We start from the raw sequence: 40806 nt of genomic DNA on the forward strand, positions 1-40806 counted from the left end.
AGTGCGCTGAGTGCCTCCTTGGTGGCCCTCACGCCCTTCTTCTCGTGGATCGCCTCGTGCAGTGCCGCTGTGGCGGCCTTGACACGGGCGTACATCCGGTCGGTGACCTCGCGGACCTCCCGCAGGCTCTCGGCGGTGCGGGGCTGATGTGGGATCTCGGGCACGACGGGATCGTGCTCGGTACGCCGGATGGTCACCGGCACGCCGCTGCCGAGCCCCATGGAGGACACGAGCGAGCCCCACTGGGCGAGGCTCATCTCGATCTCCACGAGCTCTCGGCCCGGGTGTACCCAGTCGTGGCTGAGGTCGCGCTCGCGCGTGGCCTCGTGGACTGAGAGCGAGACGGTCTCGTTGTGGAGCAGGTCGGACTGGAACAGCGAACGGCCTCCGCCGCTCCTCCGCGTCACGACCGCGACGCCGAAGGCGGGGTGGATCTCGCTGTCACCTTCTGCGTCGATCACTGGGTCCTGGATCGGACGGCGGCTCATGGTTGCACCGCCTCGGCCGCTGGGTGATTGGCCCGCCGTCGTGGTCGGCCGAGCGCGCGGAAGCTGCGCACCAGGAAGCGGAGGAAGCGGTTGCTGAGGAGTGTGGCCTTAGGGGTCTCAGCCTGCTGGGACCGGTGCTCACGGTAGAGCCGCACGGCAAGGTCGATGCCGTAGCAGGTGAACAGGAAGTGGATGTCGTAGTTGCGCAGGTCCCACTCCCAGGTGTCCTCGCCGAAGGTCTCGGAGTTCTCGTGCAGCCACTGGCGCGCCTCGTGTTCGGAGCCGACGTACGTCCCGGCCTCGTCGAGGATCTCAGCGGCGCGTTCGGCCGGGGACTCCCGCTCGATGGCAATACCGGCAAGTCCGTTCCAATCGTGCTCCTTGGCGAGCCGATCGAACTGCTCGTCCGAAAGGTCGTCGGCGCTCCAGAGTCGGTCCACAGCAGCCGCGGCGGCGTCGCGGCGCTGACGCGCGAGCGTCGTGTGGGAACTCGAGTCGAAGTGCGTCACTCTGGCCTCGGCCACCCAGTGTGTCTTCAGGAGCTCCATCTGTGCTGCCTCGTCGAGCCCGCGCAGCTCATGGAGCTGCTTCAGCAGCGTGAGCTGCCGCTCGTGGAATGCCTGTGCCTCGTCGCCGATCTCCTCGTGCTCCGCCAGGTGCTCACGCACCAGCTGCAGGAATACGTCAGCGTCGTACTTCTTCACCTCGTGCGAACGGCCGCCGCAGAGCTTCTCGGCCCAGTAGCGCACGTTGATGCTCGGCGCGCCGTCGGAGTAGTAGGCGCGGTACCTCCTGGAGACGCTAAGGAAGTCGATCATGTCCAGTTCGCGGGTGAACATGTAGCCCTCGGCGATGTCGCCGGAGGTGGCCAGGTGCCCCGGCCAGGTGGTGATGTCCCAGGACCACGCGCGCGTGCCGGGCTTCTGGATCCGCAGATGGCGGTAGAGACCGTCATCGTGGAGCACCACGAGCTGGTGCTCGGTGGTTTCGCGCAGGAAGTCCGCGTAGGCGTGTGCGTAGGGGTTGGTCGGCTTGGTCATGATGAGTGTGCTGCGCTTTCTCTGACGTGCGGTGGGATGTTGTGGGGAGGCGGCGAGCGCGACGGCATGACGAAGCCGGGGCCTCCGTTGAACGGAGGCCCCGGCTTGTCGTACGGGGCCCAGCCGACCAGCACGCTCTGCTTCTCCTGGGCCGGGAACGTGGCGAGGACGGCGTCGGCCACTTCCTTCATGGGGGTGTCGAGCGGCATCTCGCGCTCGTACCCGTGACCCCAGGAGAAGTCCTGGAACTCCGCGGTGTCGGTGAGCGTGGCCACCTCGATGGGATACGAGCCGTCGCGGAGCCAGACGTTCACAGTGGCGCTGTGAAACTGGCAGCCGCCGCACCGTGCCCGCCATCGCAGCGGCTGGGTACTCGTCGCCACGCCGCCGGATTTCGACGAGGTGGACCGGGCTCCCGGTGCGGGAGGAGGGCGTCAACAGTCGTCATCCAGGGGCTCCAGAACGTCGGCCGCCGTGATGTCGCCCCGGATCAGCAGGAGGGCGACAGCGTGGGCCCGGTCGTGCGTGCCGGTCTTCTTGTAGATGCGCCCCAGGTGGGTCTTGATCGTTTCCTCGGAGAGGCACAAGTCCGCGCCGGTCTTCGCGTTGGACATGCCGCGCGCCACGCGGACGATGACCTGCTTCTCGCGGCCGGTGAGCGGGTGCGTCAGCGAGGGTGGGAGCATCCCCCGGTCGCGCAGGTGGCCGAGACCGCCCCGGTGGAACGCCGCCTCCAGGTGGGGCATGACGGCTCGCAGGTAGGTGGCGACCACGTTGCGCTGCGACAGCCAGGCCGCCCGCGTCTTCTCTGTGGCGTCGGCCAGGTCGTGGGTCAGTTCCTCGCGCCAGGTCAGGGGGCGCGTCTCTGTGGGTTGGGCTGAGAACATGTCAGCGCTCCTTGCGCTTATGGGTCTTCGAGAATTGCTGGCCGCGCGTGAGGATCTGGTCGGCCAGGGCTTGGGCCGCCTCGGGGCGGCAGTTGGAACAAGGGCGTGTCGTCTGGCGGGTGACGGGCGCTGTCCCGCTCGGACTCCTGCTCGTCGGTGTCGATCCAGCCCGCCGCGCACGGAAGCTCGTGCATGCACCTGCACTCGGCCCCCGGGCACGGGGCCTGGCCAGCCGAAGTGGTGCTCTGCGGGCGGCGGGGCCGCTGGAAGCCGGGGCACAGCTCGGCGACGATGGTCTCTGTCGACGGTATGCCGGTGTCGACGAACTCGACGTCGGGGTCCATGAACGCGGCGGCCCACGTCGACCAGCCCTTCGCGGTACCGACCTTGCGGATCTTTGCGGCCCAGCCGCCAGCAGCTCGGCGTCGGAGGCGGCCACCAAGGCTTCGGGCGTCTCGGGCGCGGCATCCTGCTGCCCGGCCCACTGTCGGAGGATGCCGATGGGGGTGTCGCGAGCACTCATACCGTGCCTCCGTCCGGTTCGTCGGCCGGCGACCGGTGCGGAATGTCGATGCCTTCGCCAAGGGCCGGGCGCTCGTACGAGGCCAGCACCGACTGCCACTTGCGGCGGAGCGCGCGTACTGCACGACCAGGCACAGCCCAACCGCAGCATCGGCCACGATCAGGCCGGTCAGCGGCGAGGGTATGGACTCCGTGACCAGGAACCAGGCTCCGTTGGCCATCAGGCCAGCCGTGACGCCGCCCAGGAAATGCCGGGCCAGGGCTCTGAGGAAGCTACGACGGGTGTTCATCGGCGTACCGCCGTCTCTCCTTCGAAGGGCTCCAACAGATCGAACGCGGCGTCCTCCTGGCCGGACAGGTAGCGCTGGGCGTAGTCGCCGATGTGGTCCCGCCGGAGCCAGCTCCGCTGCTCGTCGATGAACCCGCTGTCGTCCCAATAGCCGTCGCGGTAGTCGATGGCGCTGCTGCCGTTCGCATCGGCGCGGTCGAGGCGGGAACGCGGGAAGCCGTAGGCGAGGGCCTCGGCCCGGGTCCATACGCTGGTCGGTCCCTTGGCGACGCCCGACCAGCTGATGTACAGGTCCCGGTCCTTAGCGGCCTTCACGATCAGACCGCGCAGGAGGGGGGTGTTAGACGGCACTCAAGATGCCGATATCGCGGGCGTGGATGGGGCGTTGAGTGTGCCGATGGGGTCGGTGCGTGAATGGGTTCGTAGGCGGCGGCACCTTGCCGATGAAGGAGACCGTGAGCCCGAAGCCCGTGGTGCAGCCGGTGAGCGTCGGGGCAACTCGTCGGCACGGTGTCGGTGCTCCGGGGACAGCCTGGTGCTCTTGCGCCGCTGGGGCGTTGAGCGCCAGGGTGCAACACGAGGTGCCCCTTTCCTTGCTCGGCCGCACGGCCGGAGCCTGACGGGATGGACGATGATCGAGGTAGCGGACGCGATGGCGGCCCGGCAGGCGCTGGCCCGCCGGATGCCGCGCTCAAGCCGTGGGGCCAGGCCCGGCCCCGGACCGTCCGTGACCTCGGCGGCGACCTGGTCACGGCGCGGCCGGACCGGACCCGCTGCACCGGCTGCCGGCGCACGCATGTGGTGCTGGACGTCGGCCTGCTGCCCCGCCGCGCGTACACCGTGCGATTCCTGGGCCGGGCCCTGGTGGGCGCGGTACGCGGGCACGGCCACCGGAAGATCGCCGCCGCGCTCGGCGCCCCGGAGGGCACCGTGCGCGGCTGGCTGCGCCGGGCCCGTCGTACCGCCGAGCAGCTGCGAGCCACCGACGCCGTTTCTGGCTGCTGCCTGCCCATACGCCGTCGCAGGGGCGGCCGGACGACCATCCGCACTCACGACGGGCAGCCCCCTACGCATCTGTGCGACACCTTGCCGACGAGCCTGTCCGATTCGTCGGAATCTTCATCGGCATCGTGAACGCCTGCTTCGTCGGCATTTTCAGCGCCGGGCAACAGAGCGGGTTCCGGTCCGCCTTCTCCTCGGCCAATTCGTCACGCAGCCCGTCGACCTCTGCCTCTGCGTCGAGCAGCCGGCGCAGGATGGGGGCAGCCTTCTCGCCCATGTAGGCCACAAGGTTGCGACAGAACAGGTCCTCCCACTTCGGGTGCTCGTGCTCACAGCTGTCCTGGATCGCCTTGCCGAACGACATGAGCAGTGAGTTCCGAGCGGGCTGCGCGTCGCCCATCTGCTGAGCGAGTGTGGCCCGCTGCTCCGGTGTCAGATCGTCGCGGGCGCTCACTGGCCTTCACCGCCCTCGGCATGGTCGACGAGGAAGGCAATGGCCTGCCTGGCGGACATGTGGCCATGCGCCTCGGACACCGCGCGGCGCAGTTGCTCGGCTTCCACGCTGTAGCCGTTCTTGTCGAGCAGCTCGGCGGCGTCCTTGCCGTGCATGCCGCGCCGGGCCTTCGCGTCGAAGATGAGATTGGCGGCCGGGACCGCGGCGATCCGTGCTGCCTCCCAGGCGGCCGTACGGGCCTGGTGGAAGGAGTGGCGCACGCGGGTTCCGCCGTGGCTCAGGCACGGCTCGCCAGCTGTCGCGGCGCAGCCATCAGGGGGCGGCGGGCAGTCCACGGTGCGCGGGGAGCGGTCTGGCGGCTGCTTGGTCATCGCGGGTCCTCGGTGGTGTCGCGCAGGGTGCAACGGGGCGCGCCCGGGCACGGGCCGAAGCCGTCGTGCTGGGAGCACAGAAGCTGGGACGGGTACGGGCCGCCGCTTTCGGCGGGGTCCACCAGTTCCGAGGCCTTGCGCATGCCGGCCTCGTACTCCTCGCGCTCGTACCGGCCGAACGGATTGCGACGGCTCCAGGAATCGTCGGTGATGTCCTGGGCGGCCTCGCGGACTGCGGCGCCGCCGATGGCCTGCTGGTAGCGCAGGTACGTGTCCTCGGCGAGGATCCGGCGCAGGTGCTGGTCGACTTGGACCGGGGTCGCGTCGAACCGGCCCGGAAACGCGACGGCGGACGCCGGCTCGCGGCTCGCGGTAGCGCGCGCCACCCATGAGGCGATGACCGCGACCGTGGCCCATTCCCAGCGGGACAGCCAGTCGATGATCAGTCGTTCGTACGCGCCGAGCTCCACACCGGCCGCGACCAGCGTGTCCCGCAAGATGGCGGCCTGCTCGTCGAACTCGTGGAAGCCGGACGGGCGGTCCTCGACGGGAGCCTTGGGTATGTCAAATGCATCGGTACTCACGGTTCACGACCTCTCGATGTCGGGGAGCGGCAGGCCAGCGTTCCGATGGGCCTGTTCGGCCGCGTGCGCGCGGCGCTCGAACTGCCCCAGGCGGCGCGCTTCGTTGAGGAGCGGCTGCGGGTGGACCATGACGGGCTTGCCGAGCAGGACGGACAGCGGGCGTACTGGTGGCCTCGGCGTATGACCTGTTCAGCGTGGGGCTGGCCGTTCTGGATTCGCCGACACATGTTGTGCCAGCCCGCGGCGAGCACGTCGGCGTAGCGGAGGATGTCGGGGTGCCGGTTGAGGGCGGTGACCTGGCGGCTGGTGACGATCGGGCACGTCTCGTGCACCTCGGGGTCGAGCTCATCCCCGGCCGTGTGCAGCCACCACTTCCGTGACCAGTCGGCGTTCTTGCCCCGTCGGGACCACGCGGTGGGATAGCGGTCGAGGCTCCAGCCGACGTCGGCGGCGTTCTCAGTGACGAACTGGTCGTCGTTGACGCGCCGCCACTTCAGGCGCGGCACAGCCAAGGGGTCGGTGCTCACAGGTCGTCGTCCCGCTCCGGCGGCATGGTGGCGCTCACGTCGCAATCCGCCAGGCTGAGCCGGTCGGTGGGAAGTTCGATGCCGTAACCGACCCTGATGCCTTGATGGGGCCCCTGGTAGTGAAACCTGGGGTCGACGCATTCGACGGCGGTGAATCCCCGGCTGGCGTGCCTGATGACCTTGGCCAACCAGCGGGCCGCATGGCCTTCATAGACAACGCCGTCACGGGCGATGGGTCCACTGCTGACGTACACGAGAACGCCGGGCAGCAGCCGCTTCTGAAGAGAGGTCAGCTCATACCGCCTACCGAAACGGTCAATGCGGGGCTCGGCCACGGAACTCACCGCGCCCTGGCCACACGGCTGTCACAGCGAGAGTGGCCGTCGCTCGCGTTGGCGCGGTCGTAGTCGTCGTCGACCAGGGCGAGCGTAGTCGGATTCCAGTCCAGAGGCATCGTGTGACTCCAGTTCGAGCACCTGGCGCAGAAGGGCCGTGTGCTCGTCGGTGAGGCGGGGGCGTGCGGCGGCGCGTACGGGCTTCTTCATCAGCACGGGCACGTCAAGGCGGATGCCGAGCATCGTGCCGTCCTGGCCGTACGCGATCTCGTAGACGGACGGGGTGATGTACCAGGCTTCATAGCCCTCGGCCGGCTGCCCGGCGCGCGACGCCTGCACGGCGATCAGGCCGGCCACTGCGGCGGGCGGTCCGGGCCGGTAGCGGTCCATGGAGCCGTTTGTGCCCTCGGCCGATCGGCAGTCGGCCCAGGGCTGCTTCGTCAGCTGGTCTTCTTCGGCTTCGGGACGCGGCAGGGGCCAGGGCCTTCACAGCAGGCGGAGCGCGTGCCGGTGCGTGGCCGGAGTCCGGCCGCGCCTCAGCCAGGGGCTAGTCAGGGGCCGAGGCCGGTTTCGCGCCTCCTCGGCGTCCCAGGCCGTACGCGATGCGGAACGGCTCAGGCATGTCCCAGGACCCATCGGTCCTGGGGTGCACGACGCCAGCGGCAGTGAGCTCTTCGAGGAGGTCGTGGTAGCAGGCCAGGTGCCGCATGCCGCTGGGGTACGGGTCCGCCGAGCGGGAGCCGAGACGGCGAAGACGGTCTGGCAGGCGCGCGTGGTCCCACTGGGCGATGACCTGGTCGGAGTCGATCGGCAGCTGCTGCCCGGCCAGCGGAGCGAGTGCCGCCCGCACCCACGGCATGGCCTGCTCAACCTCTGCGGCGCGCGCACGCGCTCCCTCCGGCACACCCCGGCGGATGTCCTGGTGGTGAAGGGCGCGCGGGTGGTCGGGGTGATCGTCAAGGGCGTGGCGCACGGCCTGCCTCAGTGCGATGAGGAACGGGCGGGGGCTGAGTCCGCCGACGCCGTCCTGGAGATACGTGAGCATGAACCTGTACGTGGAGCCCCTGCGGGCGGTCGCGCGCATGTACGGGTCCGCGATCACGGTGAAGAGGCGTTCCTGCGCGGCGGGATCGGAGGTCAGCTGCGCGGGGGCGCTGAAGCGGCCGTCGGGGGTGAGTTTCCAGCCCGGGGTCAGAGAACGGAAGGCGGCGGCACCTTCACTGGGGTGGTTCGCCAGGAGCTGGAAGAACAGCCCGTAGAGGTGCGTTCCGGTCACCTGGCCCCAGTGGTCCGGCGTGCTCCAGTTCAAGTCGGCAGTACGCAGAGCACGTCGGGCCTCGGACGTGAGCGCCCACAGGGCCGCGTCGAGGGTGTCGGGGCGGAGGAAGACCTTCGCCCTCACACGCGGCCCGAGGCGGGCCAGGTCGGCAGCGAGCTGGAGGACTCCGGAGGCGAGGCGATCCGTAGTGCGCTGATCGGGGTGAAGCCGGTCCAGGCTGTCGAAGACAACCAGATGAGTACGGCCCTGCGAGTTCAGGTCGGCCACGCCCTGGCGCAGGGCGTCGGGGTTACGCAGCAGCCACTGCACGCGGTCGCGCCAGCTGGGCAGGTGTGTGAGGTCGGAGACGCCCAGGGCGGTCAGGGCGACAGCGGTCCACACCGTCGCGGGGCGGATTCCTTCGCCGAGCAGTGCCTCCAGCTCCGGCGCGGCCGGATAGCCGTCGCTGTCTCCTGTGGCCCCAGGGGCGGAGATCACCCGGGTATCCTCCAGGCGCGGCATCTTCAAGTCATGGGCGGCTGCCGCACGGAGGTCAGGGTCGGTCAGGACCCGGGCCCACAACGTCTTGCCGACTCCGGGACCGCCGCGGACCACGCTGCTGTCGATGAACAACGCGGGGCGGCAGCCGGGCGTGTAGAGCATGGAGACCGGCAGTGTGGCGGCGTCGCGGGTCAGCGCTGTGGTGAGCGCGTCATGTATGAGTGTGCGCAACAGCCCGGGGGTGGGGAGCGTCATCACAGGGTCCTTCCAGTAGGGGCGTGCGGCAGGCGGGCGTGGTGGTCGCCAGCGGGCGATCAGTCGAAATCCGTCTCGGACAGCCTTTGGGAGCAGCCCTCCCGCAAGAACCAGCCGCGTGCCGCATCCCGTGTCGGTCACAGGTGCGTTGTCAAGTCAGTCGTAGCTGGTGGCGGGCGGGATCAGTACGACTGTTTCGCCGCCTTGGTCGACCCATTCGACGGGGCCGGTCTGCTCCAGTTCCACAGCTGCGGCATACAGGTCGTCCGAGGTCACGTGGAGAGTGGTCATGGGCGCGGACATGCGTCTCCTTCCGGGGTGGTTGTCACTGGCATACCGGCGCCGGATTTCCAGTCCCTGGTGGCCCCGATTCCGGCGGATCCTCCGGCGCCGGAATTTCGGGCGCTGGTGGTTCGCCCTGAAGCTCCGAGTCATCCCACACCACCTACTCGTGCCGGAAGGTGCCCTTGTCGGTGGGCTCCCTGGTCCGCTTCAGGTAGCCGAACTCCTCCAACGGCGGCCTGGGGGGGTCATCTCGTATCCGGCCTCTTCGAGGTTGTGCTTGAGCTGGTTGACCAGTTGCTGCAGGCCGTGGGTCGTGCCGGTCACTGTCAGCCCTCAATCTCCTCTTCGCCGACCTCGTCGACCTCTTCTTGGACGTACGCCGAGAGGAACTTGCTCGACAGCGGGTCGAAGCCATACCGCTCTGACCAGCGCTTGAGGTACTCGACGGGCTCAGCGTTGCCGGGTTCGTCACGCACCTTGCCGATGGCCTCGGCGATCCACTTGAGGGTGTCCGTGCCGGGCCACTCCGGCGAGGTGCCCAGGCCGAGCGCGATCGCGTCGACCACGTCGGTGTCAGTGAGGGGCGTGCTGGCCCCGCGGCTGTTCGAGTGGGCGAGCTGCTGCTCGTAGTCCGGGATGAAGCCCATGGTGAGGAGCACGCTCTCGGGCAACTTGTAGGCGTCCCAGATCGCTTGGGTCGCGTTCGTGGGGGTGTCGCCGGTGGAGAGCCCGCCGGAGATGTAGAGCCTGTAGTCGGCGACCGTGAGGAATGTCGTCTCACGGGAGTCGAGGGCCTTTTCGAGGTTGTTGATGATGACGAGCCCGGCGCGCCGGGCGTACTCGATGAGCACTTCGCCGTTCTCGTCGACGAGGTCGGACTCGCCGTCCAGATCCGGCAGCAGCTCGTCCAGTTCAGCCTGAGGCTCGTCGAAGGTGAAGAGCGAGGCGTCTGTGATCTTTTCGAGCAGCTGACGGCCTCGGTCGAAGTTCGGCGGTTCGGTGCTTTCGGCCGGGAAGGCGATGGTGGCCGTGAGCATGCTCGCGCCCATGATGACCTGCTCCTTCGGTGGTGGGGGAATCAGCGGGTCGGATCAGTTCTGGATCCAGCCGAGGACGTCCTCGACGTCCTGGTCGTAGCTGGCCTTGATCGCCTGACGCAGGGTCGCGCGGGGTTCTCCAGGTAGTGCAGCGCGGCGCTGTAGATGAGGTTGGTGGCGTCGCGGACCTGCTCGTCCTCGGGTACGAGAGCACTTACGTCGTCGGCGGCCCGGTTCACGGCTTCGCTGATGCGGGCCTGGAACAAGGCTGCTTCGAGAGACTGGCCGTGCCGGTCGATCAGGGCCTCGATCTCGTCTGCGAAAGCGGGCTTCCCCTTGTGGTGCGCGTCCCAGGTCTCCTGCTTGCCAGGGACCTTGTACTCGACGCCGTCACAGAGTCGGCGGATCTCGTCCAGCACGGCGCGCACGGAGGCGGAGATCCGCTCTTCTTCGAAGTGGTGGAGCTCGCGGACGTGCATCTCGGCGGTCTGCGCAGATCCGGGAGATCAAGCGCTCCCAATCCCCCAGCGTCATATGGACCCTGCCGTCATGGAACGAGGTGAGCCCGGGCGATCCGTTGGCGGTGATGAGCCGGCCATTCCGCTCGTTGAAGCGCTGCTCGGGCAGAGGCTCAGTGACTCAATGGATCCGCAGGGTGTTCATGTCCCTCTCCACCCGGAAGGGCAGCGAATCGCCAGGCCGAGCTCTCTTCGGAGGCCGAGGCTGCGGCTCTTCCGGGTGAGCGGCGGTGAAGGAGGTGAGCGACGACGGTGGCGACGCGCGCAGATAAGGAGTCAGAACTTGGCGCAGCGCCTCACCCGGATGCGGAGCCCGCGACTCCAGCGGCAGGCGGCTCAGCTCCGCAGCGAGCAGGCCCAGCCCCTCGGCCACCAGTGGGGTTCTCTTTGCATCGGCGAGCCGGGCTAGGGCCGAGGCGAGATCCCGCCACTCACCTCGGCGCCGGGCGAGCCATGCGTCGACGGCCAGGACGTCGATCCAGGCCGGGCTGTCCTCATAGCGGTCCCCGGTTACCTGCCGCCACCGACCGGCCCGCTCTAGGTTGCCGCGCCGGCATGCGAGATAGGCCACCGCCAGATCGAAGAGCGGAGTGCCTCGGACGCCGGGCTCATCCCACCAGACCCGCTCCACGACGTCGGCCCAGCCCCACTCTCCCAGCCGTAGCGCCTCCAGCGGGGTGAAACCTGAGTCCGCGACGGGGCGGACCTCTACCAGACCCTGCAGCCGACGCTCGGTCGGCCGCAGGGTGAACAGGGATCCCTCCGGCACCAGCGTGCATACCGGACGCCGTCGACCGCCGCCTATCTGCAGGACGGCGGGGCCGCACAACGGGGTGGCCACTGTCGTGTCCCCGCCCGTCTCCATGTCCGATGGGTCCCTCACGGTCCACTGGCCGTCCGGCTCCCGGCCCCACAGCCGGATCCAGCCGTTCGCGGGCCGGCACGACTCCTCGCCGCCCGAGCTTTCCCCGTTTGTGCGCCGCGCGGAGAGCACTGTCTGCTGGGTGCGGCCGCCGGTCACCAGGATGGGCTGCACCGACAGGTAGGGAGACCAACCGTGCACCAGGCACCGTTCCTCGTGCGGGATCTCCACCGGGATGGACGACTCGGCACGCAGCGGGACGCGCCCCAGCCGACGGTTGCCGCGATCGAGGACCTCGGCCGCGCCGACGACCGTGCCCGGCATGGCACCGGGCACCGCGGGAGCCACGATGTCGACGTGTGTCGTAGCGACGCTCACAGCTCGCGCACCTCCACCGTCCGCGCACGGCAGGGCGCCTGCATCCAGATGTTGTCGCCGCGGCCCCGGAAACGACCGTCGGTGAACGACACCTCGACCCGCGCCGGGCTGACGCGGCCGTGTCCGATCCAGGGCTCCGGCATGGGCGGGCGGGACGCATACAGCTCAGTGTTCGCCTCGGAGGGCTTGGCCTGGAACTTGCCGGACAGATGTCCCTCGGACAACTCGCGGTTGTCGCGTTCCTGAGTCTCCGGGGAGGTGTAGCAACCGGAGGTGTCGCGCTTCGCACCGCAGTTCGGGCTGATGATCCAGGCCATGAATTTGCTCCTGATGTGTGTCGGGGTGGTCAGTACTTCTTGCGCCGGCGCGCGAGACGCCAGCGGTAGAGGGGGCTCGGCGCGCGGTTGGACTTCCGCCGGTTGTGCGGGCGGCAGAGCAGCTGGCCGTTCCACAGTTCAGTCGGCCCGCCGCGGCTCCAGGGGTGTATGTGATCGGCCTCAGTTCCCGGTGCCGGGCAGCGGAACCAGAGGGGCGGCTTGTGCTCGCACCGGCCGTTGGCCTGGCGGGTGAGCTGCTGCTTCTGGGACCAGCTGTAAAGCCGGGTGGGGTCCCGCCAGCGCCGCTTACGGCCAACGCCGATGGCGAGGCACAGGATACCGAGCGCAGCGACGGCCAGGCAGGCGAGCAGCACAGTCGGATCTGGCTGCATGGTGCTCAGTGCAGGTCGTTGCCGAAGGAGATCAGCTCACGCCTGGTGGCCCAGAACAGGTCCTCGGAGTCGATGACCGTGACGAGACGGGCCTTGCCGGGGCAAAGGTTGGCCCTTCGGGGCTTACGATGCTCTGCGCCGGGGCGGGGCTCGGAGACGATGCGGTACTTGGGCATGGTCGAAGGCTGCTTTCTGTACAGGAACGCGTGAGCCGGACAGCGAACCGCCGAGGAGACCGGAGTGGTTCCTCGGCGGTTCGGATGGGGGCGTCCTCAGAAGTCGATGGAGTACTTCGGGGGACGGCGCAGGATCACCGCGGCGGCACGCAGGTCCTTCTCGTCGTCGGGCGACCTGTCGTCCTCGTCACGGAGGTCGGTGAGTGTGAAGGCACCATCCGGGAGCTGGTAGCCGTCCTCGGACGGGACGGCGTCGCGCATGCGGAACTGCAGCCCGGTGCCGGTGTCCCAGTCGTCGATGGTCTGCAGGCTGTCGCTGTTGAACAGATCGACACGACCGTCGAAGACGTCGGTGTCGCCGTTCTTCCAGGTGATGTAGGCCTCGATCCGCGAGCCGGCGTGCTCGCTGCGCTTGATGTTCAGGTCACCGATCACCTCGGCGAACGACTCTCCCAGGCGCAGCTCGAAGGCGATCGCCCGCAGGTGGTCGAAGTTGATGTCGTACTTCCGGGAGAAGTCGACGATCTCGGCCACCTGCTTCTCTGCCACTCCGGGCACCTGGTCACGCAGGTAGGTGGCCACCGTCTCGGGCTCGGGGTAGGCGAAGCGCATGTGGTAGTGGAAGCGGCCGGGGCGGTTGAGCATGTAGTCGTTGACGCGTTGCAGCTCGTTGACCGACAGGACGTAGAGGCGCTTCGTCGTGCTCAGCCCGTCGAACAGACTCAGGAACTGGTTCTGCGACTCGTCGTCCTCGTTGGAGAAGATCTTCTCGAACTCGTCGAAGACGACGACGACTTCGCCCAGCTCGTCGAGGAAGGCGGCCAGACCCGGCGTGTCGTGCTGCACAAGCACGGTGGGCAGGTGGTGTTCCTCGCGCATCCGCTTAGCGAGCAGGCGGAGCATGAGGCTCTTACCCATGCCCTTGTCGCCGGAAAGAATGACGCCGAGCGAGCGGTCCATGGCGGAGTACCCAGTGACGATCCGCTGTACACGGGAGGCGTGGCTGCCGTAGACGGTCTCTTCGGCGGATGCCAGCGGCTCCGTCTGGTGCAGGCTGTAGCCGGTCCCCTGGGAGAAGGCGATCGCGTAGGTGGCCACGGGCAGATCGGCGAACGTCTGCACGGAGTCCCCGTAGAGGCGGAACTCCCCGCCGGAAGCAACGATCGTAGATGCGGGCATGAAGACTTCTCGCTTTCGCGGGAGTTGAGTGGGTGGTGGCGGCAGCACGGCGGCGCTCAGCGGATCGAAAGCCCGCTGCTGTCCGGGGGGTAATGGGGGAATGCCCCAGGGAGTTGTGCAGCTCGGCGCTGCGGCCCTGGTGGGCGCCGAGTGCGACGTCGACGAAGGTCTGGGAGCGGCGGAACAGGCCGCCTTGCATGAGGGTGTGCATTCCGCTGGCGAAGAAGCCGCGCCGACCGGGACCTTGCCGTCGTCGTCGAGGTTCGCCGACAGGCTGAGGACTTGGTCGCTCAACCGCTGACCCCGGCAAGGACCGGGTCGAGCGGCCCGTGCCGGGGTCAGCGAGCGTCGACGACGGGCCGGCCGGTGACGTCGACCGCCGGGTCGCGGGAGATCAGCTCGACCTGCTCGCCAGGCGACTTGGTGAAGACGAAGTAACTGGGGTGCTCGCCGGCTGGCGGGACGGTGTGGAACCGCAAGTAGTTACCGGCGTGCAGGTACTCGACCTTCCAGATCAGGCGCTCGGCGCCGTACAGGTCTACGCGGCAGCCGGAGCGCAGCGTTCGGGCGTCGATGGGCCCGTGGTCGACGTCGGACGGCTTCGCCTCGCCGGGCATCGGGAGGACGGTGTGCGTCAGCCGGTGCTCGACCGCCCGGACCTCGACGCCGGGCTCGGCGAGTGCCTGCACGTCAGCGACGTACGCGTCGGCCTCGTCCCGGCCGTGGAGTGCGGATGTGGTGACGTCGCCGTGCCACTTCCCGCCGTCCTTGCGCCACTGGATCGCGTACGAGACGTCGTCCCGCAGGCGCTCGGGCGCCGGAGCCAGCGGCTCGTCCTCCCCGAAGTCGATGCCGGCGAGGACGTCGTTGGCGGCCGCGATGTTCCGCTCGAACGCCTCGGACATCGGGGCCAGCGAGGCCGGCGTCCCGTCGGCGACAATGACGCTGTCGGTCTTGACCACGATCGTGCCCTCCGCGGTGCTGAGGACGGTGCCGAAGTGCACGGGGTTGTGCTGCGGCTCGCCGGTGACGCGGACCCGGATGGTGTCCGGCACGGGGGACGCCGCCTCGGCCTCGACGACGTCGCCGGCCTGGATCTTGGGCAGCCGGGCGACCGCGTCGGCCTCCTGCTGCTTGCCGATATCCATGCTGAACTCGTCGATGGGCCCCCAGGCGAACATGCAGAGCGACGACTTCGCGGTCGGCTCGACGCGCCAGCAGGCGTCGCGCAGGTTGTCGGCGGCGATCTGGAGTTCGACCCTGAAGGGCTTGTCGTTGTAGTCGCGTAGGAGGCCGCCGAAAACCCAGTACACGGCGACCCTGCCGTGTCCACGCGGCTCGACCATGAAGCCCCGGACGTCTGCGCCCTCCTTCGGGTCGAAGTCGTCGGTCAGCTCAGCGAGCTTGAGGTTGCCCAGGGCCCCGATTGCGGCGCGGACGTGGGGGTCGTCGGAGTGCTTCGGGAGGGAGCCCTTCGTGACGCCAGCGTGGCCGACGATGCGGCCCTCGACGACCTTCGGGGCCGGCGTCTCGACCGCGGCCGGCGCGACGACACCCTCGGCGGCCTTGAGTGCGGCGAGAACGTCGCGGCCCTCCAGGGTCAGGTTCGACATGGTGCGGTGCATCAGGCGGCGCTCGATGAGGGCGGCTTCGGTGCGCCAGTTGCAGTCGATGACCTCGTCGTTCTCGCCGGTGTAGATGGCGCGGACCATCGGCTCCGTGAGTTCGTACTGCCGCATCACGGTCCGCATGTCGCGAGTGATGTTCATGGTCGGTGCTCCTACCTTCTCCAGGCTGACGTCCGAGGTCTTGTTCAGTGCGTGGCCACAGGTTTGCTCCTTGTCCGGGACGTGGGCGGATGGGGTATGTGCAGAGGTGTGCGGCGCCACTGGTGTGACATGGCGGCGTGAGTTTTCCTGTACCGGGCCCCGGGCCCCGGGCCCCGTGGGTCTCCGGGCCGTGCTCGGCTTTCGCTGTCAGTGGGTCAGAAGGTCGTCGAGGAGGCTGTCGATGTCGACGGCTTTGGACTCCTGGCCTGCGGCGACGGCCGCGTAGGTCTCGGCGATCCACTCCTTGATGGGGGCTGCCGGTCCTTCAAGGCAGGCGTATCCGTCGGGGGACTCCAGTTCGAGCCTGAGGCCGCGGTCATGGAGCGGGCCGACTGGGGTGATCTTCACGTCGCCGATTCCAGCGGGCGCGGTGAGGCCCTGGTCGAGCAGTTCCCGGGCGAACGTCCACCGGACCACATCGTCGGGCGTGACGTCGAAGGAGAACTGCACCGCGTAGGGGTCGGTGTCCATGTAGTACAGCCTCACGGGGACGAAGACACGCATGTCCGGGCCGGCCACGAGCGTCATGCGGATCTTCAGTTCCAGGCCGGGAAAGTCCATGGGTGGATTCCTGTTCTTCGGCGGGAAAGCGTGGTGGAGGCGGGCGGCGGGAGGCAAGGCCCGGCGATACTCGAACACCGCCGTCCCGCCGAGGTCGCTGTGCGGGGGCATGGCGGGTGCGGTTTGCTGCGCCTGGCGTTCTACCAGGGCGTTGATGGCGAAGAGGACCTCGCCGTGGATGGCCCTTTGGCCGGGGTAGTGCCAGGCTTCGGCGTGGCTCTCGGCGCGGTTCGTCGTACGCCTTCGTGCCGGGCGCCCTGGGTCATTCAGGTGTGTGAAATGTGGAAGACCGCAGGGGCGTCGGGTGTCTCGCTCGTCGAGAACACCCGCCCCTGCGGCATGAGGTGGCGGCGGTTGGTCAGACGGCCGCAGCGACCGCAGAGCGATCGTTGGTGTTGCCGGGAGCAGCGCTGTCGTTGTCGTCCAGGAGGTCCGGATCGATGCCGAGGGCGCGAGCGGCGTTCCTCTTGTCGCGCTCGGTCAGAGCTGTCACGATCTGCTCGTAACTGCTCTGGATCGGCGGATTCTTCACGGTGCCGTAGCCGAGTACGTACTGGCTCTTCATGGCACGGGTGAAGGCGACGTAGAACATCCGCTTGACGTCCTGGGTCATCTTCGTGTCCTCCCTGTAGAGGACGACAGCGTTGTCGAATTCGAGACCCTTGGCACCGTGGATCGTCGAAACGACCAGGTCGGCCTTGGACTCGAGGTTCTTCCGCTTGCGTTCCTGGTTCTTCTGCTTGTTGATGTTCAGTTTCTGCTGGTTCCGCCGGATCTCGAAGGAGAGCAGGTTGTCGCGCAGCCGATCGAAGAACGCCACGTGCGTGAGCGTGCTCTGGTGGCAGAGTGTGACCCAGCCGTTGATGGTCGCGCTGTTCTCGATCCACCACTCGGAGATCGTGCGCAGGATCGCTTTCTCAACGCTGGCGTTGGCAGCGTTCTTCGCCAGCTTGTCCATGTTGTCCTTGATCCCCTGGGAGACCACGAACGCGGCGTTGGTCGGCGGTGCCTGCAGGACGTCGTTCCAGAAGAGCTTGATGTACTTCGAGAAGATGTCCGTGGCGTAGACGCGATCGCTGACCAGAGAGGCGACGTGGCGGTCCGGGTAGCGCTTTTCGAGCACATCCTGGATCAAGGACACCTCGCGGCGTGAGTAGGCCAGGAAGGCCACCTGCTCGCCCCGGTCCAGGCACTTGTCCACGTAGTCGGGGATGACCGTGTTGCGCACGATCGCCTGCAGGTCCTGGGTGACGAACCCGGTGAGTCTGGCCACCTCGCGGTACTCCAGGGTGACCTTCTCCTGGAACGAGTGCGCCGTGGGCATGGCGAGCGAGTTCGCCTGCAGCTGGATGTTGGCGAACTGGTTGGTCTCCAGTCCGCCGAGGACGACGTTCGCGAAGTCCAGGATCTCCTGGTTGCTCCGGTAGTTCGTCGTGAGCTTGAAGGTCGCGAAGACCCCCGAGCCCTCCAGCGTGTTGAGCGCGCGCGGGTTCGCCGAGCGGAACTCGTACAGCGTCTGCGAGGCATCGCCGACGATGAACAGGGACTGAGCGTGCTTGGTGATGTACTTCAGCACGTAGATGAACTCAAACACGCTGTTGTCCTGGACCTCGTCGATGATGAGGTACTTCGACTGCACGTGGGCCGGCTCGGCCATGTCGTCGATCTTCTGGTAGCAGATGATGATCTGCAGTTCCAGCGACGTCTGCTCGATGCGGTCGAGCAGGGAGATCACCTCGTCGAAGTGGCTTTCAACGAAGGTGTTCAGGGCCGTGAACGCGCCGGTCCTGTTCTGGTCGAGCTCCAGCAGGCGGTGGCGGAACGTCGCCGCGAACTGGCTGTTCGGGTAGAAGATGTCGATCGAGTTGATGATGGTGTCGATGGCCGAGACCTTGTGCCTCGGGTGGTTCATCGAGTAGATGTCGATGATCATCTTGGCGATCGTCATCGAGCCGACGTCCGGGTTCTTCTCCGTGATGTTGTCGGCTGCGGCGTTGGTGAACGAGAGCACCGTAATGTCCGAGGCGGGGACGCCGCAGGCTTCGAGGTACTTGATCCGTTCGAGGATCACGGTCGACTTGCCGGTGCCGGCTCCCGCCTGCGTCATCACCAGCGGCTCGTGCGTGGTGAGCGCGTCGAGCTGCTGCTTGGACAGGTGGGGCGGCAGATTCGGAGGCGTGGCCGGCTGCGCAGGCACGATCAGCTGAGGCTTCATCTGCTCCAGGTGGTCGAGCGTGTGGTTCATCAGCAGGCTGAGGTTCTGCTTCGACAGCTTCGTGGCGATCTGGTCGGAGAAGGTCGCATCCAGCTGCTTGTGGATCTGGCGGTAGGCCTCCAGCGGGACGTTGTAGTTCTCCAGGTAGCGCAGCTGGACGGCGAGCATGTTCAGCTGCTGCTCCGTCGGGCCTGCGGGCATGTCCTGGATGTAGCGGCAGACCTCGTCGGCGATCGCCTCGGAGTCCCAGATCTGGGCCAGGCGCGTGATGCGCTCGTGGATCGAGTACTGGCGCATCCACTCGTCGAACTCATCGCCGAGGTTGGAGGCCGTCAGGCCGGCGGATGTGAGCACGTCCTGGACATAGTCACGGGCGTTCTCCAGCGGGCTGGTGTCCCACTGCAGGAAGACGGCGGCGGCGTGGTTGCCGTAGCCGGCCGAGCGCGGGACGGCGGTCGCGTACTTCGGCTCGGGCAGCCCCTTCTTGAAGAAGTACAGCTCCATCCGGTACTGGATGACGAGGTCGCGCGTGGACTTGTCGCCGGACTTGTCCTCGTAGAACACGAGGGCCTGCGGGGTCATGTCGAAGACGACGTCCCAGTCGTCGAATCGGCTGAACGCAGTGTCGACAGCGAAGCGTTCGTCGGCGTGCGGGCTCGGCAGGGTGAAGGACCCGCCGGCGTTCAGGGCGCGGCGCGTGATCGGCGCGAGCGGGATCGACGTCGTGGTGATGTCGTGCTGCGTCGAGCTCTGCTTGACCTCGATGTCGGTGGCCACGGCGTAGGCGGTGTTGGTGACAGTGTTGATCGGGAGCAGGGACTCGTTGAGCAGGCCGATCTTCTTGCCGTTGCCGGTGAGCTTCGAGGAGAAGAATTTCGGGTCGACGGCCTTCTGAGCAACGGCATTGGCCGAGAGGTCTAGGTCATCAAGCAGGACAGGCATGTCGTTGCCTTTCTACAGTGAGTCGAGAGGCAGATTGAGAGAAAGCACAAATCACGTCGCACGGCAATTCCAACAAGAGGTGAATAGTCAATCGAATGCTCGAAGGCGAGCGAAAAGCGCAGCGACGGGGCTGGGTCATGGGCGCAGGTACAAACACGAGCGGGGCTCTCGTCAGCCGACGAGCCCCGCTCGTGTTCCTCTCAACCCACCCGTCAGGGGCCGTCAGGCCCCTGAGTCCGGGGTATGTGGCGAAGCCACACCCCGGACACCGCGCGCTACCCAGACGCGCGGTCGTTCATCAGCGGCAGCTCACCTCACTTCGAGGTCGAGTCCGAGCGCCGGTCGGGGCATCGACGGCAGCATCGCCGGCATCGAGATCCCAGGGACAGGCCGTGACGAGGGATCCTGCGGGATCGACCTCGAGCAGGCAAAGCATGAGGCCCAGTTCGCGGAGTTCATCGGTGCTCCGGACATGGGTGGTGAGGTTCGTTCAGGCTGCGGCGGACCCCTCCATGGCTCGCTTTCGATGTTCTTGGAGCAGAGGTTCGGGGAGCATGGCGGACATGGCTGTCCCCCTTTCTGAGCAATGAGGGCGTGGGGGCGAGGTACGTCGCTGGCGTGCTTCAGGAAGACGAGCGGCAGCAGATAGTCCTGCTATTGGTGCCGGCTCAGCGGACCACGCAGCACCTCGGCGGCGCCCAGCAGATGCCTCTCAAGCTGAGAGATCGACAGTGACATGACGGACGTCCTTTCCACTGCCCATGGGCAGTGGAATCGGTGGTGCCCGGCCGGGAGGCGGGGCACTGAAGTCGTCTGGTGGGGAAGGGCGGTCCGGCCAGGTGTGGGCTGGCCCGAGCCGTCGCTGGCCCGTGGCCGCCCGATCAGCGTGTCGATCACATTGGCGGTCACGGCCAACGCGGTATTCCCGAGAGGGTTGTGGTGCGCCAACCCCGCCCCTCTGGGCTGGGGTTGGCGCACCACAACACGACCGCGAGCGTGTCGCCGGTCGGACAACGCGTGCTCGACTCGCGTCCCTAAGGGGTCACGCAGTCGACAGCTGGACGGCGGCGGTTCCGCCGGACACGGCCCGGGCGATGATTTCGACCAGCATCTGGCGAACCACCTGTGAGTCCGCTGTCTCGGGGTCTTGACGCCCGGCGGCCGCGGCAAGCAGCACCGTCAGCGCCTCGGCCGCAGCGAAGGATTCGTCCGCCGCGCCGGGTGATGACGGACGAGCGGTGATCGCGTACTCCAGGTGCCCCAGGAGACCGGAGAGCATGCGGCGGCGGATCTCGGTGAACCGGCTGTCCTCCTCGGCCGCCCGCAGGTCGACCACCCGCAGGACCACCTCGTGCTCCCGCCAGAACGCGAAGAAGGCGTCCACCGTGCTCCCGGCCGCGTTACGCCCGCCGCCCCACCCGCTCCCGATCTCCGCGTAGATCAGTCCGTCGCTTCCCTCCTGCGCCACGGGCCGGGCCAGGTCCAGGACGGCCGCGTCGACGTCTGCGAAGTATTGATAGAAGGTCGCGGGGGAGGTACGCGCGCGACGGGCGACATCGATCACTCTCGTCGCGTGATAGCCGTGCTCGGCCAGCACCTCCTTGAGACAGAGCAGCAGTTGGCTGCGAGTCTTCAGACCGCGTGCCCCGATCGGGCGCCCTGCGGTGGTCCGGATCTCCTCGGTCATGTCACTTCCTGTTAAGTGGGGTGGCGCCGGCTGGCCCCTCGGAGCCGGGCCGGCGGCCGCTGTCTGATCCAGGCCCGGCCGCCCGACGCGGGAGCGTGTTCACCCCCGCGATGCTGGTCAGGCCCGGGCCAGCGCCGCTGTGATGTCGTCGACGGACATGACGCCGAGGGCTCCCGTTCCGGAACACCCGGAACAGGAGCCCTCGGTGCGATGCGGACGGCTGCTCAGTCGTCCGACGGGGATACCGAGGCCGTGCCGCCCGTCCGGGCAGCGAGCAGGCAGTCCTCGATCCAGGTGCGAACAGCCTTGCGCGCCGGCCGCGCGCCCTGGGAGTCCACGTAGGTGGCCTCTTCGATGGCGCGCAGCTCGTCGTCGGGCATCGACACGGGCAGCGTCTGGGCCAGCCGCGGCTTGGCCTCAACGATTCGTTCACGCTGCCGCTCGTAGTCGGCGGCCATGATCTGCCGGTAGGTCTGCCGGTCGATGGGGTTGAACCCCACAACCAGTGAGAACCGGCCCAGCAGCTCGGCGTCGAAGAACTGCCCCAGTGTCTTGTTGAGGCTCTGGTTCGAGATGGTCTTCGGGTTGTTGCCGAAGCCGATCATCTTGCCGTCAAGCGAATCACGGGCGGCGTTCGTCGTGCAGATGACCAGGGCCTTGGAGAAGTCCAGCATCTTGCCATGGGCGTTGCGGATGTAGCCTTCGTCGAACGCCGAGAGGAACAGGCGCTGCACGGCCTTGTCAGCCTTCTCGAACTCGTCGAGCAGGATCACCCGGTGGGGGTTGGACTCCAGCGTGTCGAACGGGAGCTCCTGGTTGGAGTCCGATCCGACATAGCCGGGAGGCGCGCCGATGATCTTCGACGTCGACCACTCGCTGTGGAATTCGGTCATGTTGAGGATGATCGGCTCGGTGCCGGTTGTCTCCTCAGCGATGATCTTGACTGCCTCGGTCTTACCCACTCCCGAGGCCCCGGCGAACAGCCACGTCGTGGGCGTCTTCGTCGGGAACAGGTCGAGCTCTTCGCGGGCCAGACGGTCCGTGAGCTTGGCGAGCACGTCGTCCTGGCCCTGCAGGCGGCTGGTGAGCGTGGTGCTCAGCGCGGCGACGTCGAGGTCCTTGCGCTGGGCGTTTCCGGTCATCAGGCGCTTTGCCACATCGAGCACACGTGTGTTGGTCAGCGGCACCTGCGGGATGGACCGCAAGGTCTGCGCGAGTGCCGTGTCGCCGGCGTTCTCGGCCTGGACGATGAGTTTCTTCTGCTCCAGGACCCGGTCAGCCATCGCGCGGTCGAGCAGGGTGATGGCATTGTCCGGCCGGTGCTGGCCGGCCCGGGAGTTTGCTTCGGCGATTTGCACCACCGAAGCCAGGACGTCGTCGGAGACCCCGATCTGGTGACGGTAGTGCGCCATCAGGCCGGGCCGGACCGTGGTCATCACGGCCAGCGTCTGTTCCACGCTCAGCTCGTCGACGATGAGCCGGGTGAAGCGGCGGGCGAAGGCCGGGTCCTCGTCGAAGGCCCGAGACTCGGTGCTGGTGGTCGCGCCGATGACGGACATGTCACCGCGGGCAAGGGCCGGCTTGAGGATCTGCGAGATCTTGCGGCCGACGGCGTCGCCATGGCTGCCGGACCCTCCGGTGATCTGGTGGATCTCGTCCATGAACAGGATGGCCTTGTTCTTGGGATCCGAGGCGAACTCGACGATCGCCTTGACCTTTTCCTCCAACGAGCCGACGACGCCGGTCCCGGCGATGATGTTGGTGATGGGCAGCGCGTAGATCGTGTGGTCCTTGAGCTGGTCCGGGATGAGGGTGTCACCGAGCGCGATGCGCCGTGCGATGTCCTCGACGATCTTCGTCTTGCCGACGCCGGCGGAACCGACCAGCAGAGCGTTGGGCTTGGTCTTGCTGATGACGACCGAGAGGACCTGCCCGATGAGCGTGTCACGGAACATGGTCGGATCGGCGTTCTTGAACTTCTCGTTGTAGTCGACGAGGAGCTCCTTGACGTCGTCGGCGCTGCCACCGCTGGACGGCAGTCCCACGGGCGGGAACTGCGGAGGGAAGCTGCCGCCACCGCCGTTGCCCTTGTCGTCGTCGGAACCGCCGGGTGTGAAGTTACTGAGACCCACCGGGTCCTCCTTCGGTGCGGGTCGCTCGGCGTGGTGGCGCGCTGGATGCGCCACGGTGTCCCGAGCAGGGATACGGATGGGTGAGAGGGAAAATCAGGGGTCGCCAAGAGCGGTGCCGGCCAGGGGAGTTGGTTGCACGGCACCGCTCTTGGCGGTTCTTGGGGCAGCAGGGTCAGACGACCATGCCGAGGAGCCTCTGCCGGATGCTCGGATCGATGTGCTGCATCGAGTCGGCGTAGCGTTTTGCCAGGTCGACCATGGACGACCAGTCCATGGCGGAGCACGGTGCGTAGTACAGGTTCTTCGGGTGGTCCTGACGCGTGGACGGCGGCAGCCAGTCGAAGTCGGTGACCATGAGCGAGAGCCTGCGCTGGCGCACGCGGCTGGCGTTGATGTACTGCCAGATCTGCGTGTACTCCGTTCCGCCCGACACCTTCGGGATCCTGCGGAACTCCTTCCAGATCTGAGCCGTCGACTTGTTCTCCGTGCGCAGCATCACCTCCTGGGACAGGAAGTGGCTGAACGAGTTGAAGTACAGGTTGATGTTGAGCTTCTTGGCGATCCGGATGAGCATCATGACCGCCTCCTGGTAGTTCTCCTCGGAGATCGAACCGGAGGTGTCGATGTAGATGTGCAGGTCGGGCATGTACTGCACCGAGGTGATCCGGCCGGGCTTGTTGAAGTCGTCCGGGTTCCGGCGGTTGGCCTTGAGGAAGGTCGCCTTCGTCGTACGGAAGATGTTCTGCGACTTGTTGACCTTGCCCATCCGGCGCAGCACCCGGGTGATGTCCTTGAGCAGGTCGAGCTTGCTCGGAGGCTGCTTGCGGAAGGCCACCTGGGCGCTACGGCTGCCAGGCTGGCCCGGTTGCTGGTTGGCTCCCAGGGCGGCGGCCCGGGCGGCTGCCCGTGGCAGCGATGTGAGCTTGGACAGCGACGTGTTCGAGACGACCTTCACCGGCGAAGCCAGCGACTGGTTGATGAGGTTCCACTCCCCCGTGATCTTCGCCGCGGTGGCCCGGGCATGGGCCTCGACGTTGACCAGGACGAGGGAGCGCGGGCAGAACAGCTCCCCGATCGTGAACGGCAGGACGCCGGTGTCCAGGGCGGTGTTCTGCTGGTTGGCCTGGGCCCGCTGTTGCTCGGCGTAGTTCATGAGCATGTGCACGAGCGCGCGGGCGAAGGAGTGCTCATCGTTGGCGTCAGAGTCGTCCTTGCGCACCAGCAGCGACTCGGTGAGCCCCTTCAGGGACAGGGCCGTGAAGTCGTTGAGCAGCTTGGTGGTGGCCGGCGGCAGCGCGCTGGCCATCATCTGCGTCTGCTGGGACAGCCAGACCTTGAAGTCGTCGAAGGCCGCGGAGGACTGGAACCAGAACCCGAGGGTGTCGGGGTGGAAGGTGTAGGCGATCGAGGCGAAGAAGGCGCTCTCGTCGCCGGTCCCCGCCAGCAGAGCCTTCGCGGCCGGGAGGACATCAGCCTGCGCGGTGTAGAGCACCCGCGGGGAGGGCGCGGGCATCTTGTTCTGCTGCCCGGCCTGGACGGCGAACAGCTCGGCGACCGGCAGCGGTGTGCCCTGGTCGAAGTTGATCAGGGTCTGCCCGAGCAGCTCCTTGACGGTCTGCTCGCTGGCCACGTTCAGCGTTTCGCCGAGGCAGCTCAGGACCAGATCCGGGATGCCCCCCGTCAGATCAGCGCCCTGGGCGTCGGTGATGCTCGCCGGGGCATTGGGATTCAACGGCTCCAGCAGCGGGTCGATGAGGGTCTGCTGGATCGCCGGCATCGGGTCGTAATCACCGGTGCACGAGATGGTGTGCAGTGCGTCGAGTACGGCCGGCTTCTGGTTCGTGACGGTGATCGTCATGGGTCGTGGTCTCCTTCTGAGGACAAGGCAGCGGCAGAACGCCGCCGGTGGTGGGGAGTTGCAGCAAGGACTGCACCGCAGCAGTCCCCCACCACCAGTGAGCAAGCGATCAGAGGAAGGCCGAGAGGACCGGCTTGGCCTGGTTGACGATCGGAGCGTCGATCTCCATGAAGGCCTCCAGGTTCTGGCGGTCGATCTGCTGGCTGGTCACCATCTCGATGAGCGTGCGGGTGTGCTCCGGCTCGATCTGGGTGACGGCCTGGGCCAGCTGCTCGATGAGGCGCGCGTTGTTCTTGCTCTCCTTGAGCGCGTACAGCAGCGACCCGGACTTCTCGTTGTCGGTCAGCGTCGCGATGACCGCGGCCATGTCGGTCATGGTCGCTGCGGCCTTCAGGCTCTGGTAGCAGTTCGGCTTCGGGACGTTCACCCGGTTGTGCTGCACGCCGCCGACGTTGCTCGCCAGGTCCTGGGCGATGTTGGCCACGAGCTGCGTGGTGAACATGGTGTCCCCGACGTAGGCCTCGATGGCCTCGTTCAACAGCGAGGTCTCGCGGTCGCCGATCTGGATCGGGGTGGCAAGGTACTGCGCCAGCTGCTGCGGGTCGGCCGCGTTGAGCCACTTCGACAGGTTGTCGATGGTGCGCGGCGTGGTGAGCTGGTTCATCTCCTCGCCGCCGTCGAACAGATCGGCCATCGTGACGTTGCCGTTGTCGTCGTCGTCCTGGCCGTCGGCGACGATGGCCTCGGGCGTCGACTTCTGGAAGATGAGCGCGGGGTACTGCGTGAGCACCGCCTTCACCCAGGGGTTCAAGTTGTCGCCGAGGACGGACATGAGGGTGGCGGCGTCGGGCTCGACGTGGAAGATCGCGAAGCGGGACAGACTTGCCTCGTCGAGCGAGGTGACGTTGCCCCTGTCGTTGCCGGCCACGACGATGCGGACGTTCTTGGGCAGCTCGACGTACCCCATGCGGCGCAGCGTGACCAGGGTCAGCGCGCCGGAAGTGACGTCGGAGGTGGTGCGGTTGATCTCGTCGAGGAAGAGGATCGGCCACTCACGCGGGTTCTTCTCGGCGTAGTCGATGCACTCCTGGATCACCTGGTGCGGGTAGAAGACCTGCTTATAGCTCTGCGTGCCGTCGTCCTTGGTGTACTGCACAAGGCGTGCACCGGTGAGGTCGGCCTTGTCGGCGAGCTGGTTGCACGGCAGCGTGAAAGCCTGCGTGCCCATGGCGTAGGCCAGGTCCTCGACGAAGCTGGACTTGCCGATGCCGGGTTCGCCCATGAGAGCGGGCGTCGCGCCGACCTCAAGCGACTGCTTGATGAGGGTCGTCAGGGTGTCGTTGAACTTCATATCGATGTCTTTTCTGTGCGTGGGCGAGGAAGAGAGAGAAAGACAAGAGATGTCGGAGGACGGCGCTGCTGCTCTCGGCGTCGCCGAGGCTGCATAGGTCGTGAACGGTCCTGTGGCGCGGGCCGCGCCGTCGGAGCCTGGCGGAGACCTGTACTCCCGCCATGGGTGGCGATGGAATCCCGCTGCACATCGCCACCCGATCGCGCTCCGCGCGATCCAGCTCTGTCCCCCACCTGTGCTCGGCCCTGCCACAGCACCCGCCATCCGCCCCACCCGCGATGCCGGAGGCAGCAGATGAAGCAGGAGCAGAAGCAGCAGGAACAGGCGCAGAGCGTCAGTCAGTTGGTCGACGAGGAACGGGCCTCTCGGTCGGCCACGAGCGCAGCCGCCCGGTCGAGGAGGAAGGGCCGGCCGTTGCGCCGCTCGCTGTGCTTGGGGCGCGCAGGGATGACGTCGAGCGCCGCCTTGTAGAGCAACCACGCGGTGTCGCCCGTCGAGTACTCGACCCCGAGGGCGCTGTAGGCGCGCAGTTGCGTCCGCATCCAGCCGTAGAGCGAGGCAAGAACGGAGAACTCCCAGCGGGACATGTCGTGGTTGAAGTCGCCGGGGTCCCGGAGCTGGTGGCGTGCGCTGGCCAGGGTCTGCTCGATGATGGCCTGCGAGTACGGGATGTCGGGCATGTCATCGGCGGTGTCGACATCTGATGGTGAAGCACCGGAGTTCTCGCTGGCGTTCACGGCCAGCTGCGCGTAGAGGTCCTCGATGGAGGTGTAGGCCGGCGCGGTAGTCGCTGCGTTGACGTGAGCGACGATGCGATCGGGCACCGGCTGGCGGGTGAAGGTCGACCAGTGGTCCAGGAGCAGCTCGTACCAGCCGTGTTCCTCACGCAGGACGCGCTTGCCGGCGGCCACGGGGAAGTCGTGGAAGTTCTTCGGCAGCGGCATAACGAGATGGAATCCCTGGCCGGACATCGACAGCTCCGAGTAGAGGATGCCCGGCAGCCGCAGCAGGTCTGCGGCCACACCTGACGGGCAGTCGGCCTCGATGTCGAGGACGAGCAGCCCGTCAGTCTGGGCTTGGAGGTAGAAGGCGGCGTTCGCGGCCTTCGGTATCGCCGCGGTGAGTTCGTCGAGAGTGAGCAGACAGGTCTCGTCCAGGGCGAAGGCTCCGCGTAGTGGGCCGGCGTGCTGGCAGCTGGAGGTGCAGCCGGCGAGCAGGTGCCGTACATCGATCGGGGCCTTACGCTTCGGCGGCTTGGTGGGATCGTCAGGGGTCTCTTCCCGGATCCGTCCGGAGATGGTCCACCGACAGGCACTGGCGAGGGTGCGGATCGCGGGGTTGCCGTAGAACTGCGGGAACCAGGCATGGGGGTCGGCTGGAGTCATCGTGGGACGCACGCTTTCGATCGGAGGCGTCAGGAGGCGAAGAGAAAGACAGGACCCCCGTACTGCGCTGATGCGAGTACGGGGGTCTCATCGATGATCAGCGTGGATCAGCCCTGGTAGGTGATCCCCGCCTGCTGGGCCTGGCCGGAGCCGTTCCAGGGGCCGGTGGCCACCGGCGCGCCCACGGGCGAACCGTTGTCCTTGAGGGAGGCGTTCTCGGCCTCCAGGCGCGCAAGCTTCTCCTCCAGGGTCTCCTGCTGGGCAGGAGCCGGAGCGGGAGCTGTGGCCGGAACAGCAACCGGAGCAGGAGCAGCAGCGACGGGCGCAGCCACGGCGGTCGCCGGGGCCTGAGCCTGAACCGGAGCCTGCGCGGCCACGGCCACAGGTGCGGACGCCGGCTGCGGGGTCGGGAAGGACAGGCCGTCCTCCACTTCGGTCGCCACCGGGACGGCGGCAGGGGCAGCACTGCCAGGAGTGGCCTGAACGGGGCGCGGCGTGCCGTTGAGTACGATGCCACGCGCAGCCAGCTCGGCCTGGTCGATGCCGCCGGCATTGTAGTAGCGCGGCGCCTCGTGGACGATCACCTGTTCGAGGGCCAGGCCGCGGTTGTTGAAGTCCTTCGGCTTGTAGGTGCGCAGCACGAGCGTGACGTCGAGGCCCTGCGCGAGCTCCCGGCCGGACTCGTCCTGGTCGTAGGTGCCGTCGCCCTTCGGAGAAGGGATCGCGATGACCGGCAGAGTGCTGCCCTTGGAGTCGATGGAGTAGTTGGGTCCGGTTTCGGGCCGCTTCGGGGAGTCGTAGCGGCGCTCGGAGACGAACTGCTCTTCCAGGGTGGGGTTGTTCGGATCGGCGAACTGGACCTCGGCGTGAATGATCGTCGCGGTGGTGTGCGGCTTGCCGACGGGGTTCATGCCGTTCTTCGTCTTGCGCTGGTCGGTGACGACGAGCTCCGCGCCCTCGATGAGGCGGGCGAGTACGGCGAAGCCGAGCTTCCCGCGGATGAAGACGTTCTTGCCCTCGGTGATCTGGCTGGCGGAGACGGAGTAGTTGGCCATGGTGATGCGGTTCCTTCGTTCGGTCTGGCGGTCGATGGTTCGGGGGTCCATTGAGGGGCTATCGAACAGGACTCCGACTGCCATTCAATTCCTCATTCTATCAACCTCTGTTCGGCTATGAGTAGAATGTTGATGTCGGACATGAATGGCTGTGCGCACTATTCGAAAAGGAGCTGGGGTAGGGATGACGGCTACGATTCAGAGGCCAGTGGGGACGGCGTTGAAGCCGTCGACGCAGACGAGAGCATCTGCGGGGAGTTACGCCGGCCCGATGGGATTCGGCAACGGACCCGTCATCGCCGCCAGCGTTATGGTGGGCGGAGCGGCGCTCTTCGCCGGATGGGGCCTGACCCAGCTCGCGATGTCCGACGGCGGCCTCATCCAGGCGCTGCAGGGCAATCACGCCCCGGTCGAGGCACCGGGGAATCCCGGCGAGAAGAACGCCGGAGGCGGCAGCGCCCAGCAGCCGAGCGAGGGCGGCACGGGGAAGCAGGACGAGAACGGGGCGAGTCAGGATCCGACGCCGGGTCGCGGCGACGAGGACAAGCCCAACGGATCGGGTGCACCGGCCGAGGCGAAGCCCGCGCCGAAGGCGAAGCCATACACCATCAAGCCCGGCGATACGCTCACCGCGATCTCGGGGACGACGGGGGTGCCGATCGGCATCCTGGTCGAGACGAACAAGATCCAGAATCCGGATCTCATCTACGCGTGGGCCTCGCTGCTCATCCCGCCGGTGTGACGACCCGGCGGGGCGGCACTGCCGGGTGCCGAGCCTGATTCGATGTCCTGATCGCGGTGAAGCGGTCAGGACATCGTCGTTTTCTCAGGCGGAGAACTCTGCTACTGCGGGCCCGCCGGTCCATCAGTCGCGTGCGCAGCTGGTACAGCTGCTCGAACTCGTCCCTCACGGACCGGATGCCATCGGGCGCGCAGAGGCGGCCACACTCGGCCAGGGCGCCGTCGAACAGGGGGAACTCGGGGTCTGCCTCACGCTGGGCACGCAGCAGGCCGGGGGCTCGCGCGGCCAGGAGATCGATGTCCACGCTGGTACAGGCGTGCGCGGTGCCGACCGCGATGCCGAGCCCGGCGGCGATCTGCGCGAGGGACTCATGTTTGCCAGCTGCACCAGAGCGACCAGGGCACGCAAGTGCGGCAGGATGAGGGACCCCCCAAGGCTTCTGTACCGATGGGTCGAGACTTCGAACGCCTCCCTCAACGGCACGGAAGCCTTGTGCGTTGTGGCCACACGTCCGGCCACCCGATCGGTGGCCACGCTGGCAGGCCTCAGTCGCTGCTCGATGTCGGGGGAAGGCTCTGGATGTCCAGCCAGCGGTTCATCGCTTCATCCTGGTTGGCGATGCCGTCTGCTTCTTTGTCCAGAGTCAGAAGCGTGATCCACCCCGTGGGGACGAGGGTCGCGATCACGAAATCGGTCGTGTTCTTGAACTCGGTCTCGTCCAGACGCTGGACGACACGGTAGAGACTTCCCTCAGGGGCCTGCCAGTTCGTGGTCTCGTCGCAGTCGACGCCGGCGCCGCGGGAGACGCCGGCGCGGTTGCTCTGGAATTTGACCGTGAGGTCTTCCATGCTCAGCGGTTTGCTCATGGTTGCTGCTCCTGGACGTCGAAGGTGCCGATGGCGAACTGTGTGGCCTCGTAGGGCTCACCGCGAGGCGTCACCCGGGACCGGCGTGAGCCGGTCCACGGCATGTCTCCCCGTAAAGCACTCGGCCCGGGTTCGACGCCCGGATCAGCTGTGCTGATCCCCTCCCCTGTTGCGAAAATGCAGCACTGTACAGCGCCAGACATCAGATGACCCCGCCGACCAGGCTGTCGGCGGGGTCGTCTGAGGTACAAGGTCATGGTCTCTCACGCCGCATCAGTGTCGTCGGACTCACCCCGGCCAAACAGGAATCCGCGGACGTCACCGTTCTTCATCATGTCCTGCAGATGCGCTAGGAACACCGCGCGCTGCGTGGCCCGGCGATCGGCTAAAGAGTCGTACTCGCGCAGTACCTTCAGGTTGACGACCCAGCCGTTCTCCCGAGAGATGGCCTGGTCAAGCTGAGAGTCCGGCACGACGTCCATGCCGGTGAAGTCGTGGTCGAACTCGGTCGCGATGTCGAGGTGTTGATTCGGCTCTTCGTTGTAGAGCGTGTCGACGCCGACCTGCTGGCCGGCCTTGTCGAATGCCACGAGGAACACACGGTCTGCCCTGGTGGTGTTGTCGACGTGGACCGCTGCAACGTTCGTGTCACCGATGAAGCTCGTCTGCTCGAACCGCTCGTACACGCGAGCACGAGCGTCATGGCACCACATGATGCGCCGGGCTTCGTTGAAGCCTTTGAACTCGTCAGAGTTGGACGCTTCTGGGTGGGGGTGGATCATCGGTGCGCTCCTTCATATGCGAGATCCGGGAGGTTTGCGATGCCAGGGGGCGTATTGGCCACGGCACATGCCTCGAAGCAACGAGCCTCAGTCGTTCTTCACTACGGCGCGGCAGGAGCAGCTGCTGGGAAGCCGCCTTGCTCCTGCTGCGCGCCGCTCGCTCGGGGGAAGGAACTCTTCCCCGGGCGGAAGGGCCGGCCATGGATCTGGTAAGTCCGCGACCGGCTCGGACGCGCCGTCGGGCGTGGTCGGGTGCTAGCCGCTCAGCCCGGCTGCGCCGAGGTCCTTCGTACGGTCCGGCTGGGCTCAGGAGCATCGGCGGTGAGCCGTCACGGTGGTGCGCGGTGCCGGCTGGTCCGTCGCGTGCTTGGAGGTCATGCAGTTCGCCCCGTCTGGCTCGGGGGGCCTTCTCTCATGAAAGTCCAGCGGCCGCGCTGTTCTCACGCCGCGCACTGGTCGATCCAGAGCACCGCCGACGTGCTCGAACACGCCGGTGGAAGGCCCAATTGGGTTCCTCAGATCTGCTGGTGGTGACTCTGCTGAGAGTCGTTTTGCACAGGCCCTGGCAGGGGTCTGGTTTTGCGCTGGCGAGAGCGGGTGCCGGGACGGTAGTTGGAACCGCCTTCTGGTGCCCGCCTCCTGTTGCATGCGGCGCGTTCGCTGCCGCTCACCGGGCCAGCCCGCCGCTGGCCTGTTCGGCTCCCCCGCGGGCGAGTTCGGCTTGTGCCTCACTCGTCCGGTGGTTTGGCCGGGCTTGCATCGGCAACGCTAGGCATATGCTGCGGGCGATGCCATTTCGCAGGTGCACAAACTGGCCGTTGGCACCTGTCGGCATTGCACCAGTCGGCCGCGTGCCAGCGCGGAAGTGCACCTTCCTCATGACGGTCGTGTCGGGGGTGCACACATCCCGGTTCCCGGCATGACTCATCCGGCACTTGGCAAACATTGCACCACATTCACAACACCACGCCTCGACCGGCCAGTTGGCCGACAAAGCGCCATTTCACCGGTGGACCTTTGTGATCTTGGCAGGGTGAGTTTACCCCTCTCGACGAGCCACCTTCCTCGTGTCTTCCTTGGTACCGCGAGGCGTTCGTGGTAGCCCTCCGACGTGATCGGCCTTCCCTCCGAGCCGATGCTGGCGACTCCCGTCGAGAGGTTTTAACGGCCATGGCCCGCCGATCGAACCGAGGTATCCGATCGGCCCTACGACGGAGATTCCCCTCACGACCGTCCGGCCAGCGCAGCGGCTCCGTCCGGGGCCTCTCTGGTCAGCTCGTGGACCAGCCTGGTAGAGCCTCCAGACGGCGGCGGCGGTCCTCGGGCTGCTTCCCCTTCCGGATCAGCTTCTTCTGCTGGAGCATCCACCGGTAGATGCCAATGCCGTTGATCGACTGGTCAAAGGGCACCTTGATATCGCCGTGCTCGGCCGCCCAGGACGCGAGAACGTCAAAACTCGATTCCCACTGAGCGGCGATGCCGTCCCAAACCCACTCAGGACGTTTCTCCAGTGCCTCTGCCTGCGCGGGGGGCAAAGTGCCCTTGCGGTAATCGGTGCGCTTCCTGGTGACGGTGTGACCGAGAGCGAAGACGATGCCGTGCTTCTCCACCTTGTACGCCTGCGGAACCCGGGCGTGATCGTGCTCGGCGATAAACGCGTCGAGATGCTGGAGGAACGCCTCGAACTTCGCGTCGTGCGCGTGCCACATCCAGCCCGGAAGCGCCTCGTAGTAGGCAATCTCCTCGGTATCCATCTGTTCCGCCTTGTGCCGGTTGCGTGCCAGGGTGACGAAGTTGTCCAGCCGGTATCCGGTATCCGGCACGGTGTAGCCGCGTGGCACCCGGGCGTGGCCGCGCTCAGCGACGAATCGCTCGAGCTCGGACCGGCCGCGCTCGCGCTTGAACTCGGCAAGCCGCCACGTCCATCCGGGCTGCGCCTCCAACAGCGCCGCGCGCTTCGGCAGGAGCTTGCCGGCGGCGTACAGACCGCGCTGACGAGCCGCCCAGCTCTCCAGGGTCCCGGAATCGGTAGAGGTGGGCACAGCCGTGTGGCCGTACGTGGCCGCGTACCGCTCCAGCAGCCCGTAGAAGTGATACCAGTCCTCGGTTGTGTTCTCCAGGACGTGTACGCCCAGAGCCGCCACGAAACTGGCATCGATGTTCGTGCTGCCGTAGATCCTCACCTTCTCCGGCAACACGGCCTGAGCAATGCCCGCGTTCTCGGCCACGTCACTGCTGAGGCGCCGCCGCGCGGTGGTCAACGCGGCGTCCATGCGCTCGTCCTGGTCGCGGAGGGTCGCCAGGACCCGCCACACGTGTCGGAAGGAGCTGGCTTCCAGGACGGCCTGCGGGCTCTCGCCGGGTGCGATGTAGACAGGGAGGAGGATCAGCGCCGGGCGATCGTGATCGGGGTGGAGGCGCAGAGCACGTCCGACGGCCTGCACGATGTCGGTCTGCGACGACTTCGGGTCTACCAGGCAGATCCCGTCGACGCTGCTGACGTCCACGCCCTCGGTCAGGGTACGGACGTTGTTCAGGACGACTCGGCGGCCGCGCGCGGGGCTGGCGAGCATCTCCAGCTGGAAGTTGCGGGTGGACGCCGGGGTCCTGCCGTCCATGTGCAGGGACGTGATCCGCACCTTGGCCGACGTCGCGCCGATCGTCCCGAGGGTCGCCGAGAAGGCCTTCGAGCGGGCTACGCGACTGTGGAAGGCGATGACCTGCCGCAGGTCGTGCTCGTGCATGGCCTGCGACAGCGCGATCTGGGCGGCCACCGTCGCCGCGTCGCTGGACCTGGAGCTTGCGTGTGAGCCGCCGTCCTGGGCGAGCAGGGTCGCGTGGACGTCCTGATCCGAAACCAGCACGATGGCAACTTCGTAGTCGGCAAGCAGTTTCCGCTGGATGGCACTGCCGAAGGAGAGCTCGTAAACGCGCTTCCCGTACAGCTCTTCGTCGTCCATCGACACGATGTCCGCCGTTCCGTCGGAGCCCTCGTGGATACGGCTGGTCGCAGTCAGCGAGAGGCGGAAAACCGCAGGGATCCGCGCATTGTCGAGAACAGCGGAATAGGCCTTGCCTGCACGCCCGGCAGTGTGGTGGGCCTCATCCAGTACGACGAGATCAAGCGGCGGCAACGTGCGCAGCGTATACGCCTCAGCTATTCGCCCCACCGAATGGTAAGTGGAGATCAGAAGGCGCATCCGCGTGGACGGGCGCGGGGCAAGGAAGTCGGCGATCCGACCAGGCTCAACCGTGACCGGGGCAGCTGCGCCCCCCACAGCGGAATCCGAGCAGACGATCAGGGCATCCAGGCCGTCGGGAAAGCGCGAGGCCCAGCCCCGGTAGATCTGTTCGGCAAGAGCGAGGGTCGGCACGGTCACCAGGACCGTGCTCGCTGTGCGCGCGCCGGCCGTTTCACGCGCTACAAGGGACTTGCCTGTCCCGCAGGCCATAACGACCAGTGCCCGGCCTTCGGAGGTCTCACGAATGGCCCGCAGTGCCTCTTCCTGATGCGGGCGCGGGATCATTCGAGAAGCACTCTTGCGGCCTTGCACTGGTGTGCTGCGGTCATTCACGTCGGCTCCGTCGGTGATGGTGATGGGGAAGTTGAGGGGGCCGATGATGGGTGAGGCCCGGTGCAAGGGAGGTACTGCCGCGAATTTCGAAGCGCCGCGATACTCGAACCGGTACTACAGCCGGTCGTTCACGTGATGTGATGGTGATTTGGACTCGTTGGCGGTGCATAAGGCTGATGCTGCCGCCGGGTCTGGTCCGGCGTGATGAGTTGACCGCGGACGAGGTCCGGTGCTGGGACGCGGATCTGGAGGCGCTGTGCGCCTCGGCGGACGATGTGTTCTGCCGGCCGGCCTCGCGGGAGGATCTGCGGGCGATGGTGCGCGGGCTACTGTCGGATGTGCCGCGCAAGAACATGTGCAGGGCGCGGAGGCGGCAGGGCATGCCTCGCCGGACCGGTTGCAGGACTTCCTGCCCCACGCGGCCTGGGACACCGACGAACTGCGTGACCGGGTGCGGGAGTTCGTGGTGGACTCGCTGCCGGCCGAGGACGCGGCGCTGATCGCGGACGAGACCGGTGACATCACGAAGGGCGCCAAGAGCGCCGGGGTGGCCCGCCAGTACACGGGTGTCACTGGACAGGTCGAGAACGCCAGGTCAGTGTGTACCTCTCCTACGGATCCTCGCGCGGGCGGGCGATCATCGACCGGGAATTGTATGCAGGGCAGCACTGGGCGGGCCGTGGCAAGGAACACCGCCGACGCTGCGAGGAGGCCGCGGTGCCCGAGGAGCGGGCCCGCGCGGTGGTGACCAAGCCGGAGCTGGCCCGGCGCATGGTCGAGCGCGCTCTCGCGGCCGGGGTTGCCCTTCACCTACTTCCTGGCCGACGAGCTCTACCGCGGATCGCGGTCCCTGCGTGCCTGGCTGGAAGACCACCGGGTCCGCTACGTGACGGCGGTCCCGAAGAACGAGGTATTGCCGCTGTCCGACGGCCGTACCCAGGAGGCGCGGCAACTGTGGGCGAGGGTTCCCCAGACGCTGATGGATGGGCGCGCTGGCGTTGAGGGTGAGGAAGTAGCCGTGCCGCCGGGCGGCGTCGAGGGTGGCGCGGACGGGGGTGAGGGACGGGCTGTCGACGAGGGTGGCGAGGAGGTCGGCGAGCCAGTCACAGAAGCTGCCGGAGAGCTTGACGCGGGCGGTCGGCGGCAGGGTCGGCGGGGTCGGTCATGGGGTCAGTGCTCCTCGGCGGCGGCAGGGTCGGCGGGGTCGGTCATGGGGTCAGTGCTCCTCGGCGGCGGCAGGGTCGGCGGGCGGTTGGAAGGCGGGGCACGAGCACGCGCCGCCGCGAGCGATGCACCCGTGCCCGCCGGTGCCGGTGTGCCAGTTGAGCGCGTGCTCACAGTCGGGCCGGGCGCACGGCGTGCTCAGGAACACGGGGCGCGGCGCGTCGTCTCGGGGGTCTCCGCACACGCCGCAGTGCGTCCACGTGTTCCCGTCGGCGCCCCGTGCGGGCTCGTCGTCCCCGTCCAGCGCGGTCACCCACATGTGCTTGTGCTCAGGCTCGTCGGGGGTGAGCGGCAGGGGCGCGGCGCGCACCGAGCCGATGGCGGCGGCGGCGCCCCGGTACACGGGTGAGGCGGCCGTCATGGTCCCGGCGGCGTTCAGCTTGGCGTCGGCATGCTCGGCCGCGTACGCCCGTGCGGCGTCCGCCAGGGCGATGACGTCCTCCAGGGGCGCATCGGCGGCCAGCACGCGAGCGGCGGCGGCCTGGAGGGTCTCGGCGGCGGCGGGGAGCGCGGCGGGGTCGTGCTGCGGGCGGTCGGGCTTGACAGGCATGGCGGGCTGCTCCAGGGGGCTGGGCGGGTCTGTGGCGGGCTGGCGGGCCCTGGGTGGGGCTGCGCTCCTCGGTCGGCGGTGAGGCGCGCAGCGGCGCGGGGGTGCTCAGTCGACGTCGTCCCAGTCGGCCCAGCGGGGGCGGCTCAGCCGGATGCTGAACGTGTACGCGGTGTCGTTGGCGCTCACCTGACGGACGATGGGCGCGTGATGGAGCTTGGCGAGGAACTCGCACATGGTCAGGCTGGCGTGGGTGCTGTCGTCGGCGGTGCGCTCCAGGGGGCGCAGCGGTTCGCCGGGGTAGGGCGGCCACTGGTAGGCGCTGAGTTCCTCGGCCTGCGCCCATGCTCAATTGGTTGCGGCAGTGCGGGTGGCGGTGCGGACGCGGATCACGTCGGTGTCCTCGGGCACCAGGGCGCGGAGGGTGTCCACCTCGGGGCTGCGGCGGGGCTGGTCGGGGCTGGCGTACGGGCCCATGGGGCGCTTTTCGGCTTGCTGGCGGGCGGGGAGGGGTGCGTGGTGGTCAGTATCCAGGCCGGTTGCCGGGGTTCACTTTGAAGGAGATCGACTCCCGTGCCTCCCGTAGACGCGGGCGCAGTGTGTTGCCCTGGGTGCGGTACTCGGGGGTGGGCGGGAGGACGGTGGTACGGGATGCCTTCCACTCCTCGAAGCCGAGGAGGTCGGGGATGCCGTCAGTCGCGGTGATCGTCTCGTCGAGGTACCGGTTGTAGGCGGCGAGGAGCCGGGCGAGGGGTGTGCGGGGGCCGCAGGTGTAGGTGTCGTTCGCGTGCCGGGCGTCGAACCTCGCGAGGTAGGTGTTCATGTCCTGGTCGGCGGTCTGGGGCGGGTTGTGCATGGCGGGCTCCTGGGGCTTGTCTGGCGGGCGGTTGGAGCGCCGCTCGTGCGCGGACGGGGCCAAAGGGCCGCGCGCATACGACTTCGCCGTCGTCGACCTGGCCGGCGCCCCCGCCGGACTGAAGCGGACCCTGCCGATCCGGCGCTCCACCGTGCCGAACTAGAAGAAAAAGAAGAACAAGAAGGGCGGACTCGTCTGTGAGGCCGCCTATTTCCTGTGCCACCACGCCCCCGGCACCACCCTGGCCGAGCTGGTGATCGCCGCTGATCAGCGGTGGACGGTCGAGGAGACTTTTCAAGCGGTGAAGAACGAGGTCGGCTTCGACCAGCACGAAGTTCGCAAGTGGATCTCCTGGTACCGGCAGACCACCGTGTGCATGCTCGCCCTGGTCTTCCTCGCCGACGTGCGGTGCCGGCGCATACGCCCCCACCACCCCGCCCCCTGAGCTCACCGACCCAGCCGACGAGCAAGAGGAGGCTGTCGTCCCGCTGTCACTGAACGAGACCCGCCCCATGTACGACCGGATCGTCCTCGCCCCCGCCCGCGCCGCCAGAACCTGGCTCGCCCTGCACGAACCGCTGGCGACGCCGCCACCAGACACAAGCCCGCAAGAGCCACTACCGCCAACGAGAACACTCACAGTGACAGCAGCGGCTGTAGTACCGGTAAGCGTCGGCATCCTTCGCACCACCACCCCGCCCCTCCTACCGCGCCCGACCAGCGAAAACGTCGGGCTGGGTGCGTCCGGGCATGGCAGGCAAGGGGTGCGGCAGCCGGGGGTCAGGGCTTGCGGTCGAGGTTCACCGTCATCGTCGGCGTCCACTTCTCGATGGGGCGGCGTACGGCTCTGCGCTCCCTGACAGCCTCCTGCGCCAGGCGGTTGGCCTCCTGCGCGTCCGGCGCGTCCACCTCGACCTCGGCACTGGCGTGAGCATGAAGAAAGACTTTGTACCGGGGCATGCGTTCCTCCAACTGGCCACAGACTGAGCGGGAATTCGGCGCGGCCACAATCGGCGCGACAGTGATCCTTAACGGCGCTGTGCAGCACGGGACTTGCTGCTGCCCTGGCCGCCTGCCGCGCTGTGCCGCACCCAGAAAGCTACGGTCCTGCTCCCCCTGCTGGCAGAGCGGTGACCAGGAACAACACCGCCGCACCGCTGCGCGCTGGTGACCGTGGCGGACCCGGCAGCCAGACCGTGCGAGTGTCGACGGGTAGACCGGCTCCGACAGCTCACCTGTCGAGGCCAGTCGGCTCACGGGTGACCACACACACCTTGTCGTAGCAGAGCGGGTCTCGGCTGCCGTCGTCGAAGACGAGCGCGTAGCCGGTCACCGGTGAATTCGGCACTACCGTGGCGAGCCGCTTGAAGGCGAAGTTGTACGTGTGCGCGGGCTGGAGGACGCCTCGGGCCTCGTCCACCCCGTGCGGGTCGTGGCGCCAGTACGCACGGCAGACCAGCTTGCCGATCAGTTCCCTGCTACGGCAGTACACCTCGTAAGAGGTGTTGATGTACTCGTACGCCCAGCCCTCGGCCGCTGCCTTCGCCTCGATCTCCGCGTGCCGCCTACGCACACGGTCGTAATGCCGGTTGTCGCTGCACCGTCGGCAGCAGCTCTCCCCGTTTTCCGGGTCGGTGAAGACATCCGGCTCCTGGAAGGAGAACAGCTCGTCCGGCTTGTGTCCGCAGCCAAGTATCTGGTGGTGGTTGATGAGCTCCATGCCGCTCCTAGAACATGACCCGATTGCGGAGCATCTGCAGACCGCTGTTCGGGTCGACCGTCGACATCTGGTGGGCTGTTTGGCTTCACGGGCGAGAACTGGGATCTGGCACACATTCGATGAGCGCGATCACGGGTCACGTCGGTCTGTGACGGTGAGTCATGGCCCAGGCATACTGGAAGGTTTACTGACCTTCTGAACGTGCTGATGCCGCATCTGGAAGCGTTACTGGTGGAGCGGGTGTTCGAGGAGAGCGGTGTGGTGTGCATCGTGGCTCGGACCCGTGAAGAGGTAGCGGTGTGCTGCCCGATGTGCGGGACGCCGTCATCGCGGATCAACCTCTGGTACGAGCGTTCTCTGGCCGATGCGCCGGTGGGCGGCCGCCCCGTGAAGATCTTGCTGAGTGTTCGGCACCTGTTCTGCGACGACCCCGGCTGCGTGCGCCGCACATTTGCCGAGCAGGTTCCCGACCTCACGTTCCGCTACGGCCGTCGGACCGTGCTGGAGCGTGTCGCCGTCACCGCGATCGGGGTTGCCCTCGCAGGGAGGGCCGGAGCACGCCTGGGCGCGGTGCTGCAGACGGCGGTGAGCCGTATGACGCTGCTGCGGCTGGTCATGGCGCTGCCCGACCCCGCCTGGGCGGTGCCCGCGGTGCTCGGTGTCGACGACTTCGCCGTCCGCAAAGGCCAGCACTACGGGACAGTCCTCATCGACTGCCTCACGCACCAGCCGCTGGAACTGCTGCTGGGACGCGACGCCGAACCCCTGTCCGCCTGGCTGAAGGAACACCCGGGCGTGACGGTGATCTGCCGCGACAGGGCCGGCGCCTACGCGGACGGAGCGCGCACCGGGGCCCCGCAGGCCGTACAGATCGCCGACCGCTACCACCTGCTGCAGAACCTCGGCCAGGCAGTGGAGCGATGCGTCCGCGAGCACCGCGCCTGCCTGCGGCCTCCTGATCCCGATCCGCCCGAGGACAGCCCAGTCCAGACCAGCGCGCAGTGGTTGGCGGCGCTGTCCCCGATCGAGGTCCGCTTCCGTGAGCGGCATGCGGCCGTCCACGGTCTGCTCGGCCAGGGCCACGGCATCCGCGAGATCGCCCGGGAACTGCACCTGGGACGCAAGACCGTCCAGCGGTGTGCTCGCGCCGCCACACCGGAACGCATGCTGGGCGGCCGACAGCAGCCCCGCCCCAGCCGGCTGGATCCCTTCAAGCCCTACCTGGCCAAGCGGTGGGACGAGGGCCTGACCAGCGCCGTACTCCTTCTCGCGGAGATCACCGAACTGGGATACCGCGGCAGCTACGGAACCCTCAACGACCACCTGCGACCACTGCGCAGGACCCGCGTCCAGACCGCCCTGCCGCGTCCGCCCAGCGTTCGCGAGGTCACCGGATGGATGATGCGCCACCCTGACCGGCTCGACACCGAGCAGACCCAGCAGCTCAAGGAACTGTGCACGCACTGCCCCGAACTCGGTGCCGTCCACAGCCACGTCCGGGCCTTCGCCCTGATGCTCACCACGCTGACCGGCGACGCCGAGCACCTCACGACGTGGATCGCGGCGGTCCGCGCCGACGACGTACCCGGACTTCACTCCTTCGCCACCGGACTGTGCAAGGACTGGGACGCCGTCGTGCAGGGCTTGACCAGCGAACGCAGCTCCGGCGCCGTCGAAGGCAGGGTGAACCACATAATTCTGTGGAATCAGCAGTGTCAAGCCGTGTGCTTGTGAATCACGTCGAGGTAGTGCCGATCACGGTGCGGCACGTGGTTGTCCCGTCCCGGCAGGCTGAAGACCGCGCAAACGTCAGCGGGCTGGG

General features: G+C 67.5%; 43 protein-coding genes (1 of these 43 cut by a window edge). 5 read left to right on the forward strand and 38 right to left on the reverse strand.

Annotation, left to right across the window (positions count from 1 at the left end):
• The 5 genes from ACFPIH_RS45350 to ACFPIH_RS45370 form a co-directional block, all read right to left on the reverse strand.
• Positions 1-488: the 5' portion of a hypothetical protein gene (locus ACFPIH_RS45350; RefSeq protein ID WP_381184679.1), read on the reverse strand. 223 nt of this gene lie to the left of the window's left edge; only the first 488 of its 711 coding nucleotides appear in the window; the start codon lies at positions 486-488; its stop codon lies off the left edge, out of view.
• On the reverse strand, positions 485-1528 hold the full coding sequence (locus ACFPIH_RS45355; protein WP_381184682.1) for a hypothetical protein: 1044 nt from the start codon (positions 1526-1528) through the stop codon (positions 485-487). The genes ACFPIH_RS45350 and ACFPIH_RS45355 overlap by 4 nt, the downstream gene beginning before the upstream one ends.
• Entirely contained in the window at positions 1525-1842 is a 318-nt protein-coding gene (locus tag ACFPIH_RS45360; protein ID WP_381184685.1) for a hypothetical protein, read from the reverse strand. The genes ACFPIH_RS45355 and ACFPIH_RS45360 overlap by 4 nt, the downstream gene beginning before the upstream one ends.
• Positions 1843-1962: 120 nt before the next feature.
• Positions 1963-2415, reverse strand: coding sequence for a helix-turn-helix domain-containing protein (locus ACFPIH_RS45365; RefSeq protein WP_381184688.1), 453 nt, complete (start codon positions 2413-2415; stop codon positions 1963-1965).
• Positions 2416-3223: 808 nt separating this feature from the next.
• Complete coding sequence (locus ACFPIH_RS45370) at positions 3224-3577, reverse strand: hypothetical protein (protein ID WP_381184691.1); 354 nt, start codon at positions 3575-3577, stop codon at positions 3224-3226.
• A gap of 273 nt (positions 3578-3850) precedes the next feature.
• Here ACFPIH_RS45370 and ACFPIH_RS45375 point away from each other — a divergent pair, with 273 nt between their 5' ends.
• On the forward strand, positions 3851-4360 hold the full coding sequence (locus ACFPIH_RS45375) for a hypothetical protein (RefSeq protein WP_381184694.1): 510 nt from the start codon (positions 3851-3853) through the stop codon (positions 4358-4360).
• Here the strand turns inward: ACFPIH_RS45375 and ACFPIH_RS45380 are convergent.
• The 24 genes from ACFPIH_RS45380 to ACFPIH_RS45495 all read right to left on the reverse strand — a co-directional run bounded on the left by ACFPIH_RS45380 (position 4293) and on the right by ACFPIH_RS45495 (position 28672).
• Entirely contained in the window at positions 4293-4682 is a 390-nt protein-coding gene (locus tag ACFPIH_RS45380) for a hypothetical protein (RefSeq protein WP_381184697.1), read from the reverse strand. The two genes, ACFPIH_RS45375 and ACFPIH_RS45380, sit on opposite strands and share 68 nt — an antisense overlap.
• The gene (locus ACFPIH_RS45385) at positions 4679-5053 is read right to left on the reverse strand and encodes a zinc finger domain-containing protein (protein ID WP_381184700.1); all 375 of its coding nucleotides are present in this window, start codon (positions 5051-5053) and stop codon (positions 4679-4681) included. The genes ACFPIH_RS45380 and ACFPIH_RS45385 overlap by 4 nt, the downstream gene beginning before the upstream one ends.
• The gene (locus tag ACFPIH_RS45390) at positions 5050-5637 is read right to left on the reverse strand and encodes a hypothetical protein (protein ID WP_381184702.1); all 588 of its coding nucleotides are present in this window, start codon (positions 5635-5637) and stop codon (positions 5050-5052) included. Before ACFPIH_RS45390 ends, ACFPIH_RS45385 begins: the two co-directional genes overlap by 4 nt.
• Positions 5634-6164: a hypothetical protein gene (locus ACFPIH_RS45395; protein ID WP_381184705.1), complete on the reverse strand. Its 531-nt coding sequence runs from the start codon at positions 6162-6164 to the stop codon at positions 5634-5636. Before ACFPIH_RS45395 ends, ACFPIH_RS45390 begins: the two co-directional genes overlap by 4 nt.
• Positions 6161-6499: a hypothetical protein gene (locus ACFPIH_RS45400; RefSeq protein WP_381184708.1), complete on the reverse strand. Its 339-nt coding sequence runs from the start codon at positions 6497-6499 to the stop codon at positions 6161-6163. Before ACFPIH_RS45400 ends, ACFPIH_RS45395 begins: the two co-directional genes overlap by 4 nt.
• Positions 6500-6529: 30 nt before the next feature.
• A complete protein-coding gene (locus ACFPIH_RS45405; RefSeq protein WP_381184710.1) occupies positions 6530-6889 on the reverse strand; it encodes a hypothetical protein in 360 nt (119 codons plus the stop codon).
• Between the two features lie 157 nt (positions 6890-7046).
• On the reverse strand, positions 7047-8513 hold the full coding sequence (locus ACFPIH_RS45410; protein ID WP_381184712.1) for a hypothetical protein: 1467 nt from the start codon (positions 8511-8513) through the stop codon (positions 7047-7049).
• Positions 8514-8669: 156 nt separating this feature from the next.
• On the reverse strand, positions 8670-8816 hold the full coding sequence (locus tag ACFPIH_RS45415) for a hypothetical protein (protein ID WP_381184715.1): 147 nt from the start codon (positions 8814-8816) through the stop codon (positions 8670-8672).
• Between the two features lie 308 nt (positions 8817-9124).
• A complete protein-coding gene (locus ACFPIH_RS45420) occupies positions 9125-9847 on the reverse strand; it encodes a hypothetical protein (protein WP_381184717.1) in 723 nt (240 codons plus the stop codon).
• Between the two features lie 29 nt (positions 9848-9876).
• A complete protein-coding gene (locus ACFPIH_RS45425) occupies positions 9877-10314 on the reverse strand; it encodes a hypothetical protein (RefSeq protein WP_381184720.1) in 438 nt (145 codons plus the stop codon).
• A 160-nt stretch (positions 10315-10474) separates the two neighbouring features.
• Entirely contained in the window at positions 10475-11593 is a 1119-nt protein-coding gene (locus ACFPIH_RS45430) for a hypothetical protein (RefSeq protein WP_381184722.1), read from the reverse strand.
• On the reverse strand, positions 11590-11910 hold the full coding sequence (locus ACFPIH_RS45435; protein ID WP_381184724.1) for a hypothetical protein: 321 nt from the start codon (positions 11908-11910) through the stop codon (positions 11590-11592). The genes ACFPIH_RS45430 and ACFPIH_RS45435 overlap by 4 nt, the downstream gene beginning before the upstream one ends.
• A gap of 29 nt (positions 11911-11939) precedes the next feature.
• On the reverse strand, positions 11940-12302 hold the full coding sequence (locus ACFPIH_RS45440; protein ID WP_381184728.1) for an HNH endonuclease: 363 nt from the start codon (positions 12300-12302) through the stop codon (positions 11940-11942).
• A 5-nt stretch (positions 12303-12307) separates the two neighbouring features.
• The gene (locus ACFPIH_RS45445; protein WP_381184731.1) at positions 12308-12478 is read right to left on the reverse strand and encodes a hypothetical protein; all 171 of its coding nucleotides are present in this window, start codon (positions 12476-12478) and stop codon (positions 12308-12310) included.
• A gap of 96 nt (positions 12479-12574) precedes the next feature.
• Positions 12575-13657, reverse strand: coding sequence for an AAA family ATPase (locus ACFPIH_RS45450; protein WP_381184734.1), 1083 nt, complete (start codon positions 13655-13657; stop codon positions 12575-12577).
• Positions 13658-13995: 338 nt separating this feature from the next.
• Positions 13996-15426 carry a hypothetical protein gene (locus ACFPIH_RS45455; protein ID WP_381184737.1) on the reverse strand — a complete coding sequence of 477 codons (1431 nt, stop codon included), beginning with the start codon at positions 15424-15426 and terminating at the stop codon, positions 13996-13998.
• Between the two features lie 207 nt (positions 15427-15633).
• Positions 15634-16047, reverse strand: coding sequence for an SsgA family sporulation/cell division regulator (locus ACFPIH_RS45460; protein WP_381184740.1), 414 nt, complete (start codon positions 16045-16047; stop codon positions 15634-15636).
• A gap of 358 nt (positions 16048-16405) precedes the next feature.
• Positions 16406-19204, reverse strand: coding sequence for an AAA family ATPase (locus ACFPIH_RS45465; protein WP_381184742.1), 2799 nt, complete (start codon positions 19202-19204; stop codon positions 16406-16408).
• Between the two features lie 1042 nt (positions 19205-20246).
• On the reverse strand, positions 20247-20891 hold the full coding sequence (locus tag ACFPIH_RS45470) for a TetR/AcrR family transcriptional regulator (protein ID WP_381184745.1): 645 nt from the start codon (positions 20889-20891) through the stop codon (positions 20247-20249).
• Between the two features lie 224 nt (positions 20892-21115).
• On the reverse strand, positions 21116-23023 hold the full coding sequence (locus ACFPIH_RS45475; protein ID WP_381184748.1) for an AAA family ATPase: 1908 nt from the start codon (positions 23021-23023) through the stop codon (positions 21116-21118).
• A gap of 172 nt (positions 23024-23195) precedes the next feature.
• Positions 23196-24881: a hypothetical protein gene (locus ACFPIH_RS45480; RefSeq protein WP_381184750.1), complete on the reverse strand. Its 1686-nt coding sequence runs from the start codon at positions 24879-24881 to the stop codon at positions 23196-23198.
• Between the two features lie 109 nt (positions 24882-24990).
• Entirely contained in the window at positions 24991-26232 is a 1242-nt protein-coding gene (locus ACFPIH_RS45485; RefSeq protein ID WP_381184753.1) for an AAA family ATPase, read from the reverse strand.
• Between the two features lie 338 nt (positions 26233-26570).
• Positions 26571-27629, reverse strand: coding sequence for a hypothetical protein (locus tag ACFPIH_RS45490; protein WP_381184755.1), 1059 nt, complete (start codon positions 27627-27629; stop codon positions 26571-26573).
• 95 nt (positions 27630-27724) lie between these two features.
• On the reverse strand, positions 27725-28672 hold the full coding sequence (locus ACFPIH_RS45495) for a hypothetical protein (RefSeq protein WP_381184758.1): 948 nt from the start codon (positions 28670-28672) through the stop codon (positions 27725-27727).
• Between the two features lie 271 nt (positions 28673-28943).
• Here ACFPIH_RS45495 and ACFPIH_RS45500 point away from each other — a divergent pair, with 271 nt between their 5' ends.
• Positions 28944-29414, forward strand: coding sequence for a LysM peptidoglycan-binding domain-containing protein (locus ACFPIH_RS45500; protein WP_381184759.1), 471 nt, complete (start codon positions 28944-28946; stop codon positions 29412-29414).
• Positions 29415-29959: 545 nt separating this feature from the next.
• On the opposite strand, the gene ACFPIH_RS45505 is transcribed toward ACFPIH_RS45500, so the two are convergent.
• From ACFPIH_RS45505 to ACFPIH_RS45515, 3 genes are all read right to left on the reverse strand, one after another.
• Positions 29960-30280: a hypothetical protein gene (locus ACFPIH_RS45505; protein ID WP_381184762.1), complete on the reverse strand. Its 321-nt coding sequence runs from the start codon at positions 30278-30280 to the stop codon at positions 29960-29962.
• Positions 30281-30543: 263 nt separating this feature from the next.
• Positions 30544-31062, reverse strand: coding sequence for a hypothetical protein (locus ACFPIH_RS45510; protein WP_381184765.1), 519 nt, complete (start codon positions 31060-31062; stop codon positions 30544-30546).
• Between the two features lie 1271 nt (positions 31063-32333).
• Positions 32334-34637, reverse strand: a complete 2304-nt coding sequence (locus ACFPIH_RS45515; protein WP_381184767.1) for a DEAD/DEAH box helicase — start codon at positions 34635-34637, stop codon at positions 32334-32336.
• A 355-nt stretch (positions 34638-34992) separates the two neighbouring features.
• On the opposite strand from ACFPIH_RS45515, the gene ACFPIH_RS45520 reads away from it, so the two are divergent.
• The gene (locus tag ACFPIH_RS45520) at positions 34993-35385 is read left to right on the forward strand and encodes a transposase (protein ID WP_381184770.1); all 393 of its coding nucleotides are present in this window, start codon (positions 34993-34995) and stop codon (positions 35383-35385) included.
• A 468-nt stretch (positions 35386-35853) separates the two neighbouring features.
• Here the strand turns inward: ACFPIH_RS45520 and ACFPIH_RS45525 are convergent, their stop codons facing one another.
• From ACFPIH_RS45525 to ACFPIH_RS45540, 4 genes are all read right to left on the reverse strand, one after another.
• Positions 35854-36411 carry a hypothetical protein gene (locus ACFPIH_RS45525; protein ID WP_381184773.1) on the reverse strand — a complete coding sequence of 186 codons (558 nt, stop codon included), beginning with the start codon at positions 36409-36411 and terminating at the stop codon, positions 35854-35856.
• A gap of 105 nt (positions 36412-36516) precedes the next feature.
• Complete coding sequence (locus ACFPIH_RS45530; protein WP_381184775.1) at positions 36517-36645, reverse strand: hypothetical protein; 129 nt, start codon at positions 36643-36645, stop codon at positions 36517-36519.
• A gap of 111 nt (positions 36646-36756) precedes the next feature.
• Complete coding sequence (locus tag ACFPIH_RS45535; protein WP_381184778.1) at positions 36757-36885, reverse strand: hypothetical protein; 129 nt, start codon at positions 36883-36885, stop codon at positions 36757-36759.
• Between the two features lie 46 nt (positions 36886-36931).
• The gene (locus ACFPIH_RS45540) at positions 36932-37264 is read right to left on the reverse strand and encodes a hypothetical protein (protein ID WP_381184781.1); all 333 of its coding nucleotides are present in this window, start codon (positions 37262-37264) and stop codon (positions 36932-36934) included.
• 253 nt (positions 37265-37517) lie between these two features.
• On the opposite strand from ACFPIH_RS45540, the gene ACFPIH_RS45545 reads away from it, so the two are divergent.
• Positions 37518-37709, forward strand: a complete 192-nt coding sequence (locus tag ACFPIH_RS45545) for a hypothetical protein (protein ID WP_385878882.1) — start codon at positions 37518-37520, stop codon at positions 37707-37709.
• Positions 37710-38044: 335 nt separating this feature from the next.
• Here ACFPIH_RS45545 and ACFPIH_RS45550 read toward each other — a convergent pair whose 3' ends face one another.
• Both ACFPIH_RS45550 and ACFPIH_RS45555 read right to left on the reverse strand, forming a co-directional pair.
• Positions 38045-38224 (reverse strand): hypothetical protein, encoded by a 180-nt coding sequence (locus ACFPIH_RS45550; protein WP_381184788.1) that lies wholly within the window; start codon positions 38222-38224, stop codon positions 38045-38047.
• Between the two features lie 271 nt (positions 38225-38495).
• Entirely contained in the window at positions 38496-38984 is a 489-nt protein-coding gene (locus ACFPIH_RS45555; RefSeq protein WP_381184791.1) for a hypothetical protein, read from the reverse strand.
• A 207-nt stretch (positions 38985-39191) separates the two neighbouring features.
• Between ACFPIH_RS45555 and ACFPIH_RS45560 the strand changes: the two genes are divergently transcribed.
• On the forward strand, positions 39192-40718 hold the full coding sequence (locus tag ACFPIH_RS45560) for an ISL3 family transposase (protein ID WP_381184793.1): 1527 nt from the start codon (positions 39192-39194) through the stop codon (positions 40716-40718).
• Positions 40719-40806 lie beyond the last annotated feature (88 nt).

Source organism: Streptomyces vulcanius (assembly GCF_042653945.1).
Taxonomy (GTDB): domain Bacteria; phylum Actinomycetota; class Actinomycetes; order Streptomycetales; family Streptomycetaceae; genus Streptomyces; species Streptomyces mangrovi.

What these genes read in the sequence shown, in the direction of transcription:
- ACFPIH_RS45450 (WP_381184734.1), bottom strand. Translation starts at nt 13,657, where the DNA reads ATGCCCGCATCTACGATCGTTGCTTCCGGCGGGGAGTTCCGCCTCTAC.
- ACFPIH_RS45415 (WP_381184715.1), bottom strand. Translation starts at nt 8,816, where the DNA reads ATGTCCGCGCCCATGACCACTCTCCACGTGACCTCGGACGACCTGTAT.
- ACFPIH_RS45495 (WP_381184758.1), bottom strand. Translation starts at nt 28,672, where the DNA reads ATGGCCAACTACTCCGTCTCCGCCAGCCAGATCACCGAGGGCAAGAAC.
- ACFPIH_RS45555 (WP_381184791.1), bottom strand. Translation starts at nt 38,984, where the DNA reads ATGGAGCTCATCAACCACCACCAGATACTTGGCTGCGGACACAAGCCG.
- ACFPIH_RS45525 (WP_381184773.1), bottom strand. Translation starts at nt 36,411, where the DNA reads ATGCCTGTCAAGCCCGACCGCCCGCAGCACGACCCCGCCGCGCTCCCC.
- ACFPIH_RS45355 (WP_381184682.1), bottom strand. Translation starts at nt 1,528, where the DNA reads ATGACCAAGCCGACCAACCCCTACGCACACGCCTACGCGGACTTCCTG.
- ACFPIH_RS45550 (WP_381184788.1), bottom strand. Translation starts at nt 38,224, where the DNA reads ATGCCCCGGTACAAAGTCTTTCTTCATGCTCACGCCAGTGCCGAGGTC.
- ACFPIH_RS45405 (WP_381184710.1), bottom strand. Translation starts at nt 6,889, where the DNA reads ATGGACCGCTACCGGCCCGGACCGCCCGCCGCAGTGGCCGGCCTGATC.
- ACFPIH_RS45465 (WP_381184742.1), bottom strand. Translation starts at nt 19,204, where the DNA reads ATGCCTGTCCTGCTTGATGACCTAGACCTCTCGGCCAATGCCGTTGCT.
- ACFPIH_RS45435 (WP_381184724.1), bottom strand. Translation starts at nt 11,910, where the DNA reads ATGGCCTGGATCATCAGCCCGAACTGCGGTGCGAAGCGCGACACCTCC.
- ACFPIH_RS45385 (WP_381184700.1), bottom strand. Translation starts at nt 5,053, where the DNA reads ATGACCAAGCAGCCGCCAGACCGCTCCCCGCGCACCGTGGACTGCCCG.
- ACFPIH_RS45420 (WP_381184717.1), bottom strand. Translation starts at nt 9,847, where the DNA reads ATGGGCGCGAGCATGCTCACGGCCACCATCGCCTTCCCGGCCGAAAGC.
- ACFPIH_RS45505 (WP_381184762.1), bottom strand. Translation starts at nt 30,280, where the DNA reads ATGAGCAAACCGCTGAGCATGGAAGACCTCACGGTCAAATTCCAGAGC.
- ACFPIH_RS45445 (WP_381184731.1), bottom strand. Translation starts at nt 12,478, where the DNA reads ATGCCCAAGTACCGCATCGTCTCCGAGCCCCGCCCCGGCGCAGAGCAT.
- ACFPIH_RS45510 (WP_381184765.1), bottom strand. Translation starts at nt 31,062, where the DNA reads ATGATCCACCCCCACCCAGAAGCGTCCAACTCTGACGAGTTCAAAGGC.
- ACFPIH_RS45425 (WP_381184720.1), bottom strand. Translation starts at nt 10,314, where the DNA reads ATGCACGTCCGCGAGCTCCACCACTTCGAAGAAGAGCGGATCTCCGCC.
- ACFPIH_RS45455 (WP_381184737.1), bottom strand. Translation starts at nt 15,426, where the DNA reads ATGAACATCACTCGCGACATGCGGACCGTGATGCGGCAGTACGAACTC.
- ACFPIH_RS45530 (WP_381184775.1), bottom strand. Translation starts at nt 36,645, where the DNA reads ATGTGCGAGTTCCTCGCCAAGCTCCATCACGCGCCCATCGTCCGTCAG.
- ACFPIH_RS45410 (WP_381184712.1), bottom strand. Translation starts at nt 8,513, where the DNA reads ATGACGCTCCCCACCCCCGGGCTGTTGCGCACACTCATACATGACGCG.
- ACFPIH_RS45460 (WP_381184740.1), bottom strand. Translation starts at nt 16,047, where the DNA reads ATGGACTTTCCCGGCCTGGAACTGAAGATCCGCATGACGCTCGTGGCC.
- ACFPIH_RS45535 (WP_381184778.1), bottom strand. Translation starts at nt 36,885, where the DNA reads ATGGGCCCGTACGCCAGCCCCGACCAGCCCCGCCGCAGCCCCGAGGTG.
- ACFPIH_RS45375 (WP_381184694.1), top strand. Translation starts at nt 3,851, where the DNA reads ATGGACGATGATCGAGGTAGCGGACGCGATGGCGGCCCGGCAGGCGCT.
- ACFPIH_RS45365 (WP_381184688.1), bottom strand. Translation starts at nt 2,415, where the DNA reads ATGTTCTCAGCCCAACCCACAGAGACGCGCCCCCTGACCTGGCGCGAG.
- ACFPIH_RS45500 (WP_381184759.1), top strand. Translation starts at nt 28,944, where the DNA reads ATGGGATTCGGCAACGGACCCGTCATCGCCGCCAGCGTTATGGTGGGC.
- ACFPIH_RS45470 (WP_381184745.1), bottom strand. Translation starts at nt 20,891, where the DNA reads ATGACCGAGGAGATCCGGACCACCGCAGGGCGCCCGATCGGGGCACGC.
- ACFPIH_RS45480 (WP_381184750.1), bottom strand. Translation starts at nt 24,881, where the DNA reads ATGACGATCACCGTCACGAACCAGAAGCCGGCCGTACTCGACGCACTG.
- ACFPIH_RS45560 (WP_381184793.1), top strand. Translation starts at nt 39,192, where the DNA reads ATGCCGCATCTGGAAGCGTTACTGGTGGAGCGGGTGTTCGAGGAGAGC.
- ACFPIH_RS45440 (WP_381184728.1), bottom strand. Translation starts at nt 12,302, where the DNA reads ATGCAGCCAGATCCGACTGTGCTGCTCGCCTGCCTGGCCGTCGCTGCG.
- ACFPIH_RS45485 (WP_381184753.1), bottom strand. Translation starts at nt 26,232, where the DNA reads ATGAAGTTCAACGACACCCTGACGACCCTCATCAAGCAGTCGCTTGAG.
- ACFPIH_RS45540 (WP_381184781.1), bottom strand. Translation starts at nt 37,264, where the DNA reads ATGCACAACCCGCCCCAGACCGCCGACCAGGACATGAACACCTACCTC.